Source organism: Acidimicrobiia bacterium, assembly GCA_040881685.1.
In the GTDB taxonomy this organism is placed as follows: Bacteria; Actinomycetota; Acidimicrobiia; order IMCC26256; family PALSA-555; genus SHVJ01.
The window spans coordinates 1-48,953 of the sequence record JBBECS010000040.1; the positions used below are offsets into that span (position 1 = coordinate 1).

Genomic DNA, 48,953 nt, shown 5'->3' on the forward strand with positions numbered 1-48,953 from the left:
GAGCTTGACCGGAACTGCGGCCGCGCCGGTCACGGTGAGCCGCAACGACGAGAGATCATGCGACGCGCGATCCGGGTAGTCGAGGATGCCTTGGAGCAACGTCGGTGGTCCGGGAAGCACGCTGATGCGCTCGCTCGCCACCATGTCGAGCACATTGGCCACCTCGAACACTTTGAAAGGCACGATCGTGGCCCCGCGCAGGATGCACGACATCCACCCGGCCTTGTACCCGAACGTGTGGAAGAACGGGTTCACGATCAAATAGCGGTCGCCCTCGCGCAGCCCGATCACATCGGTCCATGCCTCGTAGACGCGCAGCGACTGCCCATGCGTGACCATCACGCCTTTCGGGTGGCCGGTCGTACCCGACGTGAAGATGATGTCGGAGAGGTCGTCGCTGGTGATCGACTGGATCCGCGCCCGCGCGTCGGCCTCGGGGACGGCGTCGCCTGCCGCCAGGTACTCCAGCGTGGGGGTCGCACCGTCGGGCGCGTCGCCGCGGAGAACGATCGTGCGCTCGAGCGCAGGGAGGTCCTCGCCAGACTCACGGAGCATGGCCACGTAGTCGGTGTCGAGGAAGTCGGTGACGGTGAACAGCAGCCGGGCGCGCGACTTCCCGAGCACGTAGGCCGCTTCTGACCCCTTGAACCTCGTGTTGATCGGGACCAGCACCCCTCCCGCACCGAGGACGCCGAGCGCGGCGCCGATCCACTGGTGGATGTTCGGCGCCCAGATCGCGGCGCGATCACCTGGTTGGAGCCCGGCGGCCATCGCAGCGCGCGTCGACCGGATCATGAATGCGGCAAGGTCTTCGAACGACTGGCGCACGGCGCCGTCCTCGTCGACGAGCGCCTCACTTGCCCCGAAGTCGCTCGCGCGAGCGAGCACGAGGCCGGGGATGCTCGTCCACCGCTCGTCCGCTCGCACGATCCGAGGCTATAGATTCCGCGCCGTGCCGCTCGATCCTGCTGCCAAAGCGATCATCGAGATGATGGATGACAGCTACCCGCGCATCGGCGGCGACAACTCCGATCCGGCCGCACTACGTGCGCAGCTCAAGGCGCTCCCCCGCCTTCCGATCGTTGACGAATGCGCGTCCGTCGAGGACCGCACCATCCCCGGACCCGCTGGCGAGATCCCGGTGCGCATCTACCGACCTCTCGATGCGCCCGACGAGCCGATCCCGGGCTTCACGTACTTCCACGGCGGAGGCTGGGTGATCTGCGACCTCGACTCCCACGACGGTGCGTGCCGCCGCCTCGCGAACGCCGTCGGCGCCGTCGTGGTGTCGGTGGACTATCGGCTCGCACCGGAGCATCCCTGGCCAGCGGCGAGCGACGACGCGTATGCCGCGACCGTCTGGACCGCGGAGCACGCCGAGGAACTCGGCATCGACCCGGCGCGTCTCGCGGTTGGCGGCGACAGCGCCGGCGGCAACCTCACGGCCGTGGTCGCGCAGATAGCACGTGACCGAGGCGCGCCACCGCTCGCGTTCCAGCTCTTGATCTATCCGGTCATCGACTCGACCGCGACGCGCAATGAGCGTCCGTCGAGGATCGACAACGCCGTGGGCTACTTCCTGACCACCGAGATCATGGATTGGTACCGCGAGCAGTACCTCGCCGACGGTGCGACGGGTGACGAACCCTACGTGTCGCCCCACTGCGCCGACTCGCTGGCAGGACTTCCGCCGGCATGCGTCGTCACGGGCGAGATGGACATCCTTCGCGACGAGGGTGACCACTACGCCGCGGCACTCGATGCGGCGGGCGTGCCCGTCACACACCACCGCGCCGATGGGATGTTCCACGGCTTCTTCAACATGGACGCCGCGCTCGACGGCGCCAAGGATGCGCAGCGCGTCGCCTATGGCGCGGCGCGCGCCGCGCTGGGCGTGACTGCCTGATGGCCACGATCGTCCCCGAGGGGAAGCTCGTCTACGGCATGCAGCTCCAGGTGCAGGCCAAGTCCAAGACCTTCGTCGAGGATTGGGAGGCCGACGCGGGCGCCTCCGAGCTCGCGGCCATCGTGAAGAAGGCCGACGAGACCGGCTTCTTCTACGTGGCCGTGTGCGACCACCTCGCCGTCACCAAGCCACTCGACGCACACATGCAGACCACGTGGTACGAGACGATCGCGACGCTCGGGTGGATCGCCGCGCTCACGAAGAACGTGCGCGTGATGTCGCACGTGTATGTGTTGAGCTACCGCCACCCGCTCCAGACGGCCAAGGCGTTCATGACGCTCGACGAGCTGTCGGGTGGTCGGGCGATCCTCGGCGTCGGTGCCGGCCACCTCGAGGGTGAGTTCGACTTGCTCAGGGTCGACTTCGCCGCACGCGGCAAAGTCACCGACGCGGCGATCGACGTCGTGCGCGCCGCGTTCACCGACGAGTACCCCGACATCGAGACGCCGTACTGGGGCCACCTCGGCGACGCGGGAATGGCGCCCCGGCCGAGACAGCAACCGCTCCCGATCTGGGTCGGCGGATCAGCCAAGCCGTCATTGCGGCGCGCCGCGGAGCGGGGAGACGGCTGGCTGCCGCAGGGCACCCCGCGTGCGGACATGCCGGGGCAGATCGGCTTCGTGCTCGAGCACCGCAAGCAGACCCTGGGTGACGACCCGATCGATCTCGGGACGATCACCGAGTTCCTCTACGTCGGGGAGCCGGGTTGGGACGTGGGCGAGGGCACGCTGTCGGGGTCGCACGACATGATCGCCGAGCGCCTCAACGAGTTCGGCGCGATGGGCGTGAGCCACCTCCAGGTCCGGTTCCGGAACCGGTCGCTCCAAGAGCTGCTTGACCAGATGGACGCCTTCCACGCCGAGGTGGCTCCGCACTTGCACCGCTAGCCGCCCGCCACCACCATTCTCGAAAGCAACGCACGGCACGGACGAGGGGGTACCTGCCATGGCGGAACACGGGTTGGTCGTCGACGGCGACGGTCACGTCATGGAGCCGGAGGATCTCTGGACCGAGCGCATGGACGCGAAGCGCTGGGGCGACTGGATCCCGCGCAAGGTCGTCGAGGACGAGGTCTACGAGACCGTGTACACGGGCGGCGTCGTGCGCGGCGGTGGACGCGAGCTCCAAGACCAGATGGCGGCGGCGGTTGGGATGACCGCCAAGGAGTTCTTCGACCTGCTCCAGAGCCTGCGTGTCCCCGGTGGGTACGACCCGCACGCGCGCATCGCCGACATGGACTCCGAAGGCATCGACGCGGCGGTCCTGTACCCGTCGCAGGCCATGTTCTTCGGTCCGGTCGACCCGATCCCCGCGCTGCATGACAACGAGTTCGTCACCGACTGCATCCGCGCGTACAACGACTGGATCGCGGAGTACTGCTCGGCGTATCCAACTCGGCTGTTCGGGATGGCCGGCGTTCCGCTCCAAGACATCGACCGCGCCATCGCGGAAGCGCAGCGCGCGGTCGGCGAGCTCGGCCTGCGCGGCGTGTTCATCCGGCCATCGGCCTACGCGATCCAAGAGGACGGCACCGAGCTACCTCTGAACCACTCCGTCTACGACCCGTTCTGGGCCGCGTGCCAGGAGCTCGGTGTGCCGGTCGGGTTCCACCCCGGTGTGCACGTGGACACACCCGGCGCCTGCCGCAAGTTCGGGCTCGTCGTCGACAGCCCCAACATGATGGTCACCAACATGGCCATGGACGAGATCCACGGTGGGTCCGGTCTCGGCCAAGCCGTCGGGAACGCGGTGGACATGATCGTGACGCTGGGACGCATCGCCATGGGCGGCGTCTGTGAGCGTTTCCCGGACCTCGGGTTCCTTGTGCTCGAGGCGGGCGGAGGATGGGTGCCCACCCAGCTCGAGCGCATGGACGAGCAGGTGAAGGCGTTCCCGCTCGAGAAGCGGTGGTTGAGCATGCTGCCGAGCGAGTACTTCAAGCGTCAGTGCTGGGTGAGCTTCGAGCCCGAGGAGTGGAACCTCGCCGCATGTGCCGAGTGGCTCGGCACCGACCGAGTGATCTGGGCCTCGGACTACCCCCACCCCGAGTACCACCCCGGCATCGTCAAGGAAGTGGAGGAGGCGGTGGAGCCGCTCGCGGAGGCGGACCGTCGAAAGGTCCTCGGCGAGAACGCAGTCGCGGCCTACGACCTCAAGCTCGCGCGTTGAGCGCACCACTCACCTTCGACCGTCCGCTCGACGTCGCGCGCATGCGGCGCGACCGCCACGCGCGGCTCGTGCAGGGCATGGTCGACCAGGGCGTCGACGCGTTGGTGCTGCTCGGGCAGGCCAACGTCTCGTACGCCACCGGGGTGCGGGTCCCGGCGGCCGACCAAGCACGGGCGATCCATCGCCGTCCGATCGCCATCGTGACCGCTGACGGCGAGCCGCCTCACGTGTGGACATGGTTCGCCGACGGTGCTCCCGACGATCTGCCCGCCGACCACGTGCACCAGGGCCTGTCCTTGGAGTGGGACGAAGGAGCACGCCAGCTGCTCGACGTGCTGCCGGGCGGTCAGGTCGCGATCGACGAGTTCACGATGCCGCTCCATGGCGCGCTCGACGGACGTCAGCTCGCCGACGCCACGGTGACCCTGTCGACGGCGAAGGCGTTGAAGACGGCGGACGAGGTCGAGTGCATCCGACGGGCCCAAGAGCTCAACGAAGCAGCGATCGCGGCCGTGGCTCCGACGGTGACACCGGGAACACGCGGCACCGAGGTCACCGGCCGCTTCCTGCGCCACCTGTTCGAGCTGGGCGCGATGGGGAACTCGGTGGACCCGATCTGGCAGGTGATGCCGTCGTCGATCGCGGAAGGGCCGTACACCATCACGGGTGACGTCGTCTTTCCGACCGTCACGAAGGACTCGCCCTTCGCCGAAGGCGACCTCGTGTGGGTCGACAACGGGATTTCGTACGAGGGTTACCAGTCCGACTACGGACACACCTGGGTGATCGGACGCGACCCCGACGAGCGGCAACGCTCGCAATGTCGGCGATGGCGCGAGCTCATCAGCCACGTCCTCGAAGTGACGAAGCCGGGTGCAACGGCGCGAGACCTCACTCGAGCCGCCGAGGAGCTGAGCGGCGGGCGGCGGCCTTGGCTCCCCCACTTCTACCTCGCGCACGGGATCGGCACCGACAGCGCGGAGATGCCGTTCCTCGGTACTGACCTCGGCGACGAGTTCGACGAGACGGTGGTGCTCGCACCGGGGATGTTGATGGTGCTCGAGCCGGTCATCTGGGAGGACGGGCATGGTGGCTTCCGCGCCGAGGAGATCGTGGTCGTGACCGACGCCGGCTACGACATCCTCTCGACGCTCACCTGGGACGGCTGGGAGTGAACCCGCACCTCGAGCGCGTGCTCGATGCGATGGCGGATGCCGGAGTCGACGTGCTGCTGTTGGGCCGCGAGTCCAACTCCCGCTACGTCTCGGGCGCCGATCGCCTGTCGGTCGCCGGTTCCCGTGCCTTCGCTCCGGGCTGCGTCGTCGTCCGCGAGACGGGCGCGGTCCACTTGCTGAGCATCACCGACGACGGGATCCCCTCCGACATCCCACCCAAGTGCCTGTATCCGATCTCGTGGAACCCGATGAACATCGTCGGCGGGATCGCCACGGTTCCCGGTGTGGCGGATGCGCGCTCGATCGGTGTCGACGGTCTCACACCGCTGTTCGAGCAGCTGATCCACGGCATGCTCCCGGGAGCAACGCTGATCGACGGCGAGGCGCTCCTTCGCGAGGTTCGTCAGGCCAAGACGGACGAGGACGTTGATGGCATCCGAGCGGCGGTCGACGTGGCCGAGCGCTCGTTGCGGACCGCGATCGACGCGCTCGAACCCGGTGTGAGCGAGCAGCGGCTCAAGGGAGTGTTCGAAGAGGCGATGGCGACGCTCGGTGCTCACACGCCGTCCTTCGAAGGAACCTTCTGCGTCGCCGAAGCCGGCTCACCGCCGCGATCGATGGTGACGGACCGCGTGGTGCAGAGCGGCGACCTCGTGCACTTCCGGGTCGGCGTGATGCGCGACGGCTGGGAGGGTGCGTTGGCACGCACGCTGTCGTGTGGAGGTAACGCACCCGATGTTCCCGCAGCACATGCGACGACGATCGCGTTGGCGGTCGATGGCGCAACGGTCGGCGATCTCCGCGCCACTGGTGCGACCGTCGAAGGGGTGGGGATCGGGCACGAGGAGCTGGACGACGGCGAACGCCTCGAGCCCGGGATCGTGCTGTTCATCGAGCGCTGGGCGGATCCGGTGCTCGTTGGTGACACGGTGCTGGTTGGCGAGGACAGCCCCGAGGTCTTGACGACGCTCTAGGACGTGGCCTCGGCCCATTCGAGGTGGGCGCAGATGGCGTTTCCTCCCTCGTCGAACCAACCCTTGGTTCGTGCGTAGTCGAGCATCGCGGTGAAGTCCGCTTCCCAGATGTCGCCGACGCGGTCTTTTGCCAGGCGGCGGACTGCGTCGATGGTGATGAAGGCTTCCTCGGCTTCTAGGCGGCCTGCGGCTGCGTCTACCAGCGCGCCGAAGACGAGGCCCCAGTCCTTGCCACCCACGACGGTGACGTGGAACTTCTTGGTGTCCTCTGGCTCCTCGAGGGTCACGACGGGCGGATGCGGCTCGAGATCGATTTTCACGTACACGTTTCCCGCTCCTGGCGCTTCGCGCCGGGCCGCTCCACTTCACCCCGGCGAACGGCTCACTGCGGCGCAGGGTAGCTGCGCCGCAGCCGTTCGCCTCTGCTAGTCCTCGGCCATCGGGTAGGGGAACTTGGCCCCGACGCCGCCGTCGACGACGAGCGTGTGCCCGGTGACGAAGGAGGACAGGTCGGAGGCCAGGAAGAGGATGCCGGCGGCGATGTCGGACGGTTGGGCGACGCGGCGCAGCGGCGTGTTGGCGTTGTTGCGCTCGCGTCCTTCCTCTCCGAGGTACACCGAGATGCGAGGCGTCCACACCACGCCGGGTGCGACCGCGTTGACCCGGACACCACTCGGTCCGAGCTCGACCGCGGCGGTTCGGACCAACGACATCAGACCAGCCTTCGCTGCGCCGTAGGCGCCGTGCCGTGGCGCTGATGTGAGCCCCGACACGGAAGCGACGAACACCATCGTTCCGCCGCCCGACTCGGACATCAGGCGACCACCGATCTGCACAGCCAGGAAGGCGTGGCGCAGAACGATGTCGAAGTGCCAGTCCCACTCTTCGTCGGTCATGTCGACGAGCTGGTCGTAGTGCGACATGCCGACGATGTCGACTACGCCGTCGACGCCGCCCAACGCAGCACTTGCCTCGCCGAAGAGACGTTCGGCGTCGACGCGCTTCGTTGCGTCACCGTTGCCCGCTACTCCGCCCACTTCGCTCGCGATCTCCCCGGCCAGATCCGGATCGACGTCGATGCAGAACGTGCGTGCGCCCACCGAGGCGAGCGCGTGCGCCGCTTGACGGCCGATTCCCTGCCCCGCGCCGATCACGACGAAGCGACGTCCGTCCAAGCGAAGCTGCGCGGAATAGTCAGGGATCGGCGTGTCGTCGGGCCGAGTCATCAATCGGTGCAGGCTAATAGGGTGACGCCGTGCGGACCTTCGACACTCCGGTCGGTCCTGGCGCCGCCTCACTCGACGGCAAGGTCGCGCTCGTAACCGGCGGTGCCCAAGGGATCGGCGCGGCGGCGGCCATGGCGCTCGCGAGCTTCGGCGCTGACCTCGCGATCTGCGACCGCAACACCGATGGCATGCGTGCCGTTGCGACGGATGTGGAGGCGCTCGGGCGTCGCTGTGTCACCGGGGAGCTCGATGTGCGCGACGCCGATGCGGTCGAGCGGTGGTTGGGCGATGTGAGCAAGGAGCTCGGCAAGGTCGACGTGCTCGTGAACAATGCAGGTGGTGGCTTCTACGCTTCGTTCCTGGACGTGAACGCCAAGGGACAAGGGGCGTTGGTCGACGAGAACTTCACGAGCGTCACCCACTTCGTCCGTGGCTGCGTGCCTCTGATGGGCGCGGGAGCTTCGATCATCAATGTCACGTCGATCGAAGCCCACCGAGCCGCCCCCGGCTTCGGTGTGTACGCGGCGATGAAGGCTGCAGTCGAGAGCCTCACGAAGACCCTCGCGTTGGAGCTCGCACCCAGAGGGATCCGCGTCAACGCGATCGCGCCGGATGCCATCCCGACGCCGGGCGACGAGGTGCACGCCGACGCAGTGCACAGCGACCCGGCGGAATACGGCCGCAAGGTGCCGATGGGGTGGGGCACGGTCGACGACTGTGCGGGGCCAATCGTCTTCCTCGCGTGCGAGCTCTCGCGGTTCATGACCGGCACGGTGCTCCACGTGGACGGCGGCAGCCACGCGGCGTCGGGATGGACGCTCAGAGACGACGGCACGTACGCGCCTTGACGCATGACTGACCTCATACCCGCGTTCGCGGAGGACGAGGCCGGACTCCCTGGGCCGCGCATCGGCGAATCCGTCCGGCGTGAAGGCGAGCGACAGCTGTTCCGCGCACTCGCCCACCGAGAGTTCAGGTTGTTGTTCGCCGCTTACTCGATCGGCGATCTCGGTTTCTGGATCTCCCACATCACGTTGCAGTCCGAGATGGCACGGGTCACCGACAAGTCGCCGCTCTGGCTCGGCTTCCTGTTCTTCGCGACGTTCATCCCGATGCTGCTGTTCGCGCCGCCAGCAGGCGTCCTGGCCGATCGCGTCGATCGCAAGCGCTTGCTCATCACCACCCGCTGTCTGGTCGCAGCCGCGGCCGGAGTGCTCGCGGCGTGCTTGCACGCCGGTTTCGAAGGCCCCGGCATGCTCGCGGGCTTCGGCTTCGTCCTGGGCACGCTGTTCGCCTTCATGGCTCCCGCGCAGCAGGCGATGACGGCCAACGCGGTGCCCAACGACAGCCTCGCGAGCGCCATCTCGCTGCAAGCCGCGGGCAACAACGTCTTGCGCGTCGGCGGACCGGCGCTGGCAGCGCCGATCCTGGCCGCATGGGGTGCAGGGTGGGCCTTCACCGCGTACGCGGCGACCAACGTCGTGACGATCCTGATGCTGGTGCCGATACGCGTGAGCCGGCGCCGGGGCGAGATCGACACGTCGAGCGGGTGGCAGCAGTGGAAGGACGGGCTCCGGCACGCTCGAGAACGGCGACCCGCGGTGGCCGTCTTGACCACGATGGCCGTGCTGTCGATCTTCGGCATCGCGTACGTCGCGCTCTACCCCGTGTTCGCCACCGACGTGCTCGGGCATCCGCGCAAGGACTTCACGTGGCTCGTCGTCGCTTCCGGGTCAGGAGCATTCTTCGGTGTGCTCGCGATCGGGCTCCGGCGTCGCAGCCCGACGCTGCGCACTGCGCTGGCCTGGCTCGTCGGCTTCGCCATCGCCGCGGGCGGATTTGCGCTGTCGCGGTCGTGGGAGCTGTCACTCGCGTTCAACGCGCTCGTCGGGCTCTGCTATTTCTCCGTGACGACGTCGCTGAACACCGTGCTCCAGCAGCTCGCTGATGACGACAAGCGCGGGCGGCTGCTCGGGCTGTTCACCCTCACGTGGGCCGGCCTCATCCCCATCGGTGGGATCTGGATGGGCGTGATCGCCGACATCGGTGGCGCGCCACTCGCGCTCCAGATCGGCGCAGCGGTGTGCCTGGTGTACGCAGTGACGGCGCTGACGCGCTATGAGACCGTGCCGCCGAGATAGGCCGCTTCGAGCGCCGCGCCCACCTCTTCTGGGTCGCCTCGGTATTGCACGCGGCCGTGCAGCATGATCGCGGCGACGTCGGCGATCCCGAGCACCTCGTGCGCGAACTGCTCGACGATGAGGATAGAGACGTTCTCGTCGGCGATCCGCTTGACCACCGAGTAGAGCTCTTCGACGATGAGGGGCGCGAGGCCCATCGAGAGCTCGTCGAGCAGCAGCACCTTCGGGTCGATGGCGAGGCCGCGCGCCATCGAAAGCATCTGCTGCTCGCCGCCCGAGAGTGTGCCGGCCACCTGCTTGCGGCGCTCTCCGAGCCTCGGGAACCGCTCGAAGGAGCGATCGAGCACGACCTGGAACGCAGTGCCGCTGTATGTGGCCATGCGCAGGTTCTCGAGCACGGTGAGGTTGGGGAAGATCCCCCGACCCTCAGGGACGAGGCACACGCCACTGCGGGCCAACGAGTCGGCCGGTGTTCCCGTGACGTCGCGCCCCTCGAGTGTGAGTTGGCCGTGCGTGGGCTTGATCTGGCCGCTCGCGACCTTGAGCGTGGTCGACTTGCCCGCGCCGTTCGGGCCGAGGAGGGCGAACACCTGCCCCGGCATGACGGCGAGGTCGACGCCCTCGAGCACGTCGATCGTGCCGTACCCCGCAGTCACCCCTTGGAGGGCGAGCATGGCGCCGCTCGGGTCGACGGGTGGAGCGCCGTTCCCCTCGCTCGAGATCGCGAGCTTCGGCGCGTTCGCGGCGGCGCGCTCGTCGCGCTCGGTGCCGAGATAGGCGGCGCGGACGCTCTGGTCGCTCTGGATCTCCATCGGGTCACCGGCCGCGATGAGCCGCCCGAAGTCGAGCACATGGATGTACTGGCACGCGCCCATCACGAAGCTCATGTCGTGCTCGACGAGCAGCACGCCGAGCCCCGTGCCCGCGAGCTCGTTCAACAGCGCGCCGAGCGTGGTGGTCTCGCTCTCGTTGAGTCCGGCCGACGGCTCGTCGAGCAACAGCACCCGCGGCTTAGACGCCAGGGCGCGTGCAAGCTCGACGAGCCGCGCCGTGCCGGTCGGGAGCTGGTCGACGCGTTCCGACGCCACAGACTCCAAGCCGACGCGCTCGATGATCCCGTCCACGAGTCCGGGGACGTCGAAGCGCTCTCGTGACCAGCCACGACGCATCTCCGCGGCCACGAGCACGTTCTCGCGCACGGTGAGCGTGCCGAAGGTCTCGAGCCGCTGGAACGTGCGGCCGATCCCGGCGCGGGCGCGCTTGTGCGGCTTCTCCTCGGTGAGATCACGGTCGTCCAGCGCGATCCGGCCGCCGTTCGGCGCTTGGAGGCCCGTGATGACGTTGAACAGCGTCGTCTTGCCGGCTCCGTTCGGACCGATCAGCCCGGTCACGAGCCCTTCGTCCACGCCGATCGACACATCGTCGAGCGCTTGAAGCCCGCCGAATCGCACCGAGATGCTGGTCGTTTCGAGCAACGCCATCTAGGACTCCACGCGTGTGGAACTCGGGGCGTCGATCGCAGGTTCCGGCGGGCTCGCTGGCGCTTGGCCGGCGGCGGCGCGTTCGCGCTTCAAGCGCCGCTTCTCGCGAAGGTCATGGCCCACCTGCGGGATCACACCCTCGGGCTGACGTGCGATGCCGATACCTGCGAGGCCGGGCGCGACCTTCGACCACCCCTTCACGATGTCAGTGAGCCATTTGTCTGCCTGGCCCGGCGCGAGCCACGCCTGAGGTAGGAACCTCGTGAAGATCTGGAGCGCGACTCCGCCGAACACTGCGCCGCTCGCGACGCCCACACCTCCGACCACCATGAGCAACAACAGTGCGAGGCCAGCGTTGTCGAGGCCGGACAGGAGGTTGAAGCTCGCCGCGCTCACGTTGCCCACGTGGATGCCGAACAGCGCACCACCCATCCCCGCGATGCCAGCCGAGAGCCCGAAGACCGCGAGCTTGGTCATCCGCAGGTTCACGCCGAGCGTGGCGCACGCCGCCTCGCTGTCTCGCATCGCGATCAGGCGTCGTCCGAACTTCCCGCGCCGCAGCTCGACGAGCCCGAAGCCGACCACACCGAACAACAGGGCAGTGAACATCGTGAACGCCGAGCCCTTGCTGAAGGTGATGCCCAGGAACGAGAACGGCTGGTCGAACGTGTACCCGAAGATCTCGAAGTTGTCGATCTTGCGGCCGACATTGCTGTAGACCTCGGGCAAGAAGAACACGACAGCCGCCATCAATGCGAAGGCCATTGACGCCAGCGCGAGGTACAGGCCGCTGAGGCGCAGCGCGGGAAGTGCCATCAGCAGGCCGATCGGGACCGCCACGAGCACGGCCATCACCAGCGTGAGCGGACTGCCGACCGGATAGAGGTCGAGACCGAACGCATTGCCGCCGGCGCTGGAGAACTCGAACCCGGCCCACGCGCCGAAGCCCGCGAACGTGACCTGGGCAAACGAGATGTGGCCAGCCCAACCCGTGAGCGGCACGAGCGACAGCATGATGAAGGCGATGACGACCCCACCCTCGACGTAGACCATCTTTGAATCACTAGCGATCGCGCACACCACCGTGACCGCCAGGAAGAACACGACGAAGCCGATTGCGGCCATCTTCGGGCTCGGCACACGGGCCGTGACCGCGCGCGCCAGCTTCCTCCCTTCGATGCGGGCCTGTGGGAGGAACAGCAGCGCCGCGAACAGGATGATCCCGGGGATCACGCCCTGGCGGCCGATCGAGGACCAACGTTCGGGGAACGAAAGGAACACCTCTTTGAACGAGACCGACAGCCCGATCACTGCGCCGCCCACGAGCGTCATCGGGAGGCTCCGAAGGCGTCCGATGATGGCCGCCGCGAAGGCTTCGATGATGAACAGCGTGAGGACCTGGGAGTCGAAGTTGCCGAACGACTGCGCGAGCAGGATGCCGGCGATCGCGGCCATCGACGCGCCGATCGCCCAGGAGAGCATCGAGACTTGCCCCGGCTTCGCGCCGTTCAAGGCGGCGAGCTCACGGTTGTCGACCACGGCGCGCATCGCGACGCCGATGCGCGTCCGGTAGAAGAGCACCCGCAGCGCGAGCGCGATCCCGATGCCGATGAAGATCGTGATGATCCGGTACCACTGGACGAACGTCTCGCCCTCTTGCGCGCTCGAGGCCAGTGACGGGATCGAGATGCCGGATTGCCCGAAGAACGTACCGATGGTGCGGTAGGCGGTGCCTGACCAGATGATGTCGGTGAGCCCGATGAAGAAGGCAAGCAGACCGATCGTGGCAACGAGCTTGGCGACCAGTGGCGCATCGGCAAGACCCCGCATCACCAGTCGTTCGATGATCGCGCCGACCACCGGTGCGATCACGAAGATCACCACGATGAGTGACGGCACCGAGGGGAGACCCCATCCTCCCGACTCGGTGGCCGCCTTCATCTGCCAGTAGATGAAGGCGAAGAACATGCCCATCGCGCCTTGGGCGAAGTTGAAGATGCCGGAGGTCGTGTAGGTGACGACGAGGCCCGCGGCCGCGATCGCGTAGATCGAGGAGTACACGACCCCGATCACGAGGAACCGGACGATCGTGTCGCTGCCGACTGCTTGGCCCTCGCGCCAGAACGCCGTCACGAAGAGGACGACGAAGATGGTCACCGCGAAGGCCGCGACCAGGGTTGAGCGGTTCTGACGTTTCGTCAGGCGCTCAACGATGGCGGCCACCAGCTCGTCTCCCCCCGTCCGGACACCGCTCTCAGGTTTCGAGGATGAGCGGGTCGTCGGGCCACGAGACCCGACGACCCATCACACCTCTCGGCTCCCGCTTAGTTGATGATGTCGAGCTCGACCGTCTGCGGCTCGGTCTTGCAGTCGAACGTGCCCTTCTTCTTCGGGTGGACGCGCACGAACTCGCCGTTCCGCACCTGCATCAAGACGTAGCAGCCACTCGCGATTCGGCCACCGACTTCGGTCGGCACGAGCACGCCGTCGGCGTCGAACTCGTGGATGTCGGCTGCGGCGGCGAGCACGCCTTCACGCGTCAGGTTGTTGTTGTCGCCACCCGTGGCGGCTTCGACGGCCTCCTGGAAGAACAGGCCGGCGGCGAACGCCTGGATGGCGAAGCCGTCGGTCTTGTCGGTGTTCTTCAGGAAGTTCCGCAGCATCTTGTTGTTCTTCGCTTCGGATGTTGCGCCGAGGAACGGCAGGAACGGTGTGTACACGTACTGCCCTTCGACGATGTCGACGTTCTCCGGCGCGACGAGCTGCTCGTCGTAGCACTGGAGCGAGCAGTCCCAGACCGTCATGTCGATGCCTTGACTTGCGGCCTCGGACCGCATCTTCACGGTGCTGTCGAACGCGAGACCGCTGCGTGCATACGTGACTCCCGCGTCCCTCATCGCGGCCACGATGGCCGTGTAGGCACTCTGCTGTGCCAGCGCGGAGACGTCCTCCTGGTAGACGTTTTCGAGCCCGAGGTCGTTGATCGCCTCGAAGATCGGCAGCTGGGAGTTCTTGGCCGACGCGCTGTCGGATGGGAAGAGCATCGCGCTCTTCAGATCCTTGAACTTCTTCGCGTAGTACTCCGCCGGCCCCGCGCTGACCGTGTAGCTCTGCGGGTGCTCATCGCGGGTGGCGCAGTCGAGAGCTGCCGGGTTCACCCCGAACGAGACCCCGGTGCAGATCTCGTTCGGCTCGGTCAGCACAATCGCGAAGTCGGGCAGGCCCGTGGCTGCTCCTGCGGCGTCGACGCATTCCGAGATGTCGTCGAAGTCCTCGTTCAAGAGGACCCCGGTGCCGATGATGGCGAAGCTGTCCTGGCACGCCTGCCGGAACCCAGCCTGGGCGGGCTCGGCGCCGAGCTTCGAGTCGACGTGCTTCACGACGATCTCCCGGCCGGCGACGCACGTGTTCTTGGGCTTGCAGCTGTTGTTGATGTACTTGGCCCAGCCGTCGACACCATCGTGGCTGCCCTGGAACAGGCCCGGGAAGCCCGGCACCTCGATCGCCGCGACCACGGTCACCGTGATCGTGTCCTCGGTGACACCGATGTCGGTTGCTTCGAGGGCATCTCCCCCGCCCTGGGCGCCTGCGCTCGGCACGATCAGCGCGGCCGCGAAGAGCGCGACGACTGCGAATGTGAACCAACGAGTACGGCTCAACCGTTCCCCCTTGTGTCGCCGGCCTCGGACTACCGAGGCCGAGCCTCTGGCGGCGCATTCTTCTCGTAATTGAAACGCGTTGCAATAGCGCCCATTGCACCCACGCCGGGCGCAGAACCGCGGTTCACCCGAGGTCCGCCACGGCGGCGCCGACGTCATCGACGGACCATCGAGCGTCTTGCTGCACAGCGCGGTCGTCACGCCACCCGTCGAAGCGACGGATCTCGCCGCCCCTCACGAGGTAGACCTGCCCCGTGACCGGACAGGCCGCGGTCGCGAGCCAGCCCACCGTGGGCGACACGTTGCCGGGGTGGAAGACGTCGAACGCGGCCGGGTCGTCGGGCGCCCGCACCATGTCGGCGATGCCGGCCACCTCCTCGGTCATCCGTGTGCGGGCCACCGGAACGATGGCGTTCACCCGCACCCCGTAGCGGGCCAGCTCCTCGGCGAGGATCACCGTGAGTGCGGCGATGCCGGCCTTGGCGGCCCCGTAGTTGCTCTGACCCGCCGCGCCGCGCAGACCGGACGTCGACGACACGTTCACGACCGAGCCCTGCACTGTCTCGCCGGCCTTCGACCGGTCTCGCCAATGCGCAGCCGCAGTCCGCGTCGAGCAGAAGTGCGAGCGCAGATGACCTCGGATCACCGCGTCCCACTCGTCCTCGGTCATGTTCACGAACATCCGGTCGCGCAGGATGCCGGCGTTGTTGACCAACACGTCGAGGCGTCCCCACGTGTCGATCGCCAGTCCGATCGCGGCCTCGGCCCCCGCCATGGTCGCCACGTCGTGGTCACTCGCCACCGCGTCGCCACCGGCCGCCCGGATCTCGTCTGCCACCGTGACGGCGACCGCGGCGTCGTGCCCGGTGCCGTCGGCCTCACCGCCGGTGTCGTTGACGACGACCTTCGCGCCCTCGGCCGCGAACAGCAGCGCGTGCTCGCGGCCCATGCCCCGCCCTGCGCCGGTGATCACGGCGATCCTGTCCTGCAACGCGGCCATGCCCATCCCCCCTGTGTCCGGCCGAGAATAGGGTCTGTCCCGTGACGAGCATCCGCGACCTGCGCAGCTCGCCGCCGCTGCCCGGCGAGCTCACCGACGAGACGCCGGCCGGTTCCACGATCGGCGACCTCGCCCACGCGCCGGGGCCCACCAAGGTGCCGGCGTCGCGGTACACGTCGCCCGAGTTCGCCGCGCTGGAGCTCGAACGCCTGTGGCCCCACGTGTGGCAGCTCGCGTGCACGGTCGACCACGTGCGCGAGCCGGGCGACTGGTACGAGTACGCCTGCGGACCGCTCTCGGTGCTCGTGCTGCGCGGCGACGACGGCGTGATCCGCGCCTTCCAGAACGTGTGCCGCCACCGTGGCAACGAGCTGCGCACGGGGTGCGGTACCGGCATGACCGAGATCCGCTGCAACTACCACCGGTGGTGCTGGGACCTGCGCGGGCAACTGCGCGAGGTCCCGTCCCGCAAGGGGTTCGGGGCGCTCCGCAACGACGACTACCCGCTGTTCGAGACCCGGGTCGGCACGTGGGGACCGCTGGTGTTCGTGAACCTCGATCTCGACGCCGAGCCGCTCGAAGAGTTCCTCGCACCCGTGGTCGAGGATGCCGCCTTCCTCCGCCCCGACGAGCTCGCGTGCCGCGCCATCGTCACGTTGCCGCTGCCGTGCAACTGGAAGACGGGCATAGATGCATTCAGCGAGACCTACCACGTGCAGGGCATCCATCGGCAGATGCTCGGGTCCACCGACGACGTGAACTCACCGCAGGCCGACTGGGCCCGTCACGGCAAGCTCGGCCAGCCCTACGGGGTCCCGAGCCCGCGCCTGCGCGACGGCGCGACCGACGACGAGATCTGGGCGTCGTTCGTGGCGACGCAGGGCGCGCGGGCCGGGCGCCCTGACCCCGACGACCCGGGTCCGATCCCCGATCGCCACGAGGGCGAGACCATGCGCGTGTTGCTCGCGCGGCTCATCCGCGAAGAGTCGGCCACCAGCGGCGTCGACCTCGGGCCGTTCAGCGACGACGAAGTCACCGACCTGCACCAGTACAACTGCTTCCCGAACATCTCGCCGGTGTTCCTCGCCGAGAACCTCACGACGATCCGCACGCGCCCAGGAGCCACGCCCGACGACTGCTATCTCGACATCATCTCGTGTCCGCGCCTGCCCGCCGGCGCTACGGATCGCGGCCCGCGCCCCGTCGACGTGACGCTTGACGCCAGCACCGCCGACTTGGGTGTGGTCTTCAACCAGGACATCGCCAACCTGCGGCGCGTGCAGCGCGGTCTGCACCAACCGGGCCTCACGCACCTCACGCTCTCGCGCGAGGAGCGGCGCATCGTGAGCCTGCACCGCAACCTCGAGCGCTACCTGGGCATCCAGCCCAGCCAGGTGCTCGGCGGCTGAACCCCGTTTTTTGGCGTCGAAGCTCCACCGCCACGGTGGTTTTGCGACGCCAAACCGGCTCTAGGCGCCGTGCACGAGGCTGACGTGGACGGAGTCTCGGCCGGGGGCCGTGCGGGCGAGGAGCGCCATGCCCTCGTCGAGGGTGTCGAGCGTGACCACGTCGCCGACGAGCGCGCTGCGGTCGAAGCGGTTGCCGACGAGGAGATCGACGGCGACGCGCATCGACGCCGGCGTGTAGCCCGCGCCGCCGGTCAGCGTGAGCTGACGGAACACGATGAGGTCGGTGATCAGCCCCTCGACGGGTTGGAAGTGTTTGAGCCCCGCGAGCAGGATCGTGCCGCGGTTGCGCACCAGCTGCACCGCGAGCGGAACCGTCGCGGTCACGACCGCGGCGATGTCCATCACGACGTCGGCCATGCGGCCGCCCGTGAGCTCGCCCACCCGCGCCACCGGATCCTCCGTCTCCACGTCGATGGTGGCGTCCGCGCCGAGCGCCCGCGCCGCGGCGAAGCGGGTTGCGTCGGCGCTCGTCCCGGTGACGATCACTTGTGCAGCACCGGCGGCCTTGGCGGCCACGAGGCAGGCGAGGCCCTGGTGACCAGGACCTTGCACGACGACCGTGTCGCCGAGCTGCACGCCGGCCCGCGTCACCCAGTGCACGCCGTTGGCGAGGGGCTCGAACATCGTCAGCTCCTCGGCCGCGATGCTGTCGGGCAGTCGGTGGAGGTTCGTGCGCGGCAGCAGCGCCATCCGTTCGCCGTAGCCGCCCCAGAGACCCGGACCGTCGTCGACGCCGAGCGTGTAGCCGTACACCTGCATCGCGGTGCATTCCGGGTCGCCCGACCGACACGCCGCGCACTCGCCGCACCGCAGGATCTCGTCGACGCACACCCGATCACCCTCGGCGAGGCGCCACGCCGAGGCCGCCTCCTTCGTGATCGCCTCGATGCGGCCGACGGTCTCGTGGCCGGGGACCACCGGGAACTTCTCGCCGGGAACACCCACACCTCCGTGCAGTTGCGCGAGGTCGCTCCCGCACAGGCCGACGGCCTCCACGCGGAGCACGGCACCGCCCGGCGGTGGCTCGGGTGCCGCGAGCTCGCGCACCTCCCAGTTGCCGTCGCCCGTGAACACGCCCGCGCGCACTGCGCTCACGCGACGCTGCTTCCCGCTCGGCGCACCGGCATCCAGTGGTACGGCGACTCCTCGTCACCCGCGGCGGCTGACTCCTTGATGTCGTCGGGCATCGCGCCCATAGCGTCGCTCTCCTCTCGCAGGCGCGCGTACGTGCGGTCGATCGTCCCCGCGACCGCGTAGTGGTACACCATCGCCGCGCGCGCACCGTTGGACCCGTTGTCCGTGGACCGGTGCATGAGATGGCTGTCGAACACGAGCAGGTCACCGGCGTTCATGAGCACCTGCTCGGCCGCCGCGAAGTCCATGTCGACGATCTCGGTGTACCCCAGGTTGGCGTCGGAACGCTGATCAGGCACGTGCTCGTGGAGCGGTTCGGCGTGTGAGCCGGGGAGCACCGACAGTGGCCCATTGGTCGGCGTGGCGTCGGTGACAGCGAGCCACACGCCCACCTGGTGGTCGGGCTCGAAGGGGAAGTACAGCGAGTCCTGATGCCACGGCTGGCCGATCGCGCCCGGGTTCTTGAAGATGAACTGCGAGAGGAAGCAGTCGACATCGGCGCCGAGCAGCTCGCACATCACATCCAGCAGCTGTTCGTCGCGAGCGAACGCGCCGAACACCGGATCCCAATCGTGCAGCACGAAGATCTTCGACACGCGATCCTCGGGATTCACCGCTTCGGGCCACGGGTTGCGCTCGGGGTCCACGAGCGAGTGCCCGATCGGCTCCCCTATCGCGTCACGACGGCAAAGCTCAGCTGCGCGAGCGAGCATCGCGTCGCATGTCGCCGGGTCCGCGAACCGCTCGAGGATGAAGTAGCCGTTCGCATCCCATGAGGCTCGCTGTTCGGGACTGAGCGTCAAATGCCTTCCCTCTCGGTCGACTGCCTTCCCTCTCGTCGGTCGCGGGACGGTACCAAGCCCCCGGTCCCTGGTCTCACTCGCGGCGAGCACCGGTACGCTCCCGGCTGATGAGAGGGGTGCGCCACACCGAACGCGGCATCGAGGTGCTCGACGTCGCGGAACCCGACGGCGACGGTCCGATCGTCCACGTACGCGCGGCGAGCATTTGCGGCAGCGACCTCCACATGATGGCGATGGGTCCGCTCCAGTTCACACTCGGTCACGAGTTCGCGGGCGTCCTCGACGACGGCACCGCGGTGGCTGTCGACCCCACGAGCGGATGCGGAGCGTGCGACCAGTGCGAGCGGGGGGCCACCCACCTGTGCCGGACCGGCGTGGAGCGCGTGCTCGGCCTCGGTGCCGACGGTGGGCTGGCCGACGCCGTCTCCGCCAAAGGCCGCTCGCTCGTCCGCCTGCCCGACGGTCTCGGACCGGAGGACGCTTGTCTGGTCGAGCCGCTCGGCGTCGCGATGCACGGTGCCCGCCACGCCGGGATCCAGGGCGGCGAGCGCGTCGCCGTGGTTGGGGCTGGCGCGATCGGCCTCGCCGCGGTGGCGGCAGCGCGTCCCGTAGCCGGCGAGATCGGACTCGTCGCGCGCCACGACGCGCAGGTCACGGCCGGCGAGCGGCTCGGCGCTCGGGCGGCCAGCGGCGAGTACGACGTCGTGTTCGAAGCCGCAGGAAGCGAGAGCGCCTTGGCGACCGCGGCCGAGCTCTGCCGACCCAACGGCACGATCGTGTTCCTCAGCACGCACTGGGAACCCGTCGCGATCCCTGGCTTTCCCGCCCTGATGAAGGAGCTCGGGTTCCAGTGGTCGTACCTCTACAGCGCACACGAGCACGGTCATGACCTCGACGACGCCGCCGCGTTGCTCGCCTCCAACCCCGACATCGCGTCGACGCTCGTGACCCACCGGTTCCCGCTCGACGATGCGGCACAGGCGTTCCGGGTTGCGGCAGATCGCGCCAGCGGCGCCATCAAAGTCGTCCTGGAGCCATAGGCGGAGCGAACGGAGCGGATGGAGCGCAGCGGAAGTAGCGGAGAGGGAGCGGAGCAAAGGTTGGGGATCGACCTCGAGCTGGGCGGGAAGCGGGCGCTGGTCACTGGAGCGGGCGTCGGGATCGGGCGTGCCACCGCAGTGTGGCTCGCGCGCGCCGGCTGCGACGTCGTGCTCGCCGACAAGGATGCAGAAGCACTCACGAGCGCGTGCGATGAGGTCGCAGCCACCAGGCGCGCCGCACACGCCGTCGTCGTTGACCTGCGCGATGCGCCGAACGCGGCACAGCTGGTCACCACCGTCGTCGATGTGCTCGGAGGTCTCGACGTCGCGGTCAATAACGTCGGCAGCCTGGTCGGACGCGAGCCGGTCCCGTTCGTGGATCAGGACGATGACTACCTCCGCGATGTCGTGGAGCAGAACCTGTTCGTGACGGCGTGGTGCTGCCGGGCCGAGGCGCGGGCGATGGCTTCCGCGGGGACGGCTGGTGTCATCCTCAACGTCACTTCCGGCGAGACGACGCGTCCCGCGCTCGACCTCGCCGCATACGGCGCGGCGAAGGCCGCCATCAACCACCTCACCCAGACGCTCGCAGCCGAGCTCGGTCCGCAAGGGATCCGGGTGAACGCCGTCGCGCCCGGCACAACGCTGACGCCGAACGTTCGCGACGCGCTCTCTGACGACTACGTTGCGCGGCTCGTCGAGTCGATCCCGCTCAGGACCATGAACGAGCCCGATGATCTCGCCCGACTGGTCGTTGCGCTCGCGTCCGATCTCGGGCGCGGGGTGACCGGGCAGCTCGTGCTCGCCGACAACGGCGCCCATCTCTCGCGGAGCCGGCCGACACGATGAGCGACCAGCCGTTCGAAGGCAAGGTTGCCGTGGTCACCGGTGCGAGCTCCGGCATCGGGGCGGCCACCGCCCGCCGTCTCGCGGAGGCGGGCGCGCACGTCATCGTCGCCGACGTGGCCGAAGCCCCCGGCCAGGCAGTCGCGACTGAGATCGGCGGAACGTTCGCGCACCTCGACGTGGGCGACGCCGACGCCTGGAGCCGCGTGGCCGCAGACGCGGAGCAGGCCCACGGCGGCGTCGACCTGGCGCATCTCAACGCGGGGATCGCCCTCGGCGCGTATCCCGTCGTCGTCGAGAACCTCACCGACGACGAGTACCGCAGGATCATGGGCGTGAACGTCGACGGCGTATTCCTCGGTGTGCGCGCGCTCGTCCCCACGATCACGTCGCGAGGCGGTGGTGCGATCGTCGTGACGGCGTCGCTCGCGGGCGTCGGGCCACACCCCGACGACCCGATCTACTCGGCAACGAAGCATTTCGTGGTGGGACTCGTCCGAAGCCTCGGCCGCCCGTTGCGCGACCACGGCATCACGATCAACGCGGTGTGCCCTGGGGCCGTCGACACGCCGTTGCTCGACACAACAGGGCGACGCGATGCGATCGAGGCCCGTGGGCGACCGCTGATGGCCGGCGACGACATCGCGGACGCGGTGATGGCGCTGCTTGCCGGTACCGACACGGGCCAGATCTACACCGTGATGACCGGTCGCGGCGCCGAGCGCTACGAGTTCCCTGGCATCCCGGGAATGCCGGGCACGTGAGCCTGCCACCCGACGCACACACCACGTACATCACGCACGACCCCGTCGAGGATCCACCGCGGGCGCGCAAGCATGCGCTCGTGCGGTCGGTGAAACGCCTCATCGAGCTGTCGGCTCACCTCGACGTCGGTGAGGCGGATGCGGCCGCTGTCGAGGCGATCGCATCCCACGTCGATCAAGTGTGCGACGAGCTCGAACGCCTTCCCAGCCTGCATGTGAAAGGCGGACTCGGCGCGATGCGCGGCGATGACGGCGCGCTCCTCGAGCGCAGCGGGATCAGCGGTCGCAGCAACCCGCTTGCCGCGCCGGTGCAGTGGGAGCTGCGCGGGGATCATTACGTCGGCTGGGCGACATACTCCCCCGCGTACGAAGGACCCGAAGGGCACGTGCACGGCGGGTTCGTGGCGGCCGCCTTCGACGATCTCATGGGTTCGGCCCAGACGCTCTCGGGGATCGCGGGATACACCGGCACACTCACCGTGAGGATGATGCGGCCGACGCCACTGCTGCGCCGCATCGACTACGAGGCCGGCGTCGACCATGTGGACGGTCGCAAGATCTACGTCTGGGCCCACTCGTCGTGCGACGGTGAGCGCTTGGCGGAGGCCGAGATCGTCTTCATCGCGCCACGCGACGGCTCGAGGCCCCGCTAGCGAGGCGGGCGCCAGTACGGGATACCGAGATCGTCGGCAGCCTTCACGAAGTGCACCTCGATCGGCATCCCGATGTGCACAGCATCGGGATCGCAGTCGGTGACCGCACCCAGCATCATCGGGCCCTCGTCGAGCTCGACCATCACGATCACATACGGCAGCTCGTCGCGAAACGGTCGAGCTCCGTACTGACGCACGACCGTGAACGTGTGCACGGTGCCCCGGCCACTGCACTCCAGCCACTCGGGGTCAGCCCCACACGCCGTGCACAACGCACGCGGGTAGAACTGCCGATTCCCGCACTTCGGGCACTGCTGCACGAGGAGCCGACCTTCGGACGCGGCCTGCCAGTACTCGGCGCTCACGCCGTCGGGTTGGGGCAGCGGCTTGACCCACTCCTCGACCGTCCTCACCTCCGCCTTCACGGGCGCGCTCCCTCGCCAGACCGGCTACCCGTCTGGCGTCCTGCGGACCGTTCGCCAGCGCGACTCATGGGTGGTTCCTCCCGAGGATCGCCACACCGATGCACGAGAGCCACCCGCCCGATCCTGCGGCGAGCGCGACTTCGCAATGAGGCACTTGGGCCTCGCCGCCTTGACCGCGCAGCTGCCGCACCGACTCGATGATCAAGAAGATGCCGCGCATGCCGGGGTGGCACGACGAGAGTCCGCCGCCGTCGGTGTTGAGCGGCCACTTGCCGCCGAACTTGAGATTCCCCTCGGCGACGAACGGCCCACCCTCGCCCTGCTTCACGAATCCGAGGCTCTCCAACAAGATGAGGCAGGTGATGGTGAACGAGTCGTAGAACATCAGCATGTCGACGTCGTCATGCGTGATGCCCGCCTGCCCGAACGCGATCGGCGCGGCTTTGGCGCCGGCGCAGGTGGTGAAGTCGACCTGCTGCGACACGTTCCAATGCGTTTGCGCGCCGGCAGCACCGAGCACGTACACCGGCGGTTGGGGAAGGTCCTTCGCGCGCTCGGCCGTCGTGATCATGAACGCACCACCACCGTCGGTGATCGCGCAGCAGTCGAGCTTGTGGAGCGGGTCGGCGATCATGCGCGAGTTGATGACATCATCGACGGTCATCGGATCGCGATACATCGCCTTCGGGTTGAGCATCGCGTACTCGCGCACACCCACCGCGATCTCGGCGAGCTGCTCGGACGTCGTTCCGAACTCGTGCATGTGGCGCATCGCGTGCATCGCGTAGCTGCCGACGAGGGAGTTCCCGTACGCGGCCTCGTGTTGCATCGGGCCTGACACCCGCTGGCCGGCCCGCTGGAAGCCGCCGGTCCCGAGCCGTCGACCCATGCGCGACAGCTGATCGGAGCCGTAGGTGACGAGTGCGGTATCGCACAGGCCGTCGCGTATTGCTGCCGCCAAGTGCTGCACGTGGAACTCAAACGACGAGCCACCGGTCATCGTGCCGTCGATGTATTTGTGGTCGATGCGCAGGTACTCGGCCATCGTGACCGCGTCGTCGACCATCATCCCGCCACCGCCGCCCGCGTTGACGTAGCCGTCGATCTCGGACTTCTCGATGCCGGCGTCGGCGATCGCCCGTTGCGCCGCGAGTGTGTGGTGCTGAACGCCATCGAGGTCGGGCGCCACCGGGTACTCGGAGAGGCCGACGCCGATGATCACGGGTGTGCGGTCCATAGGGCCGCTCAGGTTGGCACGCCGGCCGTCTCGATCACCATTCGACGGACCGAGAGATCGAGCAGTCGGCCGACTTCGGCAAGGGTCAGTCGGCCGTGCGCGACGGCGACGAACGCCGAGAACATGATCAGCTGCAGCGCCTGCACCGTCGCGGCGCGGTCCGAGATGCGCGCGTCGGCCAGGGCGATCGTCATCCATTCATCGAACGCCTCGTCGGCGAGTGGGCGCACAGAAGCGACCGCAGGGTCGGAAGACGCCAGCGCGATTGCGGTCGCCTGCACCACGCCACCCGTGCCGGCTGCGCCTTCGACGGCGCGACGGAACACGCTCGCCACCCGGTCCGCTGCGGTCGCACCCCGCGGCGGACGCGCTCGGAGCCGCTCGGACAGCGTGTGTACGCCCACGAGGTAGACCTCGGCGTACACGTGCTCCTTCGATGCGAAGTACGTGTACGCAGTGGCCGTGGACACGCCCGCCTTCCTGGCGATGTCCCGCATCGTGAGGACCTCGATGGACCGAGACCGGGCGAGGGCCGCGCCGGCGTCGATGATCCGCTGGCGAGTAGCCGCGGCGTCGGAGCGGAGCGGGCGCCGTGCCAGCACGCGCGCAGCCACCTTCACTCCCGCGATCACGGCTTCCGGCCCCGCACCTGGATCGAGAGCGGACCCAGCATCACGAATCCCGGTGTCCGCGCCTGAGCGAGCGCGGCGTCGAGCTCCGCCGGATCGAACGCGCCGACATCGATGAGGCGATCGCGGATGTACTCGACCGCGAGGAACCACCACTCCGAGCTGTCTTCGCCGGCCCGCATCGTGTCGGCGTGCCCGACCGCGGTGAGGTCGCTGAGGCCGCGGTCCTGGAACTGCGCGAGGAGGCTCGTCCCGAAGTTCGGGTCGCGGTACTCCTGGCTGGCCGAGGCGACGCACACCAACCGGTGAAGCGCGCCGAGCGGCTCTGGCAGTGGCTGCGCCTCGAAGGCACGCATGTCGGACTCCTCGGCGACGAGCCATCCACCCGGTCGCAGTGCGCGCACCAACCGGTCGAGCACGGCCTCCCGCGCGGCAACGTGCTGGAGCACGGCGCGCACGTGCACGAGGTCGAAAGAGTCGTCAGGCAATTGGTCGCTCGTGATGTCGTGCTGGCGGACCTCGACGTTGTCAGGAGGCTCGGCGTGAAAGCGCAGGTCGATGTCGGTCGACAGCACTGAGCCCGTCGGTCCGGTTGCGTCCGCCATCCACGCCGAGATGGTCCCGGCTCCGGCACCCACCTCGAGGCAACGCCAACCGGCGGAGATCCCGGTCGCGCGCAACGCCTCGATGGTGAACGGGTCCCGCCAACGCGCGAGCACGCGCAGCCGGGTGTGCTCACGGGCCGTCGTCTCGTCGTCTTCGGCGATCGTGTAGCTGGCGTCGGGGTCGGCCGTCACCGTGGAGCCGCCTCGTCGCTGCGGCCGGCTGCCAGCGGATCTCCGTCCACGTAGAACTGGCGCGCCCACCTGCGGAAGCGGACGATCGGGCCGTCGTCGGGCGCGAGTGCCGGCGGGTCGACCCACACCTTGTGATCGAAAATCACGACGTCTTCCTCCATCTGGCGGCGCAAGTCGCGCACGAGGGCATCTCCGACGCGCTCGGTACGAGCGCGCGCCTCGTCGGAGTCGCCAAGGACCTGGAGCTTGTAGAGCTTGATCGAGCGCGTGCGCTCCCAGTCGACAGGGGTCGTCAGGTTGACGAACAGCGCCGGCGTGATCCCGGAGAAGCGCGCGACTGCGAAGCCCGGTCCCCAGGAGTCGGTATCGATCCGCCCCGCTTGCGGGCCGCGCGGCGTCGTGAAGTTCACTTTCGACCGCAGCCGGGACACGTGGCCGTCGTACTCGAGACTCTCGACCTCGGGCACGTCAGCCGCGCCGTGCACGGTCCGCAGGTGGATGTAGTCGGGACCGTTCTCGGCCATCTCCTGCCACGGGCAGCGCACGTCCCACTCGGCTCGCAGGTACGGGGTCCAGCCGGGATCGTTCGCCTCGGCGAGCTCGGGGATGTCCCACATCGGGGCCTCACCGCGTGGGTGATACCAGAGCATGATCAACCCGTTGCGGTCGATCGTGGGGTACGAACGGATGCGCGCCTTGCGATTTGGTTGGTCGGCGTACGGGATGCGCACGTTTTGCCCATCGCCGTCGTATTCCCACCAATGGAACGGGCACACGAGGTGACACCCTTCGACGCGGCCGCCGTATCCGAGGTGCGCGCCCATGTGCGCGCAGTACGCGTCCATCACGTGCGCAGCGCCATCCTCGTCCCGCCAGATCACGAGGTCGCGGGCAAGCCATCGCACCGTGCGCACTTGTCCGACCGCGAGCTCCTCCGAGTAGGCCGCGAAGTACCAGGCGAACGGAAACGCCCGGTAGTACGGGAACCGCTCGAGCGACGTCATGGGACTCGGCTCGGTCGGTCCGCCCTGCGAGAGCGCCTGGAGCGGGGTCTGGCCTTCGAACGATCGGATGCGAGCGGAGAGCGCGGTGGTGAAGGCCTCGGACATGTCCTGGCAACGTAGAGGAACTCTGGACAGGTGTCCAGGATCGGGCAGAGCCGCCCGCCCGCGTTACTTTGAGCCCGTGGCCGACGACCTCAAACTGGGCCTCCAGCTCGGGTACTGGACCGCACAGCCGCGCCCGGCTCGCGAGCTCGCCGCGCTCGCCACAGAGGCCGAGGACGCCGGCTTCGACTCGGTCTGGACCGGCGAGTCATGGAGCTCCGACGCCTTCTCCCCGCTCGCCGCCGTCGCGGCCGCCACGTCGCGCGTGAAGCTCTGCACCGGGATCGCACAGATCTCGGCCCGCACTCCCACCGCCATGGCGATGCACGCGATGACCCTCGACGGATTGTCGGAAGGCCGCGCGTGCCTGGGCATCGGGGTGAGCGGCCCCCAGGTCGTGGAAGGTTGGTACGGGCGGCCGTTCTCGAAGCCGCTCGCCCGCACGCGAGAGTACGTCGGCATCGTCCGTCAGGCATTGGCACGGGACGTGCCTGTGGAGTCGGGCGGACCGCACTATCCCCTCCCGTACCGCGGCGACGATGCGATGGGTCTCGGGAAGCGGTTGAAGATGATCACGCACCCGTTGCGCAGCGACATCCCGATCTTCCTCGGCGCCGAGGGGCCCAAGAACGTGGCGCTCGCGGTCGAGATCGCTGATGGCTGGGTGCCGCTGTACTTCTCGCCGTACCGACCCGAGGTCTACGAGGCGCAGCTGGTCGACGCGCACCCGGGGTTCGAGATCTCGGTGAACGTGTCGGTCAGCGTCGACGACGACGTGAGCAACGCGCTGTGGCCGATCAAGGCCGCACTCGGCTTCTACATCGGCGGTATGGGCGCGAAGACGAAGAACTTCCACACCGAGCTGATGGCGCGCATGGGGTACGAGGAGGAGGCATTCCACATCCAGGACCTCTTCTTCGAGGGCAAGCGCGACGAGGCGATCATGGCGGTGCCCGACGCGTTCGCCGACGAGATCTCGCTCGTCGGACCCAAAGAGCGCATCGCCGAACGCCTCGAGCCGTGGCGCAAGACTCCGGTCACCAGGCTGCTCGTCGGAGGAACCGACCCCGACACCATGCGCTTCCTCGCCGACCTCACCCGCTAGCCCCTGCGTGCCATGGCTTGGCCAGTTCTGACGGGTCGTCAGGTCCCGGCGTAGATTCGCGGCCGGATGAAGGACCCGCAGTACAACCTCGCTGATCTCTTCGAGCACGCCGTCGACCACTTCGGTGATCGCGACTACCTCGTGTGCGAGGGCGAGCGCCGCACCTTCGCCGAGATGGAAGAACGCGCGAACCGGCTCGCGCACCACCTCTCGGCGCGCGGCGTTGGCGCCGGCGACCACGTCGGGATCTACGCCTACAACTCGGTCGAGTGGGTCGAGACGTTGTGGGCGGTGTTCAAGCTGCGGGCAGTGTGGGTGAACATCAACTACCGCTACGTCGAGGAGGAGCTCGCGTACCTCTTCGACAACGCCGATCTGAAGGCCCTCGTGTACCAACGCGAGTTCGCACCCCGGGTGCGCGGCGTGCTCGACCGCCTTCCGATGCTCACGCACTCGGTTGTGCTCGAGGACGGATCCGGCGCCGATCTCAGCGGCCTCGACTCGACCGAGTACGAGACCGCATTGGCGGAAGGATCCCCGGAACGCGACTTCGGACCCCGATCCGGCGACGACCGGTACATCCTCTATACGGGGGGAACCACCGGCATGCCCAAGGGCGTGGTCTGGCGCCACGAAGACGTCTTCTTCGCACTCGGCGGGGGCATCGACCCGGTCGCGAACACGCGCCTCACGCACCCAGGCGCGCTGGTCGAGCAAGCATTGGCCGGCGCCCCTTCGACGATGCTCCCGATCGCCCCGCTCATGCACGGTGCCACGCAGTGGGGCGTCATGGGCGGCGCCTTCCGCGGGAACAAGACGGTGCTGGTCGCGAAGTTCGCGCCACGAAGGGTGTGGGAGCTGATCGCCGAAGAGAAGGTGAACGCAGTGATGATCACGGGCGACGCAATGGCGCGCCCGCTCCTCGAAGCGCTCGACGAACCCGGGTTGGCTGATGTCGACCTGTCGTCGTGGTTCTCGTTGGGCAGCACCGCGGCACTCTTCTCCCCCTCCGTGAAGGACCAGTTCATCGATCGGTTCCCGAACCTCGTCATCGCCGAAGCCGTCGGCGCGTCAGAGAGCGGCTCGAACGGGTACGCGATGGTTCAGAAGGGCAAGACCGCGATGAAGGGCGGGCCGACCGTGACGCCCATCATGGACACCGTGGTGCTCGACAAAGACCTACGGGTCGTGCCGGCGGGCTCGGATGTCATCGGCAAGCTCGCGCGGAAGGGCAACATCCCGCTCGAGTACTACAAGGACCCGGTCAAGTCGGCCGAGACTTTCGTCACAGCGCAAGACGGCACGCGCTACTCGATCCCCGGCGATTACGCGACCGTCGAGGTCGACGGCACGATCACGATCCTCGGACGAGGTTCGGTCTCGATCAACTCCGGGGGCGAGAAGATCTACCCGGAAGAGGTGGAGGGCGCGGTGAAGTCCCACCCCGATGTCTACGACTGCACGGTCGTCGGCGTGCCCGACGAGCGGTGGGGCCAGCGTGTGGTCGCGGTCGTGCAGCTTCGCGACGGCGCGGCGCCGACCTTGGAGTCGATCCAGGAGCATTGTCGAACCCTGATCGCCGGGTACAAGGTGCCTCGAGCCCTGCACATCGTCGACACCATCCAACGATCCCCGAGCGGCAAGCCCGACTACCGCTGGGCTGCAAGTATCGCGGCGAACGAGCATCAGCGAGTGAGCTCGCCAGCGAGCGAACGACCGCGGGTCGGGCACCCAGCGGCTTTGCCGCTTGGTACCCAGGAGACGGAGCCTGCGGAGTCGACCAGCGGGTTGGTGCCCGACCCGCAGAGAGCGAGCGAATACAGATGAGAACGCGCGCCACCGAGATGTTCGGCATCGACCTGCCGATCTTCGCGTTCAGCCACTGTCGTGACGTGGTCGCCGCGGTCAGCAAGGCCGGCGGCATGGGCGTGCTCGGTGCGCTCGCGTTCACACCAGAAGAGCTCGAGATGGAGCTCAACTGGATCGACGAGCACGTTGACGGCAAGCCCTACGGCGTCGACGTGGTGATGCCCGCGAGCTACGCGGGTCAAGGTGGGGATCTCGACCCCGACCGGATGGCCGAGCAGCTTGCCGACATGATCCCGCAGGAGCACAAGGACTTCATCGAGAAGGTGCTCAACGACCACAACGTGCCGCCACTCCCGGCCGACGAGGACATCGGCAGCGGGCTCCTCGGCTGGACGCACGAAGGCGCACGCCCCCAGGTCGACATCTCGCTCGCGCACCCGATCGCGCTGCTGGTCAACGCGCTCGGCCCCCCGCCGAAGGACATCGTCGACGAAGCACACGAGCACGGCGTGAAGGTGGCCGCCCTCATCGGCTCGGTGCAGCAAGCCGAGCGTCAGGTGAACCAGGGCGTCGACATGATCATGGCGCAGGGCTACGAAGCCGGCGGCCACACCGGCGACGTCGGCGTGATGGTGCTCGTGCCCGAAGTCGTCGACGCGGTCGGCGACCGCGTGCCGGTGCTCGCAGCCGGCGGCGTGGGCAGCGGTCGACAGATGGCCGCGTCGATCGCACTCGGTGCAGAAGGCGTGTGGACCGGTTCGATCTGGCTGACGACGGCGGAGAGCGGCACCGCTCCCCTTGTCATGGACAAGCTGCTGGCGGCGAACTCGCGCGACACCGTTCGCTCACGAGTGATCAGCGGCAAGCCGGCCCGTCAGCTCCGCACCGCGTGGACCGACGCGTGGGAGGGGCCCGACTCACCGGGCTACCTCCCGATGCCCCTCCAGTACATGGCGACATCGGAAGCGCAGCGCCGGATCGCTCGAGCACAGAACCGCGAGCTCCAGGGCATGCCGGTTGGACAGATCGTGGGCCGGATGAATGCGGTGCGCCCGGTGCGCGACGTCGTGTTCGACCTGATCGAGGAGTTCGTCGAGGTGACGGAGCGGCTCGACAAGCTGCGCGACGAGGAGTAGCTCGACCTGCCTGCCGTCTTCGTGCACGGTGTTCCCGACACGAGCGGGCTGTGGGATCTCGTGCTCGCGCAGCTCGCGCGTGACGACGTCGTCGCGCTCCAGCTGCCGGGTTTCGGCGCGCCGGTGCCGGACGGCTTCTCGTGCACGAAAGAGGCTTACGCGGACTGGGTCGCCGACCAAGCGAACGCGCTCGGTGAGCCGGTCGATCTGGTTGGCCACGACTGGGGATCGATGCTCGTGCAACGAATCGCCACGATCCACCCCAAGCTCGTGCGCACGTACACGCTGTGCGATGGCGCGGTCAGCGGGCCGTTGCAGTGGCACGACCTTGCGCAGCAGTGGCAGACACCCGAGGTCGGTGAGCAGGTGATGGAGATGATGACGCCCGAGGTGGTCGAACCTGTGATGCGTGACGCCGGGCATCCGGATCCTGTCGGTTGTGCCCGAAGCGTCGACGATCGGATGAAGCAGGCGATCCTGAAGCTCTACCGCTCGGCGATCGATGTCGGTACCGAATGGGACCCCGGCGAGCGGCCGCGCGCGACCCGCGCTGATCTTGTGGGGTCGCGATGACTCGTTTGCGAAGCCGACGCGAGGTGAGACCGCCGCTGCCGCGGCGAACGCGCGGTTCGAGGTCCTCGACGGCGGGCACTGGGCGATCTTCGAGCACCCGGACCAGACCGCCCAAGCCATCGAAGCGCACTGGGCCGCCGCCGGCTGACACGGATTCTCCTCCGCTGAGGATTACCGTCGATTGGCACCATGGCACTCCAACCGCAGCAGCGAGCGATGGCGATCCTCGCCGGGGTCTTCGGCGGCGGTCTGCTGATTGCGTTCCTCGCCGTGAGCCTCATCAGCGGCGACGACAAGAAGGGCAAGAACATCTCCGTCGGACCCAACCAGCCGAGCACCTCGACGTCGAGCTCGACCTTGGTCACGTTGCCGCCAAACCTCCCGTCCACGCTCGGAACGGCGCCGCAGCCGCCGCCGGTGACCCCGCCCACCGGCGTCACCCCAGGGACCGTGGTCGTCGTGCCCACCACGCCCCCACCGACGACCGGGACGACTGCGCCGACCACTCCCACCACGAGCCCGCCGACCGTCGCCGAAGAGCTCGAAGCGCTGCTCGAGGAGACCCTGCTCGGCGGTGAAGAGCCGCCACCGCCCGATACGCCGCCGCGCGTGCGCGTCACCTACAACGCGGACGACTTCGTGCGCGTGTCGTGGGATCTCGACGAGACGCTCTCCGAAGAAGAGCAGCGCTACGCGGCACGTGAGGAGGCGAGCGCAATCCTGCGCATCGTCCAGGGATACGACCGGATCGGCGACGAGCCCATCATCTTGCGCGCGTTTCTCCCCGATCCCGACGACCCGGACGCAACGATCCGCGTCGTGCGTCTCGTGTTCCAGCGCGACACGCTCGATGCCATCGACTTCGACACGGTCGACCCGTTGACGATCTTCGAGCTCGCGGATGACGCCGAGATCCAGCCGTCGCTCGAGCCGGCCCCACCGCCGACGACGTCGACGTCCTCGACCACCACCACGACCTAACTCGAGGCTGCCCGCTCGAACGCAGGCTAAAGGCGTTGGAGGATGCTCGCGGTGCCGATCGAGCCGCCGCAGCACATCGTGACGAACGCGAGCTCCTTGTCGGAGCGCTCGAGCTCGTGCAAGGCGGTGGTGATCAGCCGGGCACCCGTCGAGCCCACGGGGTGACCGAGCGCGATCGCGCCGCCGTTGATGTTCACCCGGTCGAGATCGGGCTTGTGCACCTGCGCCCACGACAGCACTACCGCGGCGAACGCCTCGTTGATCTCGAACACGTCGAAGTCGCTCATCGCCATGCCGGACCGGTCGAGCATCTTGTAGGTGGCGTCGACCGGGCCATCGAGCAGGTAGTACGGATCGGAACCGGTCACGAGCTGGTGCAGCAGCTTGGCGCGCGGCTTGAGCCCCAACGCCTTCGCCTTGTCCTCGTCCATCCAGAGGACGGCGGCGGCCCCGTCGGAGATCTGCGACGACGAGCCAGCCGTGTGCTTGTAGCCCTCGACGACCGGCTTGAGCTTGGCGAGACCCTCCATCGTCGTCTCGCGTAGACCCTGGTCGCGCGAAATGAGCTGCGTCTCACCCGTCGGCTCGCCGTCGTCACCGAGCACCGGCGTCTCGATCGGCGCAACCTCGCGCTCGAAACGAGCCTCGTCCCACGCCTGCTTCGCCTTGCGCTGGGAGTGAAAGCCCCACTCGTCGAGGTCCTCGCGCGTGATCCCGCGGTTGTCGGCGATGCGGTCCGCCGCGCCGAATTGGCCATTGGGCGGGTCGTCCCACGGCCACGGCTCGGTACGACCGTTCCCGGGACCGTTGTAGACGTTCGCGCCGAGCGGCACGTGGCTCATCTGCTCGACGCCGCACGCGATCGTGATGTCGGCGCCACCCGCGGCGATCAAACCTGCCGCGAGATGGTTCGCCTGCTGTGCCGACCCGCATTGCGTGTCGACCGTGGTGCACGCGGTCGAGTATGGGAGCCGGTCCTGACCGGCGCTGAGCCATGCGTTGCGCGTGACGTTCGAGCCCTGCTCGCCCGCCTGGGTCACACACCCACCGACGACCTCGTCAACGGTTGCCGGATCGATACCGGCGCGCGCGATGACGTGCTCGAGCGCGTGGCGCAGCGTCTCCGTGGCCTTCAGGCCGGACAACCAGCCGTTCTTCTTGCCGATCGGTGTGCGAACAGCCTCGACCATCACCGGCTGGCCCATGCGTACGGTCCTTCCACCTCGTAGAGGAACACCTGTCAGCGTCCTGCGCCACGGTTCATGTGACGGGGCGTCAGTTTAGAATCCGCCGCACCTTGACTCCCATCGACGGATCCACTCCTCCCTCAAGACCCCAGCCGGCCCCGAAAGCCCCGCCGACCCCTCATCCCGTGCTGTACGTGCACCCAGACCGCGACGTGACCCCGGCCGTCGCCGCGGCTCGCCGAGCCACACTCGCCACCCGTCGGATCATCGCGGCGACCGTGAACGGCAGCGCCCCGGCGCCTGATCTGGAGGCTGCGGCCGACAGCCTGGAGCGGCTCGCGGACACGCTGGAGCCGCACGCGCGCACCTCTCGATACGACGGGACGCCGGGAGTCCAACTCGGCGGCGACAACACCGCGATCCTCGAGTCACACCCGATGATCGGCCCATCGAACCCGCTCGCCCCGCCGATGGCCCTCAGCCGCGACCGTGACGGAGCGTGCGCGACCGCGATCTACGGGCACCAATACGAGGGACCCCCGGGCCGCGTGCACGGCGGCTTCATCGCCGCCGCGTTCGACCAGGTGGTCGGCGCAGCCGCGGCCCTCTCGGGCAAGGCGTTCTTCACGGGCACCCTCACCGTCCGCTATTTCGCGCCGACGCCGCTGCACGTGCCCGTGCAGTTCGAGGGGACGCTCGACGGTATCGAGGACCGTCGCATCCACGCGAGCGCTCGCCTCCTGGTCGACGGCAAGGTCACGGCTGAGGCCGAGGGCGTGATGGTGACCGTCCCCGACGCCACGTTTCACGGAATCTGACGCAATGGCTGGACCACTGGCGGGGATCCGGGTGGTGGAGCTCGTCGGGCTCGGTCCCGGACCCTTCTGCGGCATGGTGCTCGCCGACCTCGGTGCCGACGTCTTGCGCGTGGACCGCGCCGAGGTGGCGCGCGCAACCGATCACACGAAGCCCGCGACAAACGCGATGCACCGCTCGAAACGAGCGATCGGGGTCGACCTCAAGACCGACGAGGGAGTCGACACGGTGCTACGGATCACCGACGCGGCCGATGTGCTCTTCGAGGTGTTCCGGCCCGGTGTGGCCGAGCGCCTCGGGATCGGGCCCGATGTCGCGTGCGCTCGCAACCCGCGCCTCGTGTACGGGAGGCTCACGGGGTGGGGTCAGGATGGACCACTCGCGAGCGCGGCGGGCCATGACATCGACTACATCGCGGTCGCCGGTGCACTCGAAACGCTCGGCCGGGCGGGCCAGCCGCCCACGCCACCGATCAACATCCTGGGCGACTTCGCCGGCGGCGGCATGCTCTTGGCGCTCGGAATCGCGGCTGCGCTCTTCGAACGCGAGCACAGCGGCAAGGGGCAGGTGGTCGATGCCGCGATGGTCGACGGCGCGGCGCTGATGCTGACGCCGTTCTACGCCGCGCGCGCCTCGGGCTTCTGGGGTGACCGCGGCACGAACCTGCTCGACACCGGCGCACCGTTCTACGAGGTCTACGAGTCTGCGGACGGGCGCTGGGTGGCGGTGGGCGCGATCGAGCCGCAGTTCTATGCGGCACTGCTCGACGTGCTCGGCCTCGACCCCACCGAGCTTCCCGACTGCGACGACCCGGTGAGCTGGCCTGCACTCAAGGAGCGCTTCGCGTCGATCTTCGCGACCCGCACCCGTGACGAATGGTGCGCGCTCGCCGACGGACGCGACGCATGCATCGCGCCGGTGCTGACGCCGGACGAGGCGCGGGCCCATCCGCACAACCGCGCGCGCGGCACGTTCTTGGAGTTGGGGGGCGTGCCCCAGCCCGCGCCGGCACCGCGGTTCTCACGGACCTCCGCGCCGACTCCCACTCCGCCGGAGCATCCGGGTGCGAACACCTCGGATGCGCTCTCGAGCTGGGGCTTCGATCGCGATGAAGTCGACAAGCTCGTCCGATTGGGAGTAGTCGTTTGAAGCAAGTGTCCGCGGCGCAGGTACCCTGCGCCCACTCAGCGGTCGCCGAAGTGGAGAAGTGCGGCCCGGCGCGCCGCGCCGAGAGCGGGAGATGAGATGCCGGTCCCCGAGCAGCGCGACCTCGAGCAGGCCCGCGGCATCCTCGCCGCCTGGCTGGCAACGAAGATCCCCGGCGCGAGTGACGTCGACGTCGGCCCCATCGGCGGACCAGGCTCGACGGGCTTCTCGAACGAGAGCCTCATCTTCGATGCGTCGTGGAGCACCGACGGCACCCGTCACACGGAAGGGCTCGTCGTTCGGCCCAAGCCGATCCACCACACGGTCTTCCTCGAGCAGGACTTCGAATCGCAGTACCGGGTGCTGTCTGCTCTCGCCGAACACACGAACGTGCCCGTCCCTCCGATCAAGTGGTACGAGCCCGACGCCGGAATCCTCGGCTCGCCCTTCTTCGTCATGGGCAAGATCGACGGCATCGTGCCGGCGGACGCGCCCCCGTACACGATCTCGGGATGGCTGCTCGAGGACACAAAGCCCGAGCATCGACGAACACTGGTGGAGAGCGGGATCGAGGCGCTCGCTGCGGTCCACGCCGTCGACTGGAGGGCGCTCGGCTTGGAGTTCCTCGACAAGCCGCAATACGGCGCGCTCGGCTTCAAGCAGCAGCTCCGTTACTACGAGCGATCGTTCGAGTGGGCGAACCCCGACAAGCCTGCCCCCCCTATTGCGGCAGCGACGCTCGAATGGGTGCAGGCCCACGCGCCGGCCAGTGACCCCGAGATCACACTGTGCTGGGGTGACGCGCGCATCAACAACCAGCTCTTCGGCCCCGACTTCCGCGTCGTCGCGGTGCTCGACTGGGAGATGGTCACGCTCGCGGACCCGATGATGGACCTCGCGTGGTGGCTCTTCCTTGACCGCCACTTCCACGAGGGGATGCCTGCCCCGCGCATGGAGGGCTTCCCGACGCGGGAAGAGATGATTGCTCACTACGAGAAGGTCAGCGGGCGTACGGCACGGGACCTCGAGTTCTACGAGATGTTCGGGGGTCTGCGCTTCGCGGTCGTGATGATGCGCATCGCCAAGCTCCTGGTCGAGTTCGAGATCCTCCCGCCCGACAACGACGTCGCCGAGAACAACGCCGTGACCCGTGTGCTCGCGGAGATGCTCGACCTCCCCCAACCGGGCCCGGGCATGTCCAACTACGCCGGCGCCGACTGACGCCGATACTCTGTCGCCCGCATGGCTGGAACAACCGTGGGTGCCCGGCTGCGCTGCGGCACGTGTGGCACCGAGATCATCGTGGTGAAGGCCACCGACACCGACGTGTCGTGCTGCGACGCGCCCATGGCTCCGCGAGAGGGCTGAGGCGAATCGTGCCGAACCAGCTCGGGAAGCGCTACCAGTGCCCGACGTGCGAAGCCACCGTGCTCGTCACGAAGGCGGGCGACGGGGACCTCTCCTGTCACGGGCAGCCGATGGAGGTCGCACAGGCCAAGCCGCTGCCGTCGTCCGACTGACACCGCGGACACGACAGGATCGGGAGTCGTCGGCGTGAACATCGCGATGCTCCTGGAGATGGCCGCCGACGGCTTCGGCGACCGCGTCGCCTTCGGATCCAGCGCGGATGGGCTGACGTTCACACGCCTGCGCGAGGTGGCAACCGGCGTGGGCGCCCACGTGGAGCGCGCCGGCGCACACACCGTCGCTTTGGTGCACGAGACGTCGCCGCTCGTGCCGGCCGCGCTGTTCGGTGCCGCATGGGCCGGAGCCGCGTACGCGCCTCTGAACTACCGGCTCCCCGACACCGCCCGCGAGGAGCTGCTCGAGCGACTCTCACCAGCTGCCGTCGCCGAGAGCCTCTGGCTCGAGATGCCGATGGACGCGGGGCGGGCGTTCCCGGACGAGCCCGACGGACCCGCCGTGGTGTTGTTCACCAGCGGTACCTCGGCGGAGCCCAAGGCGGCCGTGCTCACCCACGATCAGCTGCTCGCGTATCAGCTCAACACGGTCGAGTTCGCTTCGGCTGACGAGAGCGAAGCGGTGCTCGTTTCGGTGCCCCCGTTTCACATCGCGGGCGTGACGGCGGTGCTCAGCTCCACCTACGCGGGTCGGCGGATCGTGCCCCTGGCGCGGTTCACGGCAGAGGACTGGATCGCCACCGCGCGCAGCGAGGCCGTGACGCACGCGTTCGTGGTCCCCACGATGCTCGCCCGCATCGTCGCGGTCATGGAAGACGACCCCGACGCGGCGCTCCCCGCGCTCCGGCACCTCGCGTACGGAGGGGCGCGGATGCCCGCGCCAGTGCTGGAGCGGGCGTTGCGCCTGCTCCCAGACGTTGGTTTCGTGAACGCCTACGGGCTCACTGAGACCAGCAGCACTGTGAGCGTGCTCGGACCCGACGATCACCGCGCGGCCCTTGCCGACGACGCTCGCGCGCGCGTTCGACTCTCGTCGGTCGGTCGTCCGGTCCCGGGTATCGAGGTTCGCGTCGTCGATGTCGACGGGGGCGAGGTCGGCGCCGATGAAGCGGGCGAGATCCTCGTACGCGGCGCGCAGGTGTCAGGCGACTATGTCGGCGAGGGGTCCCAACGCGACGGCGACGGTTGGCTCCACACCGGGGACCGCGGTCGCGTCGACGCCGAGGGGTACCTCTTCGTGGAGGGTCGCGGGGACGACACGATCATCCGTGGCGGCGAGAACATCGCGCCGGCTGAGATCGAGGACGCGCTCCTGCATCATCCCGCGGTGTCGTCGGCGGCCGTCGTCGGATTGCCCGACGAAGAGTGGGGCGAGCGGGTCGCCGCCATGGTGTCCCTCCGTGCGAATGCCAGCGTGACCGCCGACGAGCTGCGCACATTCGTGCACGACCGCATCGGATCACTCAAGACCCCCGAGTCGATCGCGGTGCGAGAAGAGCTCCCCCACACCGCGACCGGCAAGATCCTGCGCCGCGAGGTGAAGGCCGAGCTCGAAGCGCTCTGAGTCGGGTTACGGCGACCAGTCGGGGGTGCGGACGTCCATCGTCGGCATGTCCGCCGGTGCTTGACCCATCGAGATGGCGATCTTCGAGAAGCCCATGAAGAGCGCGATGCCCATCGCAAGCTCGACCACTTGTCCCTTATCGAAGTGCTCCGCCATCTCAGTGCGCAGCGCGTCCGGGTACTCGGCTCCCCCACCCAGGAACACGTCGGTGAAGCGGACGACCGCCTTCTCCAGATCGGTCAGCTTGCTGGCCTCGAAGCCCTCGTCGACAAGTGCGACGCGCGCTTCCGTGAGCCCCTGCTGCTTCGCGACCGCGAAGCGCACGTTCCGTCAGTAACCGCAGTCGGTGATGCGCGCGTTGCGGATGCGCGCGATCTCCTTGAGGGGTTGTGGGACGGTGCCGTGGCTCCAGAGCGTGCCGTAGAGACGAAGGAACGCAGCCAACGTCTCCGGCTGCTCGCCGAGCGGGCTCGCGGTGATCGCTGGATCGGCGTCGGTCGGCAGCTCCAGCGGGGACCCCGGCGCCGGTGGATCCACGATCCCCGCCTGCGCGTCGCTGTGGGCTTCACCACAGAGGAGACGCTGGAAGCGGGTGAAGCCATCGAAGAGCGCAAGCGCTTCGGTGAGGGCGACGACCTCGGCGCTGCTGAAGTGCTCATGCAGGTCGGCGCGCATTGCATCGTCCACGCCGTGAGGGTCCAGCACGAACTGTTCGGAGTAGCCGAGCGCGGCGCGTTGCCCGTCGGTGAAACACTCCGCAGTCGGCCACTCGGACAAGCGCGAGACGTGCTTGTCGGTGAGGCCGGCTTCGACCGCGGGGCGCGTGCGGACCGCGAGCTCGCTTTCACACCCGAGGAGCTGGGCGACGCGCAGCCGGCAGAGCTCGAGCACCACCGGGTCGATCAGGCGGCGCGCCCAGAACACGCCGATGAAGTCGCGGTACGGCCCGGCCAGGTCCGGACGCCGGTCGAGGACCTCGTCGAAGGTGGCGCCGCGGTCAGTCACAGGCCCATGAAGCTGCCGCCGTCGCAGACGATCGTCTGGCCCGTCACGTATCCACCTTCGTCGCTGGCGAGGAAGACCGCCACCCCGCCGATGTCGCGCTCGGGATCACCGATGCGCCGGAGCGAAGCTCGTGCCTCGACCCGCTCCTTCAACACCGGGTTCTCCGCGAATGCCCCCGCGAGCGCGGGGGTCTCGGCTACGGGTGCGATGGCATTCACCGTGACGCCTCGCGGGCCCCATTCCTTCGACAGGCTCTTCGTCATCGCCCGCTGCGCGGCCTTCACCGCCGAGTAGAGCGGGATGTTCACGCTGCCTTCGACCCCTGCGGGAGACGTGAGCAGGATGAATCTTCCCTTTGCACCTGCGTCTCGCAGATGTGGGTAGGCAAGCACTGCGCTATAGAACGAGCCCCACACGGCAGTACGCGAGTTGTCCTCCCACAGATCGAGCCCGACCTCCTCGAGGCGATGCGGCGTGCCACCGCGGAACGCGTTGTGCACCATGATCTCGAGCGCGCCGTAGCGCTCCACTGTTTTCGCAACGCACGCAGCCACTTCGGTTCGGCTCGTCACGTCGGTGACGATGCACGTCGCTTCGCCGCCGCGGGCGCGGATCTCATCGGCGGCCGGCTCGCCGGTCTCGGCGCGGCGGGCCGCAATCACCACGTTGGCGCCTGCGGCTGCGAACGCGTGCGCGATGCCCAAGCCCACTCCCTGCCCGGCGCCGGTGACGATAGCGGTGCGGCCGGTCAAGCGACTCACGGTGCCATCCAAACTCCGCCGTCGGCGCTGATCGTGGCGCCGGTGACGAAGTGCGACGCGTCGCTGGCGAGGAACACGGCCAGCGGTCCGAGGTCCTGCTCCGCGTCACCTGGCCCACCGAGGGCAGCCGGTGCCAGTGAGACGGTCGTGGACTCCACGCCGATCGGGACGTGCTCCGGTGCCGGCGCAACACAGTTGAGTGTGATGCCGTCCGGACCCCATTGACGCGCGGCGGCCTTGATCAACACGCGTTGGGCTTCGACGGCAACCGTGTAGGGCACGAGACGCGCCGCGCCCGACATCGACACCGTCGGAGTCACCAGGAGCACGCGCCCGTCGCGGCCGCGCAGATGCGGGAACGCCGCCTGGAGCAGGAACAGTGTGCCGCGGAGCGACATCTCCCAGACGGCTTCGAACCGCGCGTCGTCCACGTCGGCGAAGTCGCACTGCTCGAAGGCAATCGTGGGCGTTGCCGCGTGCAGCAGCACGTTGATCGGACCGAGGGCGTCGGCGACGAGACCGAGCGCGTCATCGGCGGAATCGCGCGACGACCAGTCCGCCGAGATGGCCGCGGCGCGAGCATCGGCCGCTTCGAGGTCGGCTACAGCGGGAGCTAGCTCGTGTGCATCGCCGAGGAGGGCGACGGAGGCACCGGCACGGCCGAGCGCGAGTGCGAGACCGCGGGCGAGGGGCAGCTCGGCCCCCGTGACTGCGGTGACCCGACCGTCGAGCCTCGTCGTCGTCACGCCGACGGGATCTGAACGGGGAGCTCCTTGATGCCGTGGATGAAGTTGGAGCGGAGACGGCGCGGCGGCCCGGCTGGCTCGAGATCGGGGAACCGGGTGACAAGCTCTTCGAACATCACGCGAGCTTCGAGCCGCGCCAGACTCGCACCCAGGCAGAAGTGCGGGCCACCGGCGCCGAACGCGACATGGTCGTTCGGCGTGCGCCCCACGTCGAAGCGGTCGGGATGCTCGAACGCTGCATCGTCGCGGTTCGCCGACACGTACCACATGACCACCTTGTCGCCGGCGCTGATCGCTTGGCCGCCGAGCTCGGTGTCGGCACGGGCAGTACGGCGGAAATGCATGACGGGAGTGACCCACCGCAACATCTCCTCGATCGCTGACGGCAGAAGCTCCGGATCGGCCGCCAGGCGCGCTCGTTGTTCAGGATGCTCGAACAGCGTGTTCACCCCGCCCGTCACGAGGTTGCGCGTCGTCTCACTTCCAGCATTCATGAGGAGCATGAAGAAGAGGTCCACGTCCATCTGCGTGAGGCGGTCGCCGTCGACCTCGGCCGCGAGCAGCACACTGAGGAGATCGGCGCCGTCACCACCAGTGCGCTCGCCACACAGTCGGTCGGCGTACGCGAACATCTCCGCCATCGCAGCTCGTGCATCGTCGATCGTCCCGCCGAGGTCGGGATCGTCGATGCTCATCATCTTCTCGGTCCATGCGAACACGGTGTGCCGCTCGTCCTCGGGCACGCCCACGAGCTCGGCGATCACCTGGAGCGGGAGCTCGACCGACACCTCGGTCACGAGATCGAACGCGCCGTTGGCCGCCGCCGCGTCGAGCAGGCGACTCACGATCTCGCGGATGCGCGGCTCCAGGATCGTGATCTGCCGGGGCGTGAAGCCGCGGTTCACGAGCTTGCGCAGCTGGGTGTGACGAGGCGCGTCCTGGTTCAGCATGATCTCGCCGGCACCGCCACCGTCGCCGTCGACGTCCTTGATCATCGTATTGGGATTCGACCCGAAGAGCTGCGGGTGGCGCGACACCTCGAACACGTCGTCGTATCCCGTCACCGCCCAGTAGCCAGGACCATCGGGCTCCGGGAGGAAGCACACGGGCGATTCCTCGCGCAGCCGCCGAAAGACCTCGTGCGGCGGACCCGACTCGAAGAGGCTGAGATCGAAGAGGTCCGGCTTGTCTCGCTCGCTCACTGCGGCCCGGGATACCCGGCCCGCGGCCGTTCGCTCACTGGGTGAGCTCCCTGCACTCACTCCGTTCGCTCCGGGAGCCGCACGTCGCACGCGACGTCGAGCTTGAGCACCTGGGTGAGGCGCCCGAAGCCGAGGAAGTCGGCGATGCAGATCGTAAGGTCGAGCACGTCGGCATCAGAGAACGACGCGCGCAACCGTTCGAAGAACGCGTCGTCGATGTTGAGATGGTCGAGCGCGAACCGCTCGGCGTACTCGATCGCGACGCGCTCCGCCTCGGAGTACTCCGGGCTATCCCGGTGCTCGGCCACGTGTGCATACAGGTCCTCGGTGACGCCTTGTTCCCGCAACTGCGGGATCCGCCAACCCAGTCAGATGGGGCAGTCGTTGATCTGCGCGATCCGCATGCGCACTGCTTCACGCACACGGCCAGGAAGCTTGCTCTTGCTGTAGACCGCGTCGGACAGGACGGCGACCGGCTCCCCGAGCTCGGGTCGCAGCGACCACACTCGGTAGATCTCCGGTTGATCGCCGTCCGGAACATCAATGCGCGCCATCACACACTCTCCCTTGTTCGGTGCGGAGCGTACTTCCCGCTGGTCAGCGCAGCCGCGACGGTGTCGCGCATACTCACGTCCAGCATTCCTCCGACACCCCGATCGACAAGCTCCTTCGCCGCGCCCGCAGCATGGAGACCTGCCAACGGATCAGCGACGGCATCGCCCACGAACACCGGCGCGTTTGAGCCGCCGGCGGCCACCGCGAGGCCACCCGCTGCCGCGGCGTCGTCTCCGAACGCGACGCGGTCACGCCACTCGTTCGCCATGCCGTAGCCGGTGATCGCAACCCAGATCAGGCCTTCGTGCATCGCACGGCGCTCGAGGTCGAGCCCGAGTTGCTCGATCGCACGCGGGCGCGCGGAGGTGACCACCACGTCGGCGTCGTCCAGCAGACGCACGACGTCCGGCACGCCGATGGTGCGCTGCTCCTTGGCGCCGTTCAATCGCTCCCAGAACTCTGGGTCGCCGCCACGTGCGCCGTCGGGTCGGCCTGCGAGCTCCACCTTGACGACCCTCGCACCCGTACCACCAAGGAGCCGCGCACACAGCGGCCCGGCCCAGAGCGCCGAGAGGTCGACGACGACTGTTTCGCCGCCGCCCGTTCGCCGAGGCGCACCGCGTGTCACGTGCACTGGTGTGCCCTCTGGCGCCTCGACGGCCACAGCCGCGGGGATGCCGAGCAGCTGCGCTCGCTCGACGGCGGTGTCCGCATCGACTTCGACCAAGTGCGCCGACACGGCGTCCCATGGCGCGCCGCTCCAGTCATGCTCCATCCACGCGCCGAGGAGCTCGATGTCGGATCGGCGAGCCAGGTTCACCGCGATCCAACGCTCGTCGGCAGCCGGGAGCAAGCGGCAGGTGCCGCCGGCCGACACGGTGCCGTTCGGCGCGATCTCGAGGATCTCGGCACGCTCACGCAGGAGCGCCGGTCCGTCCACCCCCAATCGATGACCCAGCGCACTCGCCGCGAGGTCGAGCACTCGTTCGGCGACTTCGACGCTCAACGAAAGACCATCCTTGTCAACTGAATACCAGCCTCGTCAACGAAAGACCTCCCCGCCGTTCACGTCGAGCGCTTGCCCCGTGATGACTGATGACATGTCTGAGGCGAAGAACACTGCGGCGTTCGCACAATCCTCGTCGGGCGGGATCTCCCGGAGCGGGATCTGCGACGCGATCTCGTCGTAGCTGTCCTGCGGCGACTTCCCCGTCTGCTTCTCCATCATCGAGAAGTACATCTCGACGCTCGGGCCCCACATCCAACCCGGCACGATCGAGTTCACCCTGATCCCGTGCGCTCCAAGCTCCTTTGCGAGCACCTGCGCGGCCGTGATCAGCGCACCCTTCGACGTGGCGTAGCCGCCCTGGAGCGGCAGCACCTTGCGCTGGATCATCGAGTTCACGAACACGATCGATCCCGAGCCCTGCGACTTCATCACGGGGATGGCCGCGTGCGTGAGGTTGAGGCTCCCGAAGAGGTTCACCTCCATGATGCGGCGCCATGCGTCCAGGTCGACGCTCTCGAATGGCTGGAACACGTCGGGCGCGAACGCGTTGTGCACGAGCACGTCGAGCTTCCCGAGCTCACTGGTGGCGGTCTCGACGAGGCGCTGACACTGTTCGGTGTCGGTGATGTCGGTCGGCACGCTCACCGCCCGCTGCCCCAGCCGCCCCACTTCGCCTTGCACCTCGAGCAGGTACGACTCGGTGCGTGCGCCGAGCACCACGTCGGCGCCCTCGCGTGCGAACGCGAGCGAGATCTCCTTGCCAAGTCCGGGACCGACGCCCGAGACGATGCACACCTTCCCTTCGAGAAGCATGCGAGTCAGTCCATCGTCCGGCCGCAGTTCACGTCGAGCGTCTGACCGGTGATGACACGCGACAGGTCGGCGGCGAAGAACAGGACCGCTTGGGCGATCTCGTCGGGGCTGGGGATGTGATGGAGCGGGTTCATCGCCTTGATCTCCTCGGCGACGGCATCGGCGCTGATCCCGCGCTGCTCCGCGTTCCACGCGAAGTACTCCCGCAACGGGTCGCCGAGGATGTGCCCCGGCGCGACGCAGTTGACGCGTATCCCGTCGCCGCCGAGCTCCTTCGCCATCACCTGCGCCGCCGTCGTGAGAGCACGCTTCGACGCCGCATAGCCCGCCAGCAGCGGGATCGGGTTCTTCACCGAGAGCGTGGTGATCATGACGATCGATCCCCCACCGACAACCTTCATGCGCGGAACCGCCGCTTGGCACAGCTGCAGCGTGCCGAACACGTTCACATCGATCGGCGTGCGCCAGCGCGCGGGATCGAAGCCGTCGAACGGGTCGCGCCAATCCTCCTCGGCGTACGCGTTGTTCACCAGCACGTCGAGGCGGCCGAGCTCGGTAACCGCGGTGTCGACGAGACGGTGGCACTGACCGACGTCGGTGATGTCTGTCGGAACGCACAGCGCACGGCGCCCGAGCGCTTCGACCTCGGCGGCCACATCACGGAGCTTCGCTTCGTTGCGTGCGCCGAGCGCCACGTCAGCTCCGGCGCGAGCCAGCGCCAGCGCGATCGAACGGCCCATGCCCGGCCCGATGCCCGACACGATCGCGACGCGATCGGCAAGCAATCCGGTGGTGTCCACTGCTGCCGTCACGCTTCCCCCTGCTGCTGGCATCGCCTAAGTGGAACATGTTCTACTTCTTGGCCATGCACTTCAACCTCGCCGATCTCTTCGAGATCGTCGTCGACACCTGCCCCGACCGGCTCGCCCTTGTCGCCGGCGACCAACGCCGGACCTACGGGGAGCTCGACGAGCGGGCGAACCGGCTGGCCCACCACCTGCTCGACTCCGGGGTGACCCCAGGGGACCCGGTCGCGGTCCTGGCTTGGAATCGGGCGGAATGGGTCGAGGCCGAGCTCGGGATCTACAAGGCCCGGGCATCGGTCATCAACGTCAACTACCGGTACGTCGCCGACGAGCTGCGCTACATGTTCGAGAACTCCGACGCCGTGGCCCTCGTCTTCGAGCGCGCCTTCGCTCCTGTCCTGGCCCAACTGCGGGACGCGTGCCCGAAGCTGAAGCACCTCGTCGTCCTCGATGACGGGAGCGGCGATCTTGACGAGCAGGAAGCCTCGGCGAAGGCGATCGCCGACCTCGGCGCGGTCGAATACGAGGTCGCGCTGGCCCAGGCGTCGCCCGCACGGGACTTTGCGCCTCGCTCCCCCGACGACCTCTACATCCTCTATACGGGGGGCACCACCGGTCTGCCCAAAGGTGTGCTGTGGTGCCAGGAGGACATCTTCTTCGCTGCGCTCGGCGGGGGCGGCTTCGGCCAGCCGCCGATCACCAGTGCCGAGGAGCTGGCGACCCGGGTCAACGCCGACGATGCGATGACCGTGCAGATCGTGAACGCGCCGATGATGCACGGCGGAGGTCAGTGGGCGTCGTTCATCAACTTCTTCGCCGGCAACACGGTCGTGCTCAACTGCGACCACCATTACGACGCCGACCGGGTGCTGCGCCTCGCCGAGCGCGAGCGCGCGGCATCCATCATGGTGGTCGGCGACGCGATGGCTCGGCCGCTCGCCGACGCGCTGGCGGAACCCGGCGCGAGCCACGACCTGTCGTCGGTTGCGGTGATCGGCTCGGGCGGCGCCATCCTCTCTTCTGTGGTGCGCGAGCAGCTCCAGGCGCGCCTGCCGAACGCGAAGGTGATGGACAGCTTCGGCGCGTCGGAGACCGGCCACGCCGGCACGGTGCTCGACCTCGAGCGCGGTGGCCCCAAGTTCACGATGAACGAGACCACGAACGTGCTCGACGACGAGGGCCGCCCCGTCGCGCCGGGATCCGGCGAGGTCGGACTGCTGGCGCGCCGCGGCCATATCCCGCTCGGCTACCACAAGGACGAAGCCAAGACCGCGGCGACGTTCCTCGTCGACCCCGACGGTGAGCGCTGGGTGATCCCTGGCGACTCCGCCCTGATCGACGCCGACGGCACGCTGCACCTGCTCGGCCGCGGTTCCGTGTGCATCAACACCGGTGGCGAGAAGGTGTACCCGGAGGAAGTCGAGGCGGTGCTCAAGGCGCACCCCGACGTGTACGACGCGGTCGTCGTCGGTGTGCCCGACGAGCGCTTTCAAGAGCGCGTGGCTGCGATCGTCACGCCCCGCGCCGGTTCCGCGGTGACGTTGGGCGATCTCCAAGACTTCTGTCACGACCGGTTGGCGCGCTACAAGCACCCGCGTCAGCTGCATCTCACCGACGAGATCCCCCGCACCCCCGTCGGCAAGCCCGACTACCGCTGGGCCAAGCGCCTCGCCACTGAGGCGGCGATCGAGCGAAGCGAGTGACCTCGCCGCGGAGCGAGCGGAGCGAACGGAGCGAACGCAGTGAGCGGAAATAGCGGAGTGGGAGCGGAGCAAAGCATGGTCGGCTTCTGGCAGATCGCGCAGGCGAATCCTGATCATCTGGCGATCGTCGATGCCGAGGAGCGGCACGTCGCTGCGGGTGAGCTGCTCGCGTCGTGCAACCAGCTGGTGCACGGCCTCCGGGCGATGGGGCTGGAGCCAGGCGACGCCCTCGCGATGCTGCTGCCGAACTCGGTCGAGGTGTTCGAGCTGTTCCTTGCCGTCGGCCAAGCCGGCTTCTATCTCATTCCGATCAACTGGCACCTTGTCGGCCCCGAGATCGCGTACATCGTGAACGACTGCGAGGCGAAGGTCTTCGTGGCGCACGCCCGGTTCGAGAAGGAAGCCACCGCCGCGGCCGACGAGATCAACTTCCCCGTCGAGGGACGCTTCGCCGTCGGCGGTGACATCCCCGGCTTCCGCGCCTACGACAAGCTCAAAGCCGGGCACCCCACCGACCTGCCCGCCGACCGGCAGGCGGGGCTCGTCATGAACTACACGTCGGGCACGACGGGCAAGCCCAAGGGCGTGCGTCGCCCGCTTCCCGGCGTGGATCCCGAGACCGGCGGTGGCGGGTTCGGCGGCATGCTCTTCATGTTCGGGCTCCAGCCGTTCGACGACAACGTGCACATCGTGGGTTCGCCGCTGTACCACACCGCGGTGCTCGTGTTCTCGGGCTCGGCGATCCACATCGGCCACACGCTCGTGATCATGGACAAGTGGACGCCTGACGAAATGCTGCGGCTCATCGACGAGTACCGCGTCACGAACACGCACATGGTGCCGACCCAGTTCGTGCGGCTCCTCGGGCTCCCTGAGGAGGCTCGCAAGAAGTACGACGTCTCGTCGCTGCGTCACATGGTGCACGCCGCCGCGCCGTGCCCGCCGGCCGTGAAGCACCAGATGCTCGAGTGGTGGGGACCGGTGATCGACGAGTACTACGCGGCGAGTGAGGGCGGCGGCACGATCGTGTACGCCAACGAGTGGCTCGAGCACCCCGGCACCGTCGGTCGCGCGTGGCCGATCTCCGAGGTCGTGATTCTCGACGACAACGACAACGAGCTTCCCGCCGGCCAAATCGGCACGGTCTACATGCACATGATGACGGGTAACTTCGAGTACTTCAAAGACAAGGACAAGACCGACAAGAGCCGAAAGGGCAAGTTCTTCACGGTCGGCGACGTCGGCTACCTCGACGAGGACGGCTGGCTGTTCCTCTCGGACCGCAAGACCGACATGATCATCTCCGGCGGCGCGAACATCTATCCCGCCGAGATCGAGAGCGAGCTGATCATGCACCCGAAGGTTGCCGATGTCGCGGTGTTCGGCATCCCCCACGAGGACTGGGGCGAAGAGGTCAAGGCGGTGGTGGAGCCGATCGACGGCGCCGACGGCGGCCCCGACCTCGAAGCCGAGATTCTCGAGTGGTGCAAGGACCGGCTGGCCAAGTTCAAGACCCCGCGCTCGATCGACTTCACGACCGAGATGCCGCGCGATCCGAACGGCAAGCTCTACAAGCGCAAGCTCCGCGATCCCTATTGGGAGGGTCGCGAGCGCGCAATCTGACGGGTTGACGATCTCGTTGTGCAGTGTGTTGCGCCGAGCGACACGGAGTGCACAACGAGCCCTGCCCAGGCGCTCGGACCGTCAGGCAAACCGAGTGGTCAGAAGCTCGCCGACTCTCTTCACCGTGGCGGCGTCGGCGAACGGAAGATTGAAGATCGGGTAGTCGACGCCGGCTTCGAGTGACGCGGCGACCTGGTCGGCGACCTCGTCGTCAGTGCCGATCGTGCAGCCCGCCACGAACTCCGCGCCGGCCATGCCGGTGATCATCTCGCGGGTCTCGCCGGCCTGCTGCGCAGAG

Annotated in this window: 52 protein-coding genes; 26 read left to right on the forward strand and 26 right to left on the reverse strand. The window is 68.2% G+C overall.

Annotated features, from left to right (window positions below; translation table 11 throughout):
• Positions 1-927: AMP-binding protein (locus WEE69_10340; GenBank protein ID MEX1145690.1), on the reverse strand; the 927-nt coding region annotated here is incomplete at its 3' end.
• A gap of 25 nt (positions 928-952) precedes the next feature.
• On the opposite strand from WEE69_10340, the gene WEE69_10345 reads away from it, so the two are divergent.
• The 5 genes from WEE69_10345 to WEE69_10365 are packed head-to-tail and all read left to right on the forward strand — an operon-like array spanning position 953 to position 6,284.
• Positions 953-1,906: an alpha/beta hydrolase gene (locus WEE69_10345; GenBank protein MEX1145691.1), complete on the forward strand. Its 954-nt coding sequence runs from the start codon at positions 953-955 to the stop codon at positions 1,904-1,906.
• Complete coding sequence (locus WEE69_10350) at positions 1,906-2,853, forward strand: TIGR03619 family F420-dependent LLM class oxidoreductase (protein ID MEX1145692.1); 948 nt, start codon at positions 1,906-1,908, stop codon at positions 2,851-2,853. The genes WEE69_10345 and WEE69_10350 overlap by 1 nt, the downstream gene beginning before the upstream one ends.
• A 58-nt stretch (positions 2,854-2,911) precedes the next feature.
• Entirely contained in the window at positions 2,912-4,135 is a 1,224-nt protein-coding gene (locus WEE69_10355) for an amidohydrolase family protein (GenBank protein ID MEX1145693.1), read from the forward strand.
• Entirely contained in the window at positions 4,132-5,310 is a 1,179-nt protein-coding gene (locus WEE69_10360) for a M24 family metallopeptidase (GenBank protein ID MEX1145694.1), read from the forward strand. The genes WEE69_10355 and WEE69_10360 overlap by 4 nt, the downstream gene beginning before the upstream one ends.
• The gene (locus WEE69_10365) at positions 5,307-6,284 is read left to right on the forward strand and encodes a M24 family metallopeptidase (protein ID MEX1145695.1); all 978 of its coding nucleotides are present in this window, start codon (positions 5,307-5,309) and stop codon (positions 6,282-6,284) included. Before WEE69_10360 ends, WEE69_10365 begins: the two co-directional genes overlap by 4 nt.
• On the opposite strand, the gene WEE69_10370 is transcribed toward WEE69_10365, so the two are convergent.
• Together WEE69_10370 and WEE69_10375 are read right to left on the reverse strand one after the other, a co-directional pair.
• Positions 6,281-6,610: a hypothetical protein gene (locus tag WEE69_10370; protein ID MEX1145696.1), complete on the reverse strand. Its 330-nt coding sequence runs from the start codon at positions 6,608-6,610 to the stop codon at positions 6,281-6,283. The two genes, WEE69_10365 and WEE69_10370, sit on opposite strands and share 4 nt — an antisense overlap.
• Positions 6,611-6,709: 99 nt before the next feature.
• Positions 6,710-7,510, reverse strand: a complete 801-nt coding sequence (locus tag WEE69_10375) for an SDR family oxidoreductase (GenBank protein ID MEX1145697.1) — start codon at positions 7,508-7,510, stop codon at positions 6,710-6,712.
• A 29-nt stretch (positions 7,511-7,539) separates the two neighbouring features.
• Here WEE69_10375 and WEE69_10380 point away from each other — a divergent pair, with 29 nt between their 5' ends.
• Together WEE69_10380 and WEE69_10385 are read left to right on the forward strand one after the other, a co-directional pair.
• Positions 7,540-8,358 carry an SDR family oxidoreductase gene (locus tag WEE69_10380; GenBank protein ID MEX1145698.1) on the forward strand — a complete coding sequence of 273 codons (819 nt, stop codon included), beginning with the start codon at positions 7,540-7,542 and terminating at the stop codon, positions 8,356-8,358.
• A gap of 3 nt (positions 8,359-8,361) precedes the next feature.
• Complete coding sequence (locus WEE69_10385; protein ID MEX1145699.1) at positions 8,362-9,651, forward strand: MFS transporter; 1,290 nt, start codon at positions 8,362-8,364, stop codon at positions 9,649-9,651.
• Here WEE69_10385 and WEE69_10390 read toward each other — a convergent pair.
• The 4 genes from WEE69_10390 to WEE69_10405 form a co-directional block, all read right to left on the reverse strand.
• A complete protein-coding gene (locus WEE69_10390) occupies positions 9,627-11,132 on the reverse strand; it encodes an ATP-binding cassette domain-containing protein (protein MEX1145700.1) in 1,506 nt (501 codons plus the stop codon). The genes WEE69_10385 and WEE69_10390 overlap by 25 nt on opposite strands.
• The gene (locus WEE69_10395) at positions 11,133-13,355 is read right to left on the reverse strand and encodes an ABC transporter permease (protein ID MEX1145701.1); all 2,223 of its coding nucleotides are present in this window, start codon (positions 13,353-13,355) and stop codon (positions 11,133-11,135) included.
• Positions 13,356-13,456: 101 nt separating this feature from the next.
• Entirely contained in the window at positions 13,457-14,791 is a 1,335-nt protein-coding gene (locus WEE69_10400; protein MEX1145702.1) for an ABC transporter substrate-binding protein, read from the reverse strand.
• Positions 14,792-14,915: 124 nt separating this feature from the next.
• On the reverse strand, positions 14,916-15,791 hold the full coding sequence (locus WEE69_10405) for an SDR family oxidoreductase (protein ID MEX1145703.1): 876 nt from the start codon (positions 15,789-15,791) through the stop codon (positions 14,916-14,918).
• A gap of 41 nt (positions 15,792-15,832) precedes the next feature.
• Here WEE69_10405 and WEE69_10410 point away from each other — a divergent pair, with 41 nt between their 5' ends.
• Entirely contained in the window at positions 15,833-17,200 is a 1,368-nt protein-coding gene (locus WEE69_10410) for an aromatic ring-hydroxylating dioxygenase subunit alpha (protein ID MEX1145704.1), read from the forward strand.
• A 60-nt stretch (positions 17,201-17,260) separates the two neighbouring features.
• Here WEE69_10410 and WEE69_10415 read toward each other — a convergent pair whose 3' ends face one another.
• Positions 17,261-18,355: an alcohol dehydrogenase catalytic domain-containing protein gene (locus WEE69_10415; GenBank protein ID MEX1145705.1), complete on the reverse strand. Its 1,095-nt coding sequence runs from the start codon at positions 18,353-18,355 to the stop codon at positions 17,261-17,263.
• Entirely contained in the window at positions 18,352-19,197 is an 846-nt protein-coding gene (locus WEE69_10420; protein ID MEX1145706.1) for a phytanoyl-CoA dioxygenase family protein, read from the reverse strand. Before WEE69_10420 ends, WEE69_10415 begins: the two co-directional genes overlap by 4 nt.
• Before the next feature lie 107 nt (positions 19,198-19,304).
• Between WEE69_10420 and WEE69_10425 the strand changes: the two genes are divergently transcribed.
• Genes WEE69_10425 through WEE69_10440 form a run of 4 tightly spaced genes read left to right on the forward strand, consistent with a single transcriptional unit; the run spans position 19,305 to position 22,500 of the window.
• On the forward strand, positions 19,305-20,237 hold the full coding sequence (locus WEE69_10425; GenBank protein ID MEX1145707.1) for an alcohol dehydrogenase catalytic domain-containing protein: 933 nt from the start codon (positions 19,305-19,307) through the stop codon (positions 20,235-20,237).
• A gap of 60 nt (positions 20,238-20,297) precedes the next feature.
• On the forward strand, positions 20,298-21,086 hold the full coding sequence (locus WEE69_10430) for an SDR family oxidoreductase (protein ID MEX1145708.1): 789 nt from the start codon (positions 20,298-20,300) through the stop codon (positions 21,084-21,086).
• Entirely contained in the window at positions 21,083-21,847 is a 765-nt protein-coding gene (locus tag WEE69_10435; GenBank protein MEX1145709.1) for an SDR family oxidoreductase, read from the forward strand. The genes WEE69_10430 and WEE69_10435 overlap by 4 nt, the downstream gene beginning before the upstream one ends.
• Positions 21,844-22,500 carry a hotdog fold domain-containing protein gene (locus WEE69_10440; protein MEX1145710.1) on the forward strand — a complete coding sequence of 219 codons (657 nt, stop codon included), beginning with the start codon at positions 21,844-21,846 and terminating at the stop codon, positions 22,498-22,500. The genes WEE69_10435 and WEE69_10440 overlap by 4 nt, the downstream gene beginning before the upstream one ends.
• Here the strand turns inward: WEE69_10440 and WEE69_10445 are convergent.
• The 5 genes from WEE69_10445 to WEE69_10465 all read right to left on the reverse strand — a co-directional run bounded on the left by WEE69_10445 (position 22,497) and on the right by WEE69_10465 (position 26,697).
• Positions 22,497-22,925, reverse strand: a complete 429-nt coding sequence (locus tag WEE69_10445) for a Zn-ribbon domain-containing OB-fold protein (protein MEX1145711.1) — start codon at positions 22,923-22,925, stop codon at positions 22,497-22,499. The two genes, WEE69_10440 and WEE69_10445, sit on opposite strands and share 4 nt — an antisense overlap.
• Before the next feature lie 64 nt (positions 22,926-22,989).
• The gene (locus tag WEE69_10450) at positions 22,990-24,162 is read right to left on the reverse strand and encodes an acetyl-CoA acetyltransferase (GenBank protein MEX1145712.1); all 1,173 of its coding nucleotides are present in this window, start codon (positions 24,160-24,162) and stop codon (positions 22,990-22,992) included.
• A gap of 8 nt (positions 24,163-24,170) precedes the next feature.
• Complete coding sequence (locus tag WEE69_10455; GenBank protein MEX1145713.1) at positions 24,171-24,764, reverse strand: helix-turn-helix domain-containing protein; 594 nt, start codon at positions 24,762-24,764, stop codon at positions 24,171-24,173.
• A 26-nt stretch (positions 24,765-24,790) separates the two neighbouring features.
• The gene (locus tag WEE69_10460; protein MEX1145714.1) at positions 24,791-25,588 is read right to left on the reverse strand and encodes a methyltransferase domain-containing protein; all 798 of its coding nucleotides are present in this window, start codon (positions 25,586-25,588) and stop codon (positions 24,791-24,793) included.
• Positions 25,585-26,697, reverse strand: coding sequence for a Rieske 2Fe-2S domain-containing protein (locus WEE69_10465; protein MEX1145715.1), 1,113 nt, complete (start codon positions 26,695-26,697; stop codon positions 25,585-25,587). The genes WEE69_10460 and WEE69_10465 overlap by 4 nt, the downstream gene beginning before the upstream one ends.
• 76 nt (positions 26,698-26,773) lie before the next feature.
• On the opposite strand from WEE69_10465, the gene WEE69_10470 reads away from it, so the two are divergent.
• From WEE69_10470 to WEE69_10495, 6 genes are all read left to right on the forward strand, one after another.
• Positions 26,774-27,799 (forward strand): LLM class F420-dependent oxidoreductase, encoded by a 1,026-nt coding sequence (locus WEE69_10470; GenBank protein ID MEX1145716.1) that lies wholly within the window; start codon positions 26,774-26,776, stop codon positions 27,797-27,799.
• 66 nt (positions 27,800-27,865) lie between these two features.
• Complete coding sequence (locus WEE69_10475) at positions 27,866-29,626, forward strand: acyl-CoA synthetase (GenBank protein ID MEX1145717.1); 1,761 nt, start codon at positions 27,866-27,868, stop codon at positions 29,624-29,626.
• Entirely contained in the window at positions 29,623-30,744 is a 1,122-nt protein-coding gene (locus tag WEE69_10480; protein MEX1145718.1) for a nitronate monooxygenase family protein, read from the forward strand. The genes WEE69_10475 and WEE69_10480 overlap by 4 nt, the downstream gene beginning before the upstream one ends.
• 21 nt (positions 30,745-30,765) lie before the next feature.
• On the forward strand, positions 30,766-31,317 hold the full coding sequence (locus tag WEE69_10485) for an alpha/beta fold hydrolase (GenBank protein MEX1145719.1): 552 nt from the start codon (positions 30,766-30,768) through the stop codon (positions 31,315-31,317).
• On the forward strand, positions 31,301-31,465 hold the full coding sequence (locus tag WEE69_10490) for a hypothetical protein (GenBank protein ID MEX1145720.1): 165 nt from the start codon (positions 31,301-31,303) through the stop codon (positions 31,463-31,465). The genes WEE69_10485 and WEE69_10490 overlap by 17 nt, the downstream gene beginning before the upstream one ends.
• A gap of 41 nt (positions 31,466-31,506) precedes the next feature.
• A complete protein-coding gene (locus tag WEE69_10495; protein ID MEX1145721.1) occupies positions 31,507-32,298 on the forward strand; it encodes a hypothetical protein in 792 nt (263 codons plus the stop codon).
• 26 nt (positions 32,299-32,324) lie between these two features.
• Here the strand turns inward: WEE69_10495 and WEE69_10500 are convergent, their stop codons facing one another.
• Positions 32,325-33,503, reverse strand: a complete 1,179-nt coding sequence (locus WEE69_10500; GenBank protein ID MEX1145722.1) for a steroid 3-ketoacyl-CoA thiolase — start codon at positions 33,501-33,503, stop codon at positions 32,325-32,327.
• A gap of 176 nt (positions 33,504-33,679) precedes the next feature.
• Here WEE69_10500 and WEE69_10505 point away from each other — a divergent pair, with 176 nt between their 5' ends.
• The 6 genes from WEE69_10505 to WEE69_10530 all read left to right on the forward strand — a co-directional run bounded on the left by WEE69_10505 (position 33,680) and on the right by WEE69_10530 (position 38,432).
• A complete protein-coding gene (locus tag WEE69_10505) occupies positions 33,680-34,303 on the forward strand; it encodes a PaaI family thioesterase (protein MEX1145723.1) in 624 nt (207 codons plus the stop codon).
• Positions 34,304-34,307: 4 nt separating this feature from the next.
• A complete protein-coding gene (locus WEE69_10510; GenBank protein ID MEX1145724.1) occupies positions 34,308-35,450 on the forward strand; it encodes a CaiB/BaiF CoA-transferase family protein in 1,143 nt (380 codons plus the stop codon).
• A gap of 96 nt (positions 35,451-35,546) precedes the next feature.
• Positions 35,547-36,668 (forward strand): phosphotransferase family protein, encoded by a 1,122-nt coding sequence (locus tag WEE69_10515; protein ID MEX1145725.1) that lies wholly within the window; start codon positions 35,547-35,549, stop codon positions 36,666-36,668.
• 21 nt (positions 36,669-36,689) lie between these two features.
• A complete protein-coding gene (locus WEE69_10520; GenBank protein MEX1145726.1) occupies positions 36,690-36,815 on the forward strand; it encodes a hypothetical protein in 126 nt (41 codons plus the stop codon).
• Between the two features lie 8 nt (positions 36,816-36,823).
• Positions 36,824-36,967 (forward strand): hypothetical protein, encoded by a 144-nt coding sequence (locus WEE69_10525; GenBank protein ID MEX1145727.1) that lies wholly within the window; start codon positions 36,824-36,826, stop codon positions 36,965-36,967.
• Positions 36,968-37,001: 34 nt separating this feature from the next.
• Entirely contained in the window at positions 37,002-38,432 is a 1,431-nt protein-coding gene (locus WEE69_10530) for a fatty acid--CoA ligase family protein (protein ID MEX1145728.1), read from the forward strand.
• A gap of 6 nt (positions 38,433-38,438) precedes the next feature.
• Here the strand turns inward: WEE69_10530 and WEE69_10535 are convergent, their stop codons facing one another.
• From WEE69_10535 to WEE69_10580, 10 genes are read right to left on the reverse strand one after another with little or no spacing between them, the layout of a single operon-like run.
• The gene (locus tag WEE69_10535) at positions 38,439-38,756 is read right to left on the reverse strand and encodes a hypothetical protein (GenBank protein ID MEX1145729.1); all 318 of its coding nucleotides are present in this window, start codon (positions 38,754-38,756) and stop codon (positions 38,439-38,441) included.
• A gap of 6 nt (positions 38,757-38,762) precedes the next feature.
• A complete protein-coding gene (locus WEE69_10540) occupies positions 38,763-39,437 on the reverse strand; it encodes a carboxymuconolactone decarboxylase family protein (protein MEX1145730.1) in 675 nt (224 codons plus the stop codon).
• Positions 39,434-40,198: an SDR family oxidoreductase gene (locus tag WEE69_10545; GenBank protein MEX1145731.1), complete on the reverse strand. Its 765-nt coding sequence runs from the start codon at positions 40,196-40,198 to the stop codon at positions 39,434-39,436. Before WEE69_10545 ends, WEE69_10540 begins: the two co-directional genes overlap by 4 nt.
• Positions 40,195-40,944, reverse strand: coding sequence for an SDR family oxidoreductase (locus WEE69_10550; GenBank protein MEX1145732.1), 750 nt, complete (start codon positions 40,942-40,944; stop codon positions 40,195-40,197). The genes WEE69_10545 and WEE69_10550 overlap by 4 nt, the downstream gene beginning before the upstream one ends.
• Positions 40,941-42,146, reverse strand: a complete 1,206-nt coding sequence (locus WEE69_10555) for a cytochrome P450 (protein MEX1145733.1) — start codon at positions 42,144-42,146, stop codon at positions 40,941-40,943. The genes WEE69_10550 and WEE69_10555 overlap by 4 nt, the downstream gene beginning before the upstream one ends.
• 56 nt (positions 42,147-42,202) lie before the next feature.
• Positions 42,203-42,493 carry a hypothetical protein gene (locus WEE69_10560; GenBank protein ID MEX1145734.1) on the reverse strand — a complete coding sequence of 97 codons (291 nt, stop codon included), beginning with the start codon at positions 42,491-42,493 and terminating at the stop codon, positions 42,203-42,205.
• A 21-nt stretch (positions 42,494-42,514) separates the two neighbouring features.
• On the reverse strand, positions 42,515-42,700 hold the full coding sequence (locus WEE69_10565; protein MEX1145735.1) for a hypothetical protein: 186 nt from the start codon (positions 42,698-42,700) through the stop codon (positions 42,515-42,517).
• On the reverse strand, positions 42,700-43,707 hold the full coding sequence (locus tag WEE69_10570) for a CoA transferase (protein MEX1145736.1): 1,008 nt from the start codon (positions 43,705-43,707) through the stop codon (positions 42,700-42,702). The genes WEE69_10565 and WEE69_10570 overlap by 1 nt, the downstream gene beginning before the upstream one ends.
• A gap of 36 nt (positions 43,708-43,743) precedes the next feature.
• Positions 43,744-44,523 carry an SDR family oxidoreductase gene (locus WEE69_10575; protein ID MEX1145737.1) on the reverse strand — a complete coding sequence of 260 codons (780 nt, stop codon included), beginning with the start codon at positions 44,521-44,523 and terminating at the stop codon, positions 43,744-43,746.
• 5 nt (positions 44,524-44,528) lie between these two features.
• Positions 44,529-45,335: an SDR family oxidoreductase gene (locus WEE69_10580; protein MEX1145738.1), complete on the reverse strand. Its 807-nt coding sequence runs from the start codon at positions 45,333-45,335 to the stop codon at positions 44,529-44,531.
• 35 nt (positions 45,336-45,370) lie between these two features.
• On the opposite strand from WEE69_10580, the gene WEE69_10585 reads away from it, so the two are divergent.
• A complete protein-coding gene (locus WEE69_10585; GenBank protein MEX1145739.1) occupies positions 45,371-47,032 on the forward strand; it encodes an acyl-CoA synthetase in 1,662 nt (553 codons plus the stop codon).
• Positions 47,033-47,107: 75 nt separating this feature from the next.
• Entirely contained in the window at positions 47,108-48,655 is a 1,548-nt protein-coding gene (locus tag WEE69_10590) for an acyl-CoA synthetase (GenBank protein ID MEX1145740.1), read from the forward strand.
• Between the two features lie 81 nt (positions 48,656-48,736).
• Here the strand turns inward: WEE69_10590 and WEE69_10595 are convergent.
• On the reverse strand, positions 48,737-48,953 hold a 217-nt coding region (locus tag WEE69_10595; GenBank protein MEX1145741.1), incomplete at its 5' end, for an LLM class F420-dependent oxidoreductase.

Coding starts and splice junctions, on each gene's coding strand:
- WEE69_10385 (MEX1145699.1), top strand. CDS start 8,362: ATGACTGACCTCATACCCGCGTTCGCGGAGGACGAGGCCGGACTCCCT.
- WEE69_10475 (MEX1145717.1), top strand. CDS start 27,866: ATGAAGGACCCGCAGTACAACCTCGCTGATCTCTTCGAGCACGCCGTC.
- WEE69_10585 (MEX1145739.1), top strand. CDS start 45,371: ATGTTCTACTTCTTGGCCATGCACTTCAACCTCGCCGATCTCTTCGAG.
- WEE69_10405 (MEX1145703.1), bottom strand. CDS start 15,791: ATGGCCGCGTTGCAGGACAGGATCGCCGTGATCACCGGCGCAGGGCGG.
- WEE69_10565 (MEX1145735.1), bottom strand. CDS start 42,700: ATGGCGCGCATTGATGTTCCGGACGGCGATCAACCGGAGATCTACCGA.
- WEE69_10390 (MEX1145700.1), bottom strand. CDS start 11,132: ATGGCGTTGCTCGAAACGACCAGCATCTCGGTGCGATTCGGCGGGCTT.
- WEE69_10355 (MEX1145693.1), top strand. CDS start 2,912: ATGGCGGAACACGGGTTGGTCGTCGACGGCGACGGTCACGTCATGGAG.
- WEE69_10465 (MEX1145715.1), bottom strand. CDS start 26,697: ATGTCCGAGGCCTTCACCACCGCGCTCTCCGCTCGCATCCGATCGTTC.
- WEE69_10590 (MEX1145740.1), top strand. CDS start 47,108: ATGGTCGGCTTCTGGCAGATCGCGCAGGCGAATCCTGATCATCTGGCG.
- WEE69_10495 (MEX1145721.1), top strand. CDS start 31,507: ATGGCACTCCAACCGCAGCAGCGAGCGATGGCGATCCTCGCCGGGGTC.
- WEE69_10500 (MEX1145722.1), bottom strand. CDS start 33,503: ATGGGCCAGCCGGTGATGGTCGAGGCTGTTCGCACACCGATCGGCAAG.
- WEE69_10575 (MEX1145737.1), bottom strand. CDS start 44,523: ATGCTTCTCGAAGGGAAGGTGTGCATCGTCTCGGGCGTCGGTCCCGGA.
- WEE69_10425 (MEX1145707.1), top strand. CDS start 19,305: ATGAGAGGGGTGCGCCACACCGAACGCGGCATCGAGGTGCTCGACGTC.
- WEE69_10350 (MEX1145692.1), top strand. CDS start 1,906: ATGGCCACGATCGTCCCCGAGGGGAAGCTCGTCTACGGCATGCAGCTC.
- WEE69_10510 (MEX1145724.1), top strand. CDS start 34,308: ATGGCTGGACCACTGGCGGGGATCCGGGTGGTGGAGCTCGTCGGGCTC.
- WEE69_10480 (MEX1145718.1), top strand. CDS start 29,623: ATGAGAACGCGCGCCACCGAGATGTTCGGCATCGACCTGCCGATCTTC.
- WEE69_10515 (MEX1145725.1), top strand. CDS start 35,547: ATGCCGGTCCCCGAGCAGCGCGACCTCGAGCAGGCCCGCGGCATCCTC.
- WEE69_10450 (MEX1145712.1), bottom strand. CDS start 24,162: ATGGACCGCACACCCGTGATCATCGGCGTCGGCCTCTCCGAGTACCCG.
- WEE69_10435 (MEX1145709.1), top strand. CDS start 21,083: ATGAGCGACCAGCCGTTCGAAGGCAAGGTTGCCGTGGTCACCGGTGCG.
- WEE69_10375 (MEX1145697.1), bottom strand. CDS start 7,510: ATGACTCGGCCCGACGACACGCCGATCCCTGACTATTCCGCGCAGCTT.
- WEE69_10520 (MEX1145726.1), top strand. CDS start 36,690: ATGGCTGGAACAACCGTGGGTGCCCGGCTGCGCTGCGGCACGTGTGGC.